This is a genomic window from Actinokineospora spheciospongiae (assembly GCF_003182415.1).
Classification (GTDB): domain Bacteria; phylum Actinomycetota; class Actinomycetes; order Mycobacteriales; family Pseudonocardiaceae; genus Actinokineospora; species Actinokineospora spheciospongiae.
In genome coordinates this window covers 112,866-170,536 of record NZ_QHCP01000012.1, presented here as the reverse complement: position 1 = coordinate 170,536, position 57,671 = coordinate 112,866, and the positions used below count along the sequence as shown (strand labels likewise).

Below are 57,671 nucleotides of genomic sequence, written 5' to 3'. Positions count from 1 at the left end.
CAGGCACGCGACGATGTCCGCCGGGGCGCCCGGCTCACGGCGCAGGAACCACCCGCGCAGCCCCACCGCGTGCGCCACCGACACCGCCTCGGCCGTGCTCATCACCGTCGAGAGCCGCTCGCCGTCGCGACCGGAGCCGCCGCGCAGGTCGCGGAAGGCGTGCACCAGCACCTCCAGCACGTCCCGGCGCTGCGGCGCCTCCACGCCGGAGCGGCGCAGCAGCGCGCCCGCCTCCTGCTCGACCAGGGCCAGCTCGGTCTTGAAGTCGGAGATGGGGAAGACCGTCTCGAAGTTGAAGCGCCGCTTGAGGGCCGCGCTCATCTCGTTGACGCCCCGGTCTCGGGTGTTGGCCGTGGCGATGACGTTGAAGCCGTCGCGGGCGAACACCATGCCGTCGCGGCCGGTCAGCTCCGGGACCGCCAGCACCCGCTCGGACAGCAGCGACAGCATCGAGTCCTGCACCTCCAGCGGGCAGCGGGTGATCTCCTCGAACCGCACCACCCGGCCCTCGGCCATCCCGCGCAGCATCGGCGCGGGCACCAGCGACCGCGGCGACGGGCCCTCCGACACCAGCAGCGCGTAGTTCCACGAGTACTTGATCTGGTCCTCGGTGGTCGCCGCGCCGCCCTGCACGGTCAGCGTGGACACCCCGCTGACCGCCGCCGCGATCAGCTCCGAGAGCAGCGACTTCGCCGTGCCCGGCTCGCCGACCAGCATCAGGCCGCGGCTGGTCGCCAGGGTCACCAGCGACCGGTCGATCAGCGACGGGTCGCCGACGAACTTGCGGCTGATCCCGCCCGCCTCGTCGCCGACGATGAACCGCCGCGCCGCGTCCATGCTCAGCCACCAGCCGGGCGGCCGGGCGCCGGTGTCGGTGGCGCGCAGCCGGTTCAGCTCGTCGGCGTAGCGCACCTCGGCGGGCGGGCGTTGCAGGTCCGCCGCGTCGATCCCGGGGCCGTCGCTGTCGGTGCCGTTGTTGTTGTCGCTCATGGGTTTTCCCGTTCGGTGCGCCGGGGTCACCGGGCGGTCAGCATGGTCAGGTCGGCGAGGAGTTCCGACGCCGCGACCGGGTCGACGTCGGCGAACGCGTGCCGCTTCTGGTGGTTGCTCCAGTAGTAGCCGGAATCGTCGGTCAACCACACCTCGGTGAGCTTCTGCTCGGGGAAGATGTCGACCGCGCCCACGGCGATGCCCGGGTCGAGGGTGGCGACCAGCACCCGGCCATCGGGCAGCGGCCGGGTGATCCACGGCTCCACGCCCCCGTCCTGCGGGGTGCCCCGCTCCCAGCCGCGGTGCACCAGCCCGAGCACCCGCCCGGTCGGCACCTCGATCCCGGTGAACCGCGCCAGCGAGGTGCCCGCCCGGTCCTCGGCGGTCAGCTCGAACACCTGCCTGCCCAACTGCGGGAACGGTTGCAGGATCTCGTAGTCGGCGAACAGCTCGCCCCACGGCTCCAGCGCCGCGCCCAGGTGCAGCGGGTGCGCCACGCCGACGGTGGCGCCCTCGGGCAGGGTCAGCGCGTTGTCCTCGACGTCGGCCAGGGTGCGGTCCTCGGCCAGCCGGAACGACCCGACCAGCTCGCCCCCCTCGTAGCGGCCCCACACCAGCCTGCGCACCAGGTGCCAGAGCAGCGGGTGGCCCGCGAAGAACTCGGTGAACTCCGCCGCCGACCACCTCCGGCCTGCCACCATGGCCCGCTCCAGCCTGCGCACCTGGTCGGCGGCGACGGTCTTGACGTCCTTCTTGAGGCCGCTGAAGAGCTGGTAGGCGTGCGGGGCGAGGTCGGGGTCGTCCTTGGCGCCCGGCTTCGGCAGCACCTTGCGCCGGGTGCCGTCCGGGTCGGCCACGAACGGCTTGAGCTGCTCGTCGAAGCCGACGGTGAACCGCCGCGGCCCGTAGTCGAGGACCATGCTGCCGTCGGCGTCGAGGCCCAGGTCCGGCACCAGCCGGTCGGCCAACTGCTCGGTGGCGAGGCCGAGGGCGTCGGCGACGGCCATCATCTTCTCCTCGGCGCGCGTCTTGAGGCCCTTGAACTTGACCTTGTTCGCGATGCCGTTGAGGTGCATCAGCGCCACGTCGGTGCCGATCTCGGCGAGCACGTCCAGCCCGGCCACGGCGCGCTGGTGCCCGCCCTCGCCCGGCCACGCCCGGATCAGCGGGGCCAGCCCGCGCACCGTCTCGTCGTCGCCCACCGCGCCCAGCGCGGTGAGCACCCAGCCGTCCTTCGACGACCCACCCGCGGCCAGCCAGTGCTGGAACAGCTTCCAGGCGAACCGGGCCAGCGAACCCGGCTCCACCGCCTCGCGCACCTGGGCCAGCCCGGCGTACGGCTCACCGGGCTTGCCCAGGGCGAAGATCGTGATCAGGTCGCGGGCGGCGGACAGCGGCAGCGCCGTCGCGCGGTCGGCCAGCAGCACCTGCGGCAGCAGGCCGGGGTGGGCCCACTCGCCGACCGCAGGCAGCTTCGCCGGGAGCACCGTCAGCGGGTCGGTGGCCAGCAGCGCGGCGATGCCCCGCTCGGCCTCCGCGCCGTACTCCGCGGCCACCGCCAGCACCGCCTCCGCACCCGCCTGCCTGGTGATCTGGCGGATGACCGTCTCGGCGGCGGTCCGCTCCCGGCCCGCCTTGGCCAGCGCCGCGGGGACCAGCGGTCGCACGCTGTCGACCCCGTGCCGGGCGAAGTACGCCAGCGCCCGGGGCCGCACGGACTTGAGCCTGCTCGCCCAGTCGGCCATCAGCGCCGACACCTCGGGGCCGGTGAACGGTTGCAGCAGGTCGACCACCGCGGCGGGCTGCGTGGCGCCCACCTCGAGCAGGGCGGGGAGCGCGGTGAGGCCGAACCGGGCCGCCAGCGAGCGCCCCCAGAACTCCAGTCGCCAATAGGCCTTCGGCTCCCAGGCCCGCAACAGCGCCTCGGACCGGTCGAACGGGCCCTCGACGATCAGCGGCAGCGTCTTCCAGTCGTCGTCCCGGGTCTTCTGGTCCTCGAACTCCCTGTCCCAGTCGATGGGTGGCCAGAACGGCGAGGACAGCCCGGTCCGGTCGGACCACTGCTCCTGCTCGCCATCGGCCCAGGCGATGCCCGGCTCGCCGAGCGGCGTCAACCCGGTGACCACGACCGGCGTGGCCCGGGTGCGCGGGCGCAGCCACGGCGGGTCGGCCAGCACCGGGGGCAGGTCGGCCGGGGCCGCCTCGGGCACCCGCGCCGCCGTCGCCGCGGCGATCCCGTCCAGCACCGCGCGCGCCTTCTCCGACACCTCGACCGCGTCGACCACCGCCAGCCTGGTCAGCACGTGCGCGTTGAGCAGCGTGCCCAGCACCCCCGGCTCCCTGGTGGCCGCGACCGCCTCGGCGAGCTGCCGGGTGGCCCGGCGCGGGAACCGGCGCATGGCCTCCTGCAGGAACGGCGGCACCAGCTTGTCCCCGGCGCGGCGCACCAGGACGGCGAACGCCTCCTCGGTGGGGAAGGCGGCCAGGTGGCCCAGCATGGTGCGGCTCAGGTCCGCGCCCGCGGTGGTGATCCACTCGTCCAGCGCCGGGACCAGCGCCGGGCCCAGCGTGTCGACCAGGGTCGGCAGGGTGCGCGGCGACCGGTCCAGCGACCACGGCGACAGGTGCGGCCGAAGCCGCTCGAACTGCTCGACCGTGCCCACCGCGCTCGCCAGCAGCCGCAGCGGCGCGCCGTCGTGCCGCCCCGGCGGCGTGGCCAGCGCCTCCGCCACCCAGTCCGCCTCGGTGGGCAGCAGGTAGGCCACCACGGCCTGGCGGGCCGAGGTGTCGCGCCACCGCGCCAGGACCTCGACCGCGGCGGCGTAGTCCGCGTCGGTGGCGGTGGCCAGGGCGTGGCGGACCCGCTCGGTCAGCTCCTCGCCGGGCCAGTTCCAGGACAGGCTCCCGGGGGCGTGCCGCAGGGAGGTGTCGTGCGACGTCAACCGGCCCGTGCTCCGCGAGTTCACCCGCGCGCCCACCGACTCGAACCGGATGGCGGTGAGCTGGAGCACGGCCTCGGCGGCGAACACCGGACCCCACTCGGCCAGCCAGTGGTCGGCGAACACCGCGTACTTGGACTGGTCGGTGTAGCGCGACTCGAACCGGGCGGCGACGTACACCACGGCGGCGCCGAGCGGGCTCGGCTTGCCGGTGAGCTGCGCGTGGCCCGCGTCGTGCAGCACGGCGTCGGTCTGCGGGTGGTTGAGCAGCGCGTGGAGGGGTTCGAGCCGCTTGGCGAGGATGTCCTGGGCGGTGTCGGTGGCCTTCGGGGTGAGCTTGCGGGGTGGGCGCGCGGTGCCCCGGCGCGGCACGGCGTGCCGCAGGACCGAGGCGGTCGGGGTGAAGGTGTCCTCGTCCGGCCACGGCTCGTCCTCGGCCGGGGCGCCGTCGCCGCCACCCGGGGCGCCGGTCGGGGTGGCGTCCTGGTCGGACTGTCCCCCCTGCACCGGTGCGGCGTGGACGGTCGGTTCCCCCGCCCGCGGTGCCGTGGCCTCCGCGGGGGAGTCGGTGCCCGCCGCGCCCGCCTCCGCTGTGCCGCTGCCCGCTGTGCCGCCGCCTGCTGTGCCGCTGTCTACCGTGCCGCTGTCTGCCGTGCCTGAGCCCGCCGGGGTGCTCGCGCCCGCCTCGACGTAGCCCTTGCGCTGCTTCTCCGCGACCAGCTTGGCCAGGTGGGCGTCCGCCGCCTCGGCGGTGGCGAACCCCTTGTCCTTGGTCTGCCCGTTCGTGCCGATCCGCCCCCAGCGGACCGTGACCACCGTGCCCGCGGCGGAGCCCTCCCAGAACTTCTCCGACCCGCCGCCGACGTACTCCAACCGCCGCACTCCGCACCCCTCGCTGTCCGTTTGGCGGAAAGGTACCCGGCCGCACCGACACTTTGGGGCTGTTCGCCGGTGGCAGGTGCCATCGACCCCGAGTAGAACTGGTTCCCCGGTCCCCGAAGGGAAGAGGTCCGCAATGGGTGCTCGGCACCGAATAGGCGCACTCTCGGTAGCGGTCGTCGCCGCGACCGGAGTCGTGTTGTCCCCGGCCACGGCTTCGGCCACCCACCCCGCGCCGGGCAGGACGCCGCTGGCCACCGGCTACGGCGGCGCGGTCGTGTCCGACACGGTGGAGTCGACGCAGGCCGGGCTGGCCGTGCTGCGCCGCGGCGGCACCGCGGCCGACGCGGCGGTGGCGGTCGCGGCCACGCTCGGCGTCACCGACCCGTTCGTCGCAGGCCTCGGCGGCGGCGGTTACTTCGTGCACTACGACGCCCGCACCGGCAGGGTGTCCACAATCGACGGCCGCGAGACGACACCGCGCGCGGGCGACGACAAGATGTTCATCGACCCGGCCACCGGCCAGCCCTACCCGTTCGCCACGGCGGTCACCAGCGGCCTGTCGGTCGGCGTGCCCGGGATGCTGGCGACCTGGGAGCGGGCGCTGAAGAAGTGGGGCCGGTTCAGCCTGGCCGACACCCTGCGCCCGGCCATCGACGTCGCCGACCGCGGCTACCCGCTGACCCCGGCGCTGCGGGGCCAGATCGTCTCGAACGAGGCGCGGCTCAAGCAGTTCACCTCCTCCGTCGAGCTGTTCCTGCCGGGCGGCTCGGTGCCCGCGGTCGGCGCGGTGCTGCGCAACCCGGACCTGGCCGCCACCTACCGCGAGATCGCCCGCACCGGCACCAGGGCCTTCTACGGCGGCGCGGTCGGCCGCGACGTCGCCGAGGCCACCCAGAACCCGCCGCTGGCGCCGGACGCCACCATCACCCCGCCCAAGGGCCGGATGACCGTGGCCGACCTCAAGGCGTACAAGACCATCGACCAGGCCCCCACGCACATGCGCTACCGGGGCCTGGACGTCTACGGCATGGCCCCGTCCTCCAGCGGCGGCATCACCGTCGGCGAGGCGCTGAACATCCTGGAGACCAGCGACCTGGGCGGGCTCGACCGCACCCAGGCGCTGCACCGCTACCTGGAGGCCAGCAAGCTCGCCTTCGCCGACCGCGGCCGCTACATCGGCGACCCGAGGTTCGTCGACGTGCCCCAGCGGGCGCTGCTGTCGGACGCGTTCGCCGCCTCGCGCGCCTGCCTGATCGACCCGACCAGGGTCATCCCGGCCCCCGCCGCGCCCGGCAACCCGGCCGCGCCCGGCTCCTGCACGCCCGCCAAGGGCACCGAGGCCCCGGACAACGAGGTGCACACCAACCACTTCGTCGTCTCCGACGCCCGGGGCAACGTGGTGTCCTACACCAACACCATCGAGCAGCTCGGCGGCAGCGCCATCGTCGTCCCCGACCGCGGCTTCCTGCTCAACAACGAGCTGACCGACTTCAACTTCGCCCCCACCCAGGGCACCGCCCCCGACCCCAACCTCCCGGCCGCGGGCAAGCGGCCGCGGTCGAGCATGTCCCCGACGATCGTGCTCAAGGACGGCCGCCCCTGGCTCGCCCTGGGCTCCCCGGGCGGCTCGACCATCATCACCACGGTCCTGCAGATCCTGGTCAACCGCATCGACCTGGGCATGTCCCTGCCCGACGCGCTGGCCGCCCCCAGGGCCAGCCAGCGCAACACCGCCGCCACGACCGCCGAACCCGCGTTCATCTCCGCGGCGGGCGGCCTGACGGCGCTGGGCCACGCGTTCACCCCGCAGGCCGAGATCGGCGTCGCGGCGGCGATCGAGTTCACCGGCCACGGCAAGCTCCTCGCCGTGGGTGAGCCCACCCGGCGCGGCGGCACCTCCGCGGGGGTGGTCTTCCCGACCCGCTGACCCGCGCTGACCCGTCAGACCCGGTGCCCGGCTCCGCGTGGAGCCGGGCACCGCTGCGTCCGGGGGCTCGCGGTCAGGTGGTGCCGTCGTCGAGCAGGGCCGCGATGGCCGCCCGCTCGTCGGCGGGGAAGACCAGGATGCGCAGCCCCTCGCCGTCCTCGGCGGGCACGGTCGTGGCCCGCACCCCGGCCTGGCTCAGCCGCTCCTCGACGAAGGCCGCCGCGGTCCGGCTGGGCACCTTGGCGATCTCCTTGAGCAGCCCGTAGTCCTTGCGGGCGTCCCCGGCGAACGACCAGCGCAGCACCAGCCCGAGCCCGCCGACGACCAGCAGGGCGACCAGCAGCAGGTACGGCGCGGGCAGGTCCATGCCGCCATTCTCGCGCGCCGGGGCACCCGGGGAGCGGGGCAGGGGACCTTGTGAGCAATGGCACGGGGGCGGATCGTGTTACCCACCAGTACCCTTTGCGAAAAGGACGGATTAACGGAGGTTAACCGGTGCCGTACCCCACTGATGGAGAGCGCGACCGCCCGTGGGTCATGCGGACCTACGCCGGGCACTCGTCCGCGGCGAAGTCGAACGAGCTGTACCGGCGGAACCTGGCCAAGGGCCAGACCGGGCTGTCGGTGGCCTTCGACCTGCCCACCCAGACCGGCTACGACCCCGACCACGAGCTGGCCAGGGGTGAGGTCGGCAAGGTCGGCGTGCCGGTCAGCCACATCGGCGACATGCGCACGCTGTTCGACCAGATCCCGCTGGGCGGGGCCAACACCTCGATGACGATCAACGCCACCGCCATGTGGCTGCTGTCGCTCTACGTCACCGTCGCCCAGGAGCAGGCCGAGGCCGAGGGGACCGACTGGCACGAGGTGGTCGGGAAGCTGGCGGGCACCACCCAGAACGACATCATCAAGGAGTACCTGTCGCGCGGGACCTACGTGTTCCCGCCCGGGCCGAGCCTGCGGCTGATCACCGACATGGTGGCCTACACCGTGGCCAACGTGCCGAAGTGGAACCCGATCAACATCTGCAGCTACCACCTGCAGGAGGTCGGCGCGACCCCGGTGCAGGAGGTCGCCTACGCCATGTGCACGGCCATCGCGGTGCTCGACGCGGTGCGCGACTCCGGGCAGGTGCCGGAGGAGAAGTTCGGCGACGTGGTGCAGCGGATCTCCTTCTTCGTCAACGCGGGCGTGCGGTTCGTGGAGGAGATGTGCAAGATGCGCGCCTTCACCGAGCTGTGGGACGAGATCACCCGCGACCGCTACGGCGTCACCAACGAGAAGCACCGCCGGTTCCGCTACGGCGTGCAGGTCAACTCCCTGGGCCTGACCGAGGCGCAGCCGGAGAACAACGTGCAGCGCATCGTGCTGGAGATGCTCGCGGTCTCCCTCTCGCGCAAGGCGCGGGCCAGGGCCATCCAGCTCCCCGCCTGGAACGAGGCGCTGGGCCTGCCCCGGCCGTGGGACCAGCAGTGGGCGCTGCGGATGCAGCAGGTGCTGGCCTACGAGACCGACCTGCTGGAGTACGAGGACATCTTCGACGGCTCCCCGGTGATCGAGGCCAAGGTCAACTCGATCCTGCGGGGCGCCCGCGAGGAGATCGACCGGGTGCAGGCCATGGGCGGCGCGGTCGCGGCCGTGGAGTCCGGGTACATGAAGACGCAGATGGTGGGCTCGCTCGCCGACCACCGCAGGCGCATCGAGGCCGGTGACCAGGTCATCGTCGGCGTCAACAAGTTCGGCACCACCGAGCCCAGCCCGTTGCAGGCCGAGGGCGCGAAGGCCATCGAGACCGTGGACCCGATCGCCGAGCGGGAGGCCGTGGAGGCCATCGCCGCCTGGCGGGCGGGCCGCGACGGCGCCGCCGTGGACGAGGCGCTGCGGGTGCTGCGCGACGCGGCGAAGACCGACGCGAACCTGATGGAGGCCACCATCGGCTGCGCCCGGGCCGGGGTGACCACCGGCGAGTGGTCGCAGGCGCTGCGCGAGGTGTTCGGCGAGTACCGGGCGCCCACCGGCGTGTCCGGCGCGTCGGCGACCGGTGAGGCCGGGGCCGAGCTGGGCAAGGTGCGCGACCGGGTGAAGGCCACCGGCGAGGAACTGGGCGAGCGGCTGCGCATCCTGGTCGGCAAGCCCGGCCTGGACGGGCACTCCAACGGCGCCGAGCAGATCGCCGTGCGCGCCCGCGACACCGGCTTCGAGGTCGTCTACCAGGGCATCCGGCTCACCGCCGACCAGATCGTGGCCGCCGCGGTGCAGGAGGGCGTGCACGTGGTCGGCCTGTCGATCCTGTCCGGGTCGCACCTGGACGCGGTCCCGGCCGTGGTCGAGGGGCTGCGCGCGGCCGGGGCGGGCGACATCCCGGTCGTCGTCGGCGGCATCATCCCGCCCGACGACGCGGAGGTCCTCGCCGCCAAGGGCGTGGCCAGGGTGTTCACCCCCAAGGACTACGAGATGACGCAGATCATGAACGAGATCGTCGACGTCATCCGCGAGGCCAACGACCTGGCCTGAGGCGCACGGGGAGGGCTGGTCGGCGCTCAGTCCTCCCCGCTCAGTCCTCCCCGATGTCCTCGTGCCACAGCTCGGGGTGGGCGGAGGTGAAGTCGGTCATCAGGCCGACGCACTCGGCGTCGTCGAGCAGCACCACCTCCACCCCGTGCTCGGCCAGCCACCCGTGCCCGCCGGTGAACGTCCTGGCCTCGCCGATCACCACCCGGGGGATGCCGAACTGGCGGACCAGGCCGGAGCAGTACCAGCACGGCGACAGCGTGGTGACCATGGTCGTGCCCCGGTAGGAGCGCCTGCGGCCCGCGTTGCGGAACGCCGAGGTCTCCCCGTGCACCGACGGGTCGCCGTCCTGGACCCGGCGGTTGTGCCCCGAGCCCCACAGGTCCCCGTCCGGTCCGAACAGGGCGGCGCCGATCGGTATCCCGCCGGAGGCGAGGCCCGCCCTGGCCTCGCGCACCGCCTCGGCCAGCATCTGCGTGGTGTCCACCCCCGGATTGTGCTGCCGCCGCGGGCCGCGCGCGAGGGTGATCACGAGTGGTGTTGGCCGCGTCCGTTGGACGAGTGGCGCGTTCTCCTGGTTAGGTCTACCGACAAGTAGCTAACGCGGGAGGTTTGGGCAATGGCCGCCTATCAGACCGTCGTCGTCGGCACCGACGGCTCCGAATCCTCGTACCTCGCGGTCGACCGGGCCGCGGCGGTCGCCGCGGACAGCTCGGCGACCCTGGTCATCGCGTGCGCGTACCAGCCGCGTGAGGACCGCGACCTGGGCCGGGTGCAGGACGAACTCGGCTCCGACGTCGCCTACCAGGTCGTCGGGTTCAACCCCGCGGAGGAGACGGTGCGCACCGCCTCCGAGCGGGCCCGCAAGGCCGGTGCGACGAACATCGAGACCGTGGTCGTCGACGGCGACCCGGTGCCGACCCTGGCCAAGGTCGTGCACGACCACAAGGCCGACCTGCTGGTCGTCGGCAACCGGGGGCTCAACACCCTCGCCGGGCGCATCCTCGGCTCGGTCCCGGCGGAGGCCGCCCGCAAGTCGTCGGTCGACGTCCTCATCGTGCACACCACCGGCTGAGATGGACGAGCGCAACGACGACCGCGGCGGCGCGGCGGAACCCGACCCGGTCGAGGCCGCCCAGCGGCGCGTCGAGGAGGTCCTGCTCGGCGGCACCCGCCAGTTCACCAGGCTGGAGGTCTGCGAGAAGGCCGGGGTGCCGCTGGAGCGGGCGATGCGGCTGTGGCGCGCCCTCGGGTTCGCCACCGTCGCCGACGACGCGGTGGTCTTCACCGACCGCGACATCGAGACGCTGCGGCTCACCGACGAGCTGATGTACCGGGGCATCCTGGAGCCGGAGCTGGCCACGGCCACCGCCCGGATGCTCGGGCAGCACCTGTCGCGGCTGGCCGAGTGGGAGGTGCACGTCCTGCGCGACGTGCTCGCCGCCAACCCGGAGCTGCTGGCCGACGAGCGCCAGCTCGGCCGGTTCATCGAGCAGTTGGTGCCGCAACTGGAGAGCATGCAGAACTTCGCCTGGCGGCGCCACCTCGCCGCCTACGCGGGGCGCGCGCTGTCGAGCACCCAGGACCTGGAGTCGCGCAGCCAGGTCGTCGGCTTCGCCGACATGGTCGGGTTCACCACCTTCACCCGCCGCTCCGACGAGGCCGCCCTGGTCGACGTGGTCGACCGGTTCGACATGATGACCGCCGAGGTCGTCGCGGAGAACCACGGCCGCATCGTCAAGATGCTCGGCGACGAGGTCCTCTTCGTCGCCGACGACCCGGTGCACGGCGGCCGGATCGCGCTGGCCCTGCTGGAGCGCGCCGAGGCCGACGACGCCCTGCCGATGCTGCGCGCGGGCCTGGCCTACGGCCGGGTGCTGAGCCGCTTCGGCGACGTCTACGGCTCCACGGTCAACATCGCCAGCCGCCTCACCTCGGTGGCCCGGCCGGGGACCGTGCTGGTGGACCGGCCGCTGGGCGACGTGCTGATCGAGGTCCGCGAGGAGTTCTCGGTCCGGCACCGCCGCCCGGTCTCGGTGCGCGGGTACAGCAGGCTCAAGCACTCGGTGCTGCGCCGCGCCGGTGACGCGCAGCCGTCGCTGGTGGAGTCGGTGCAGCAGCGGGCGGCGGACCTGCTGGGCCTCTCGGCGGAGGACCAGTACGAGGACGACCAGGACGAGGCACCCGCCATCGCGCTGGAGCCGGACACCGACGCGCCGCGCTCGCGCAGGTCGGAGCGGGACCGGTCGGGCCGGAAGCCGGACCGGGAGCGCTCGGACAAGGGCCGGGGCAAGCGCAGGCGCTGACCGGCGCGTCCGGTCCCGGGCAGCGGACCGGCCGCGGGGGCGCACCCCCGCGGCCGTCGCGCCGTCCCGGTCCCTACGGCAGGGTGTCGAGGGTGGCCGAGACCGCGTTGGCGAAGGCGTAGCCGTTGGACGCGTCCCAGTTGATCGACCACGTCATGGCCCCGCGCAGGGTCGGGTACGTCGTCGACGGGCGGAAGGCGCCGCAGCCGGTGCCCTTGGCCAGGCAGGTCAGGCCCGCGGAGACGTTCGCCGGGGACTGGTACCCGCCGCCCGCCCCGCTGGGGCTCGCCGGGAGGCCGAGGCCGACCTGGTCGGCGCGCAGCCCGCCCTGGAGCTGGATGCAGGCCAGCGCGGTCAGGAAGTCGATCGAGCCCTGGCTGTAGACCTTGCCGTCGCAGCCGAGCATGGCGCCGGAGTTGTAGTACTGCATGTTGACGATCGTCAGGATGTCCTTGACCGCCAGGGCGAGCTGGAAGTAGCCGCCGGAGGTCGACTGCATGTCGATGGTCTGCGGGGCCATCGTGATCACCGTGCCGCCCTCGGCGTGGATTCGACGCAGGGCACTGCCCATGTGCTGGGCGTTGATGCCGTTCTCCAGGTCGATGTCGACCCCGTCGAAGCCGTAGTCGTCGATCAGGCGGCCCACGCTGGCGGCGAAGTTGGCGGACGCGGTCGCGTCGCCGACGGAGACGGTGCCCTTCTCACCGCCGACGGACAGGATCACCTTCTGGCCGCGGGCGCGCACCGCGGCCACGTCGGCCCGGAACTGGGCGTCGGTGTAACCGCCGAGTTGGCTCGACAGGCCGGGGTCGAGGGTGAAGGTCACCGCGCCGGGGGTCGTCGGGACCGCGTCGGCGAAGGAGACGGCGATGATGTCGTAGGTGGTGGGGACGTCGGCGAGCCGCAGCGGCTTGGCACCGTTGTAGAAGTTCTGCCAGTAGCCGGTGAGGACGTGCTTGGGCAGGCCCGTGGCCGGGGGCGGGGTCGTCGGCCGGGTGGTGGTCGTCGTGGGTGGCGTGGTCGTGGGTGGCGTGGTCGACGTGGGGGTGGTCGTCGGTGGGGCGGTGCCGGGGCCGTCGAGGGCGAGGTCGTCGGCGAGGTAGGCGGGCTGGCCGTACCAGCCGTGCACGTACACCGTGGCCGAGGAGGAGGCGGCGGTGAAGGCGACGCTCAACCTGGTCCACGTGCTCGCGGCGGGCGTCCAGCTGGAGGCGTCGCCCGTCGTGGTGCCCGTGGCGCCGAGGTAGGCATAAGCGCCTTTCACCCACGCGCTCAGCGTGTACTGGGCGCCCGGGGTGACGGCGACGGTCTGCGAGCACCGGGCGTTGTCCTGGCCCGATGGGGTGCCTTTCAACGCGGCGGAGCCGGAGTGGCGGTCGCTGTCGGTGGTCGCACCCGAGCAGGTCCAGCCCGAGGTGCCGGACTCGAACCCGGGGTTGGCCAGCAGGTTCGCGGCGTCGGCGCTGCCGCCGCCCGCGAGGACCAGCCCGGCGGAGGCGGCGAGCGCGGCGGACACGGCGGCGAGGGCGCGGCGGGCGGTGGACGGCATGGGCTGCCTCCTGCGGGGGTGCGGACGCGGTCCGGACCCACCCAAGGTGGACTAGACCATTGAAAAATGTCAATCACCCCTTGGCGATCGAGACAAACCCTTTCCGTCCACAGTGGATTCACCGTGGTCTCGGCGAATCAGATTCACGTCCACCCGTGACACCGCCGCGACCGGGGCGCACCCGCCGCCCCGGCGCACCCCCGACCGCAGTGTCGACCGGCTACTGGCTGTGGTGCTCGTGCAGCAGAAGCTGGGTGTAGGCGGCGATCGACTGCGCGTCGACGATGGAGCCGTCGCGGATGCCCGCCTCGAACCCGGCCCGGGGGAACCAGGCGGCGCGCATGTCCTGCTCGGTGGCCTCCCGGTCCGGGGCGCCCTCGGTGAGGTCGGTGGCGAGGTAGACGCTGCCGCCCTGGCTGGTGAGCCCGGGGGCGACGTCCAAGTGGCCGATCAGGGTCATCGTGCCCGCGGTCAGCCCGGTCTCCTCGCGCAGCTCGCGCACCGCCAGCTCCGCCGGGTCGAGGTCGGCGCGGTCGGGGGCGGTGCCCTGGGGGAACTCCCAGCGGCGCGCGCCCACCGGGTAGCGGAACTGCTCGACGAGCATCAACCGCTCCCCGTCGAGGGGGATGACCAGGGCGTAGTGCGGTTTGTCCACCACCCCGTAGATGCCGGGGCTGCCGTCCGGGCGGCGGATGGCGTCCTCCCGGACGGTCATCCAGGCGTTGGCGTAGACCTGCTTGGAGTCGAGGCGTTCCACGGGGTAGATCCTGCCCGGGGGCACCGGCGCGGGCGCACGGGGCTAACCTGCTGCGCGTGCGCCTCGTGATCGCTCGCTGTCAGGTCGACTACGCCGGACGGCTCACCGCCCACCTCCCGATGGCCAACCGGCTGCTGCTGGTGAAGGCGGACGGGTCGGTCTCGGTCCACTCCGACGACCGCGCCTACAAGCCGCTGAACTGGATGACCCCGCCCTGCTGGCTCATCGAGGAGCCGGGCATGTGGGTCGTGCAGAACAAGGCGGGCGAGAAGATCGCCATCACCATTGAGGAGATCCACCACGACTCCCGGCACGAGCTCGGCGCCGAACCCGGCCTGATCAAGGACGGCGTGGAGGCCCACCTGCAGGAACTGCTCGCCGAGCACATCACCACCCTCGGCGACGGCTACACCCTGGTCCGCCGCGAGTACCCCACCGCCATCGGCCCGGTCGACATCCTCTGCCGCGACGCCGCGGGCTCCTCGGTCGCCGTCGAGATCAAGCGCCGCGGCGACATCGACGGGGTGGAGCAGTTGACCCGCTACCTGGAGCTGCTCAACCGCGACCCGCTGCTCTCCCCGGTCACCGGTGTCTTCGCCGCGCAGCTCATCCGCCCCCAGGCCAAGGTCCTCGCCGAGGACCGGGGCATCCGCTGCGTCACCCTCGACTACGACACCCTCCGCGGCATCGAGAGCGACGAGTTCCGCCTCTTCTGACCCGGTCAACGGGCTAGTGGACTGGACCACTCGGACGTGTACGGGCGGCGAATTCCAGCCCTTCGTGAACGGTGGTCGACTTCGCCGTGCGCCGCGGTGCGGTCGGGTCCATGCTGTTCCCGATCACATCGACGTGTACGACGGGGGCGGTATGCATTTCCTCGCGGACGCGGACCTGCGGCTGGACGCGGGCCCGATCGACTACGCCTTGCTGGCCGTCTACTTCGCCCTGGTCCTGGGGATCGGGGCGATGGCGCGGCGCTCGGTGTCCAGCAGCCTGGACTTCTTCCTGTCCGGCCGGTCGCTGCCCGCGTGGGTGACCGGGTTGGCGTTCATCTCCGCCAACCTCGGCGCGGTCGAGATCTTCGGCATGACGGCCAACGGCGCGCAGTACGGGTTGCCGACCATGCACTACTACTGGATCGGCGCGATCCCGGCCATGGTGTTCCTGGGCCTGGTGATGATGCCGTTCTACTACGGCTCCAAGGTCCGCAGCGTGCCGGAGTTCCTGCTGCGGCGGTTCGGGAAGTTCGCGCACCTGACCAACGGCATCAGCTTCGCCCTCGCCCAGGTGCTCATCGCCGGGGTGAACCTGTTCGCCCTCGCCACCGTGGTCAACCTGCTGCTCGGGTGGCCGCTGTGGCTCTCGGTCGTGGTGGCGGCGGTGATCGTGCTGGCCTACACCTCCCTCGGCGGGCTGTCGGCGGCCGTCTACAACGAGGTCATGCAGTTCTTCGTGATCGTGGCGATGCTGCTGCCGCTGACCTTCCTCGGCCTCAAGCGGGTCGGCGGGTGGCAGGGCCTGGTCGACAAGGTGGCCGGGACCACGGGCAGCTCCGCCGCCGACCAGCTCAGCTCGTGGCCGGGCACCAACCTGACCGGCATCGGCAACGCCACGCTGTCGGTGCTGGGCATCGTGTTCGGCCTCGGCTTCGTGCTGTCCTTCGGCTACTGGACGACGAACTTCGCCGAGGTGCAGCGGGCCATGTCGGCCAAGAGCATGTCGGCCGCGCGCCGCACGCCGCTGATCGGGGCGTACCCGAAGACGCTGATCGCGCTGATCATCATCATCCCCGGCATGATCGCCGCGGTGATCGTGCCGGAGCTGCGCGAGATGAAGGCGGGCGCGGAGAACGGGGTCACCTACAACAACGCGATCCTGCTGCTGATCCGCGACCTGCTGCCCAACGGGATGCTGGGCATCGCGATCACCGGTCTGCTGGCGGCGTTCATGGCGGGCATGGCGGCGAACGTCAGCTCGTTCAACACCGTCTTCACCTACGACATCTGGCAGGCGTACATCGTCAAGGACAAGCCGGACGACTACTACCTGCGGGTGGGGCGGGTGGCGACGGTGGCGGGCTGCGTCGTGGCGATCGGCACGGCGTTCATCGCCTCCAGCTTCAACAACATCATGGACTACCTCCAGACGTTGTTCGGCTTCTTCAACGCCCCGCTGTTCGCCACGTTCATCCTGGGCATGTTCTGGAAGCGGATGACCCCGCTCGCCGGTGGCCTCGGCCTGATCTTCGGCACCGCCTCGGCGGTGACCGTCGACCTGCTCAACCGCGCCGAGGTGCTGAACCTGGCCGGGCAGGGCGCGAGCTTCGTGGCCGCCAGCGTGGCCTTCGTGGTCGACATCGCGGTCAGCGTGGGCGTCTCGCTGGTGACCAGGCCCAAGCCGGAGTCGGAACTGCGCGGCCTGGTGTGGTCGCTGACCCCGCGCGACCAGCTCCGCCACGACGACACCGGGGAGAACTCGGGCTGGTACCGCAAGCCCGTGGTCCTCGGCGCCGGGGTGCTCGCGCTGACCGTCGTGCTCAACATCGTCTTCTGGTAGGGGGAGTCAGCGTGACGGAGAAGGTTGTGGCGGAGAAGAAGGCCAAGGCGGGTCTGTTCGACCTGCGCGGCATCCTGGCGCTGCTGTTCGGCGTCTACGGCGTCGTGCTGACCGTGATGGGCCTGGTGTCGACCTCGCAGGCCGACCTGGACAAGGCCGCGGGCGTCAACATCAACCTGTGGATGGGCGTGTTCATGCTCGTCGTGGCGCTGGCGTTCCTCGCCTGGGCCCGGCTGCGGCCGCTGGCCGTGCCGGAAACCACGGGTGAGACCGCGGCGGGTTCGACGGCGGGCTCGACCGCGGCGACCGAGGGCGGGCGCGGGAACTGACCCTGGGGTGGGGCAGGCTCCGGACCGCGGCCCACCGCGGTCCGGAGCTGGTTCCCGTACCCCCTGCGGTCCACGGTGGAGCGACCCCGCCGCGGGCGATCCGCGGGTTCGGCGCACGGGCGGCCGCGGCGTTGACTACCGTCTCGGGAGTGAGGGCTTCGAGGCGACGGCGGTCCATGGCGGTGGCGGGGTGCCTGGCGGTGCTGCTCGCCGGGTGCGGCACGGGCGCCGACCTGGCGAAGACGACCGGCAAGCGGACCACCGTGCCCGCCACCGAGGGACTTGACGCGGGTCCGGAGACCGGCGGCAGCACGCCGCCGCCGACCGGGGACGACGCGTTCTCCTCCGCGTCGCTGCGCCGGGTCAACCCGTGCGCGATCATGGACGAGGAGACCATGTCGGGCTTCGGCACCCCGGCGCGGAGCAGGCTGCGCGACTACGCGCTCTGCTCGAACTACATGAAGGACCCCGGCGGCCGGGACCTCAACTTCACCATGACCATCGGCGACAGCAGCCTGGCCCGCAAGGCCCAGGGCGCGCTCAAGATCGGCGGCCTGCCGGTGGCCGAGTCCGAGTTGGACGACAAGACCGCCTGCTTCGTCACCGCCATCACCGAGACCGACCCCGACCGCGGCATCACCGTCCAGATCGGCAGCGACACCCCCGGGGGCCTGTGCGAACCGGGGCGCACGCTGCTGGAGGCGGCCGTCACCAAGATCCGCGACAGCAAGCCGGAGCTGGAAGTGCGCAAGGGGTCGCTGGTCGACCTGGACGCGTGCACGGTCCTCGACGACTCCGTGGTGGCCGCCGCGATCGGCGACGGCCCGGGCAAGAAGCCGACCGGGTTGCACAACTGCACCTACAACACCGAGGGCGTCACCTTCCGGGTGGAGTTCTCCCTCGGCACCGACCCGGACGAGCTGGCCGAGGCGGCCAAGACGACCCCGGTCGACCTGGGCGGGGTCCGGGCCCAGCAGCGCAGCGAGAGCACCTCCTCCACCCGGTGCAGCCTGTCCTGGGCGCACGTCCCGTTCGAGGGCGCGGAGGGCAACGCGGAGGTCGTCAAGGTCGACTTCACCCGCTACGACCCGCAGGCGGGCGAGGACGCGTGCGCCAAGGTGCAGACCGTGGCGAAGGCCCTGCTGCCGAAGCTGCCGCAGAAGTAGGCCACTCTCCCTGAACGGTCCAGTGGTGCAGTTCACCTGGACTAACCGTGGTCGCGTGGCAGTATCAGCAGTCGATGTTACTCGGAAGTAGCATCGTCGTTGCTGTCATCGGGGACTGCGGAGGTAGTCGTGGCGCGTGAGTTCTCCACCGTCGGTGTTGTCGGACTCGGGACCATGGGCGCGGGCATCGCGGAGGTGCTTGCCCGCACCGGTGTGCGGGTCGTGGCGGTGGAGGTCGACGACGCGGGCGTCGAACGCGGCCGCGGCCACGTCGAGCACTCCACCGGCCGGGCGCTGGCCAAGGAGAAGCTCACCGAGGCCGAGCGCACCGAACTGCTCGGGCGCATCAGCTACACCACCGCCCTGGCCGACCTGGCCGAGGCCGACCTGGTGATCGAGGCCATCCCGGAGTCGCTGGAGCTCAAGGCCCGGGTCTTCGGCGAACTCGACCGCATCCTCAAGCCCGAGGCCGTGCTGGCCTCCAACACCTCGTCGCTGTCGATCACCGAGATCGGCGTCCACACCGGACGCCCGGGCAAGGTCGTCGGCCTGCACTTCTTCAACCCGGCCCCGGTGCTGAAGCTGACCGAGGTCGTGCGCACCGTGGTCACCGAGCCGGACGTGGTGGACGACGTGGTCGCCTTCGCCCAGAAGCTGGGCAAGGAGCCGGTCGTCATCGGCGACCGCGCGGGCTTCATCGCCAACGCGCTGCTGTTCGGCTACCTCAACCACGCGGTCTCGATGTACGAGGCGCGCTACGCCACCCGCGAGGACCTCGACGCGGCCATGCGCTACGGCTGCGGCTACCCGATGGGCCCGCTGGCGCTGCTGGACCTGATCGGCCTGGACACCGCGTACGAGATCCTGGAGACGATGTACGCGCAGTCGCGCAACCGGCTGCACGCCCCGGCCCCGATCCTCAAGCAGATGATCACCGCGGGCCTGCTCGGCCGCAAGACCGGCCGCGGCTTCTACACCTACGACGCCCCCGAGTCGCCCACCGTGGTGCCCGACGCGCTCACCCCGGCCGCCGCGGGCGAGTCCGACGTGGCGCTGCGCGAGGTGCAGCGGGTCGGCGTGGTCGGCACCGGCACCATGGCCACCGGCATCGTCGAGGTCTTCGCCCGCAAGGGCCACGACGTGGTCCTGCGCGCCCGCAGCGCCGACAAGGCCGAGGCGGCGGTGGGCAAGGTCCGCAAGTCCCTCGACCGCCAGGTCGCCAAGGGCCGCCTGTCCGAATCCGACCGCGACGCCGTCCTGGCCCGCATCTCCCCGGCGGTGGAGTTCGAGGAGCTGGCCGACTGCGACCTGGTCGTCGAGGCCGTCGCCGAGGAGCTGGCGATCAAGCAGGCCGTGTTCGGCGCGCTGGACGAGGTGGTGAAGCCGGGCGCGATCCTGGCCACCACGACCTCCTCGCTGCCGGTCATCGAGTGCGCCGCGGCGACCTCCCGCCCGGCCGACGTGGTGGGCCTGCACTTCTTCAACCCGGCGCCGGTCATGAAGCTGGTGGAGATCGTCGAGACCATCTCCACCGGTGCCGACGTGGTGGCCACCGCGCGGGCGCTGTGCCTCAAGGTCGGCAAGCAGCCGGTGCACTGCGGCGACCGCGCGGGCTTCATCGTCAACGCCCTGCTGTTCCCGTACCTCAACGACGCGATCAAGATGCTCGAGGCGCACTACGCGGAGTCCGAGGACATCGACACCGCCATGAAGGTCGGCTGCGGCCTGCCGATGGGCCCGTTCGAGCTGCTGGACGTGGTCGGCCTGGACGTGTCGCTGGCCATCGAGCGCACCCTCTACAACGAGTTCCGCGAGGCCGGTTACGCCCCGGCCCCGCTGCTGGAGCACCTGGTCACCGCGGGCCGCCTGGGCCGCAAGACCGGCAAGGGCTTCCGCGACTACAGCAAGTAGCACCCGGTTCGGTGCTCGAACGCCCCCCGGTCAGGTGACCGGGGGGCGTTCGGCTGTTCAAGTGGCCGGGACGCCAGGGCGTCGGGGTACTGGTCAGCCGCAGCAGCCGCCGCCGCAGCACCCGCCGCCACCGCCGGACGGCGCGGGGGCGGCGGAACCGCCGCCCAGCCCGGCCATCGTGAGCAGCTTGACCGTGTCCTCGTGGCCGCCGGGGCAGGGGGCGGGGTCGGACGACGCGCTCATCGGCCGCCGGACCTCGAAGGTCGACCCGCAGGACCGGCAGCGGAACTCGTAGGTGGGCATGGCCCCATTCTGCCCGTCCCGGTCAACCCGGATAATCGGTTGCGTGCCACGCCGGAACAACACCAGGCGCTCCGAGGAGCCGCGCCCGCTCAGCGGGGCGCTGGCCGCGCAGCGCGTGGAGTCGGCCTCCGACGGGGACTGGTACGTGCGCAACGTGACCGGGTCGCAGGCGGGCAAGGTCTACCGCTGCCCCGGGTGCGACCACGAGATCCGGCCGGGGGTGGCGCACGTGGTCGCCTGGTCGGCGGACGACCGGACCGGGGTGGAGGACCGCAGGCACTGGCACCGCGCCTGCTGGGACGCGCGGGGGCGACGGGGGCCGACGGCGCGTCGGTGGTGAGGGCGCGCCCCGACGTCCCGCTTGCCCACCCCGATCAGGCAGGTCCCTCCCGGGTCTGCGCAGGAAGCGCCCGTGGCAAGCGCTTGCCCTCGGCCATCCCCGGGCCGGCGGTCCGTTCCGCCGGGGTGCCGTGCCACCGGTAGAAGCGGCACGGGGCGCCCGTGTACTCGGCCTGGCGGAATTCGGTGAAGCCGAGCTTGTCGGCGACCCGCCGGGCCGGTTCGTTGTCCAGGGTGGTGATGATCCACACCGGGAGGTCCGGCCGCTCGGCGGCGGCCCAGTCCAGGGCGGCCCCGGCCATCTCCGGGGCGTAGCCGTGCCCCCAGGCGCGGGGGCGCAGGCGGTAGTAGAGGTTCAGGTAGCGGTGGCCGTCGAACTCGCCGAGTTGCAGACCGCCGAAGCCCAGGACGGCGGCGTCGTCGGGGAGGGTGATGGACCAGTAGCCGAAGCCGTGGGTCCGCCAGTGCTCCAACCAGAAGTCCAGTTGGGCGCTGGTCTCGGCCGGGGAGCTGGGGCCGCCGGGGCGATGGCGGCAGGTGCGCGGATCACCCTGGATGGCGACGGCGGCGGCGATGTCGGCCCGGTCGACCGGGCGCAGGACCAGCCGCTCGGTGCGGATGCCGGTCATGGCGCCGAACCTACCCCCACTGGCAGGCGGGGCGCCGGTGCGCTTCCATGATCGATGTGGACAACACCGATGACGCGATGGACCGGGTGCCCTGCCCGCAGCCCTGGCGCAAGGCCGACGGGTCGGTCAACCCGGCGGGCGACCCGGCGGGGCGGGCGCTGACCGCCGAGGTCGACGGCACCCGCGGTCTGCTGCTGCCGGTCCGCCAGTCGACCACCGCCGCCGTCGCCGTGCTGGCCGTCCTCGGGGTGGCGCTGCTGGTGCTGGCCGCCTTCCTGTTCGCCGCCGGGGGTGTCGTGGCGGTCATCGGCGGGGTCCTCGCGGTGCTGTTCGGGCTGCTGGTGGTCGTCTCCTGCGTCACCGCGCTGCGCAAGCCGCGGGCGGGTGCCGGGCTGCTGCTGACCCCCGACGGGTTGCTGCTCAACTGGACGACGCCGCTGACCAGGTTGCCCTGGTCGCAGGTGCGGGAGGTGCGCCCGGTGGCGGTCCGGCTGGGGCGCGCCAACACCGCCGCGAGCGTGAACTACCTCGGCGTGGTCACGGCCGACCCCGGCGCGGCGGGCGAGCGGCACCGCGGGCAGGCCGAGCGGTTCGGCAAGGACCTGGCGTTCGCGCTGTCCACGCGCACCCTGCTCGTGGACCAGTTGGTGGCGCTGCGCGCGCTCACCCACTACCTCGACCACCCCGAGCACCGCGCCGAACTCGGCACCGGGGCGGCGGTCACCCGGCTGCACGGCTGAGGGTGGTCCAATGGGCGGTGTGCACCACACCGACACCGGCTCCGGCACCCCCTTCCTGCTGCTGCACGCCTTCCCGCTGGACTCCCGGATGTGGGACCCGGTGCGCGCCGAGCTGTCCGAGCACGTCCGCCTGATCACCCCCGACCTGCCCGGCCTCGGCCGCTCGCCGGTCCCGCAGGCACCGCCGTCCCTGGAGACCACCGCCGCCGACCTGGTGCGGCTGCTGGACGACCTCGGCGTGGAGCGGGCCGTCGTCGGCGGTTCCTCGCTCGGCGGCTACGTGCTCATGGCGATGCTCCGCGCCGCCCCGGAACGGATCTCCGGCGCGGTGTTCATCGGCACCAAGGCCACCGCCGACACCCCGGGGGCGGCGGCGGGCCGCGAAACCCTGGCGCGGCAGGCGGAGGCGGAAGGCGTGGTGCCGTGGTTGGCCGAATCCACGCTGCCCAACCTGCTGCACGACCAGACCGCCGCGGCGGCGCTGCGCCCCACCATCGACAGCCAGCCGCCCGCCGGGGTGGCGTGGACCGCCCGCGCCATGGCCGCCCGCCCGGACTCCCGGGAAACGCTCCGCGCCCTCGACCTCGACGCCCTCGTCGTCCACGGCGCCCACGACGCGCTGATGCCCCCCGAGGCGGGGCGGGACATCGCCGACCTCACCGGCGCCCGCCTCCACGTCGTGCCCACCGCGGGCCACCTCCCCGGCCACGAGACACCCCGCGACTTCCTCGACGCCGTGGTCCCCTGGCTGGCCCGGTAGTGGAAGCCGCGGGCGCGGTGGAACCCCGCCCGCGGTGGAACCCCGTCCGCACAGCCGCAACGATCCCCGTGGGCAGGTCCTAGTCGGGCCAGACCGGGGAGCGCTTCTCCAGGAACGCGGCCATGCCCTCCTTGGCGCCCGGGAGCTGCGAGGCCGCCGCCATGACCTCGACCGCCAGCGCGTAGGCGTCCTGCTCCGGCCGGTCGAGCTGGGCGTAGAGGGTCTGCTTGCCCAGGGCCCTGCTCGCCCGGCTGCCCCTGGTGGCGCGGGCGAGCAGGTCGTCCACGGTGGCGTCCAGGTCGGCGTCGGGCACCACGCGGTTGACCAGGCCCCAGTCCAGGGCGGTGCGGGCGTCGATGACGTCGCCGGTGAGGGCCAGTTCCACCAACCGCTTGCGGCCGACGGAGCGGGCGACGGGGACCGCCGGGGTGTGGCAGAACCAGCCGCCCTTGCCGCCGGGCAGGGCGAACCCGGCCGATTCGGCGGCCACCGCCAGGTCGCAGGTGGCGACGAGCTGGCAGCCCGCCGCGGTGGCCAGCCCGTGCACCCGGGCGATCACCACCTGCGGGATCGCGTGCACGGTCCGCATCAGGTCCGTGCACAGGAGCAGCAGGTCGCGGACACCGGTCAGGTCGCGGGCGGCCACGTCGCCGAAGTCGTGGCCCGCGGAGAAGACCGGGCCCGCGCCCGCCAGGACCACCCCGGTCGCGTCCGAGTCGCCCGCCGCGCGGAAGGCGGTGAGGAGTTCGGTGAGGTGGTCGGCGGACAGCGAGTTGCGGCGCGCGGGCCGGTCCATGGTGATCCGCACCGCCTCGCCGGTCCGCTCCACCCGGATGTGCTGGTACTCGGTCATGCCCGCGACGCTAGCCGTGGTCGCTGAGTCGAGGTCGCTCCCGCGCCCCGGCCGAACCTCGCGTACGCTCTGCCGTAATGCCAAATTCCGTGCCGGTATGGCAAAGTGGTCGCCATGGACGTCGAACAGGTGCTGGCCGGGATCGGGAGCAGGCTCAAGGCCGTGCGGGTGGAGCGCGGGACCACCCTGACCACCCTCGCCGCCGAAACGGGCATCTCGGTCAGCACCCTGTCCCGCCTGGAGTCCGGCAAGCGCAAGGCGACCCTGGAGCTGCTGCTGCCGATCGCCCGCGCCCACGGCAGCGACCTCGACGAACTCGTCGGCCTCACCGGCACCCCGGACCCCCGCGTGCACGCCGAACCGCGCGAGATCGAGGGCCGGACCTTCTGGCCCCTCACCGCCGCCCCCGGCCAACCGCGCGCCTACAAGGCCCTGTTCCCCCCGAGCGCCGACGAACCCGACCCGCGCACCCACGAGGGCCACGAGTGGATGTACGTCCTCAGCGGCAGGCTGCGGCTGCTGCTCGGCCCGCACGACGTCATGCTGGCACCGGGGGAGGCCGTCGAGTTCGACACCAGGGTGCCGCACTGGATCGGCAACCCCGGCCCCCACCCGGCCGAGGCCCTGATCCTGTTCGGCCGCCAGGGGGAACGGGTCCACCTGCGCACCAAGTCCTCAGTGGACTAGAGACCCCCGCGAAGCCCGGTCACCACCGGGCGGGGCCCCGGACCGCGCAACCGCGTCACTTCCCGGCGCCCCCGGCCTCGGCGACCCGCCTGCGCAAGCGGTCGCGCACCTCGTCCGGCGTGTACGCCCGTCGCTGCCGCTCCGCCCGCGTCATCGCCACGCCGGTCGCCGCCACGCCCACGACACCGGCCAGACCGAGGAACTTCCACACCCGCCGCATCCGCGCAGGCTACCGTTCCCGGACATGATCGACCTCGACCAGGCAGTCTCGCTGACCCGCACCGGTGACCTCTGGCTGTTCCGCGGGCGCACCCCCGCCGACCGGGCCATCCAGACCCTCACCAACAGCCCGGTCAACCACGTCGGCATGGCCGTGGTGCTGGAGGACCTGCCGCCGCTGATGTGGCACGCGGAGCTGGGGCGCTCCCTGCCCGACCGCTGGTCGGGGGAGCGGCAGCGCGGGGTGCAGTTGCACGACCTGCGCGACGCCGTGGTCGTGTGGGCCACCCGGTACGGGCAGCGGGCCTGGCTGCGGCAGTTGGCACCGCTGGTCTCCGCCGCGCAGGAGGACGCGCTGCTGCGCACGATCGCCCGGTTGGACGGGACGCCGTTCCCGTCGAGCGCGCGGCTGCTGGGGCGGTGGGCGCGGGGGCAGGCACCCCGGTTGCGGTGGCAGAAAGCCCGGTCCCGCGACCTCGAATCGGCGTACTGCGCCGAGGTGGTGGGGGCGACCTACGAGGACCTGGGGTTGTTGCCCGCGGGGCGCCCGCACAGCTACGACCCGGGGCAGTTCTGGAGCGGGGACGACCTGCGGTTGCTGGGCGGGGCACGACTGGGGGCGGAGATCGCGGTTTCGGTGCCCAAGGGGAGCGTTCCGGTGGGGGAGTGAAAAACGGTCGTCGACCGGTGGGTGGCGTTGTTGACCTCCGGCATGGCTTCCGGTGCCGATTAGGTCGATGAAGCTGTGTGGTGGGCGCCCGAGCGGGAGGGCGGGCCGCGCAACATCGCTTGGGCCTGGGGTTGCGGGGCTGCCGGAGGTCATGGAGATCTGCGGCGCTTTCCTGGGTTCCGTTTTGCTGTGGGCCACCGGGCGGGACCGGCTGGGGGCCGATGAGTGGGAATGGGCCAACCGGTCGAACCCGGGACGACGATGACCCCTTCCTGGAATCGAAATGGGTCATTCTCCACCGGCCCCGTGGAACCGGTGCCCGCGAAATGGCAGGAATAGGACACCCCCGGGTTGCGCGCGGGTGGAACCCCGCGGGGGAATGGGGCCTCCAAAGGGGTGCTGGCCACGCTTGATCCTGGGGGTACTCGATGCCGAGTCCAGTCAGTCGCCTGTTCGCGCGCGCAGTCGGTCTGGGCGTCGCGGTCATCGCTGTCGTCGCGGTGCTGCTGTTCGCCGTGCTCACCGGGCCGGGTGAGATCGCGGGCACGGCGCGACCGGTGGCCGCGGCGGACCTGGCCGAAACGGCGCTCGCGCAACTCGGGGCCATCGAGGACCTGCGGCTCAGCGGCACGATCGAGAGCGACACCGGGGTGGCGCTCACCGTCGACGTGGTCGCGCTGGCGGGCGGTGAGACGACGGCGGCGGTGTCCGACGGGACCGGTGGGGTCGCCGAGTTCGTCGCCGTCGACGACCGCGTGGTGGTCAACGCCAACCGCGAGTGGTGGCTGAACACCGTCCCCGTGCACGCGGAACCCGTGGCGGGCAAGTGGGTGCGGGCCACCGCCGACATGGGCTTCCCGATCGGCATGCTGGACGGGCTCTCCGGCGCGGCGCTCAAGGACGCGATCGAAGAGGCGGCCGGGTCCGGGCGGTGGTCGTCGGAGGTCGTGGAGCGCCCGGACGGCCAGTTGGCGTTCGCCCTCACCGCAGCGGACTCGCCGTGGGCGGTCCACCTGGCGGCCCGGGGCGAACCCCGGCTGCTCGGTGTCGACGGGCCGCTCGCCGAGGTGGGCGACCGGCTGCTCGGGTCCGCCCGGGGCGGCTCCTTCCCGAACGCCACCGTCAGCACCACCGCCGCCGACGACCCGTGCCGCAAGCGCGCCGACAGCAAGGTGGCCGACGCCAGGAAGCAGGTGGCGTCCGCGCCGCAGGCGCCCGCGGTCCCGACACCCTCCAGCGGGCCCTCCGTGCGGGTCTCGGTGACGCCGACCGCGCTGTGCACGTCGCCGGTGTGCCCGGCCCCCGTGGTCGTCGCCAACAGCGGCGACCAGCCCGCGGTCGGGGTCGTGTCGCTGACCTCCAGCAGCGGCGGGGGCGGGACGCAGCCGTTCTCCGCCCCGCCGGGGGGCCAGGACCAGAAGGTCTTCCAGATCACCAACCCGGCCACCGGGTGCAGGCAGACCTGCACCCGCACCGCGAGCGTGACCGCGTTCGCCCAGATCACCAGCATCGCCGGACCGGACATCGACCTCGGGCAGCGGCTCACCGGCAAGGGCGTCGACCCGAACCGGCCGGTCCCCGGCAACCCGGCCGTCGCGGGCCCGGACGTCAACCGGATCATCGACGGGCTCACCGGCGCCCCCGGCGTGCCCGGGTTCTCCGGTCGCGGCGCCCAGTCCTCCGGGGTCGACCAGGTGCTCGACCTGATGGAGCGGGCCACCGACAACCGGGTGACCGGTGTCCTGCTGTGGTTGGTCGGCGACATCGCGAAGGTGCGGGCGCCGGGCGGCCCGGTGCACCCGGTGGTCGACCTCGCCGAGAAAGCGCTCTCCGGCACCCCGGACGGCAAGCTCGCCGCGGTCAGCGCGCTGCAACTGCTGGCCGACCTGGCTGCCCAGGACGGCAGGCCGGACGGGTCGCTGGTCATCGGCGAAGGCCTCGTCACCGACACCCACACCGGGCGGGTCCACTCGATCGGCGCGCTGGCCGCGGCGGACAACGCGACCGTGAACGAGAAGGTGTACGAGCTGGTGGAGGAATCGCTCGCCCGCTTCGACGGGCCGGGCGTGACCGCCGGGTTCGAACGGGTCCTCGTGCTGGAGTTCGCCCAGCCGGTCCCCAAGTTCGGCGCCGGGAGCCGGGTCAACGTCGGCAAGAAGCTGAACGTCGAGGTCGACGGGAAGCCGCTGCGCGCGCTGTTCCTGGACGGCTCCGGCAAGCCGAGGATCACCCGGTTGATGGTCGGCAACCACCCCACCCGGGAACGCGTGGACGGCCGCCACTACTCCTACGACGCCGAAGACCTCGCCGCGCTCACCCACCAGCGCGACCAGCAGCCGCCGACGAGCAAGCCCACCCCCGGCGACCTGGTCCACACGCCCGGCGGCGAGCGGCACATCCTCCAGGGCGACCCGGACGACCCGGCCGCGACCCGGCACGGCAAGGCGGGCGGGCACCAGTCCGGCGCGGGCGGCCCGTCGCGGACGGAGTTCCCGCCGTCGTGGACACCCGAGGACATCAAGGCCGTCGTGGCCCGGGTCGTCGACCAGGGCCGGACCGTCGACACCTCCGGTGCGCCCGCCAACGGCCCGAACTCGTCGTTCACCTCCTACGGCACGCCCATCTGGTCGTGGCGCTACCTCGACACGGTGACCCACAAGGGCGTCACCATCGAGGTGGACGTCATCGTCTTCGCCGACGGCTCCGTGCGCACGGCGTACCCGACGGCGGGCGGCGCCAGCCCCAACCGGGTCGTGACGCGCGAGGATGTGCACGTGCACAAGACCGCCACGATCGGACCGAACACGATCTTCAAGAACCCGGCGGCCGCCCCGGCGAGCCCGCAGCTCAACGGCGCGCGGACCGGGTCGCCCCGCTACGACCAGAAGACCGACACGTGGCGGCACCCGGCGCTGGACGCGCGCGGCAGACCGGTCAGGGACCCCTCGGGCAAGCCGGTCGAGTACCGCACCGACGACACCGGCAAACTCGCGCCCGGTTCCCCCGTGCCCCCGCCGACGGGGAATTGCTGACCGTGGACGCGGGGATGGTTGACCTGCTGCGCGGGCTCGTCGGCCGGATGCCGGACGACCACGTGACCGGCCTGCGGATCGAACTGGCGGAGAACGGGCCCGCCGAGGCGGAGTGGACGGTGCTGTGGCGGCTGCGCGAACACGGCCTCCGGCTCACCGACGCCGAGGTCGCGCTCCTGCCGCTGATCGAGGTGGACCGGGACGACTTCCCCCTGGAACCCCCGGATGCCGCGCGACCGGAGCACCGCTTCGAGCCCGCCGCGCCGTCGGGTGACGACGAGGTCCTGCTCGGCAGGGCCGAGTCGCCCGAGCTGCGGCGGGTGGTCAAGGCCAGGCGCGTTCCGACCGGGGACGCCCCGGCGAAGGTGGTGTACGTGGCGGAGTACGGCCCCGGTGTGGATCTGGTCGCGCTCCAGTCGCTCCTGTCGCAGCGCCTGGAGGGCGCTCTCGCGGAGGTCGTCGTCGCGGGCGAGGACCTGCCCCCGTACCAGGCCGCGGCCTTGGCCGCGGGTACCCCGATCTGGCCGCGCTGAGCTTGGTCCTGTGTGGAGGGTTTATCACCCGACCGGGGGAACCAGGTTTTTCGTTGAGGCGCCTGGGTGGGTTGCTCTGCCTTCGTCGCCGGTCGTTTGGTGGGTGTGCCCGGCTGGGTGGATGTGTTTGGCCGGGGCCCCTATGGCGATCATGTGCTCCAGTGCGTCAGGTGGGGCTGAAAAGATGCCCCACCGCCCAGGCAGGCTGTCACATGATCGCCACCCCCGGCCAAACACATCCACCCACCCGGGCAGGGCCGTAGCCGGGCCGGCGGTTCCCGGGGTGGTCGGCTGACCAAGCACATCCACCCACCCGGGCCTTTGCTTGGCCGGGCCGCCGGGTTTCGGGGTGGTCGGTTGGGCAAGCACATCCACCAACCCGGGCATTTGCTCGCCGGGCCGCCGGTTTGTGGGGTGGTCGGCTGGCCGAGCGCATCCATCCACCCGGGCATTTGCTCGCCGGGCCGCCGGCTTTCGGGGCCGCCGGTTTTCGGGGTGGTCGGTTGGTGGCTGCGCCAGTGGCGTTCGGGTGGCTGGTGGCCGGGCCTGCGGTTCCTGGGGTGGTTGGCTGGGCAAGCACCTCCACCCACCGGGCAGTTGCTCGCCGGGCCGGCGGTTTCGGGGTGGTTGGCTGGGCAAGCGCATCCACCCACCCGGGCCTCTGCGTAGCCGGGCCGGCGGGTTTCGGGGTGGTCGGCGGCCGAGCGCATCCACCAACCCGGGCATTCGCTCGCCGGGCGGGTGGTTTGTGGGGTGGTCGGTCAAGCACGTCCACCCACCCGGGTGGCTGCCCAGCCGGGCCGCCGATTTGCGGGGTGGCTGGGCGGCCTTGGGGCCGGCCCTAGTTCCCGGGGGCCGTGGGGGCGGGTCTGCGGGTGGTGGGGGACGGCTTGGCGAGCTGCTGGGTGCGGTCGCCCTGGGGGGTGGGCTCCGCGGACGGGACCGGCTGCTCGGTGGCCGTGACCTCGGTGGGTTCCCACGGTTCCTTGGGCGGGCCCGCGATGGCGGGCGGGCGGTCCGCGGGGGTGCGCCGCACCGACTGCATCGCCCTGGTCGGGGAGTCGTCCGACGGGGAGCCGTCGACCACCGGGTTGGCGGAGAGGCGTTCCTCCGGCAGGGGGTCGAGGACCGGGGCGGCGTCGGCGAGTTGCACGTGGGCGTCGGCGATGAGGTCGCGGGCCGAGACGAGCTGGTCGGCGACCCTGGCCCGGAGTTGGCGCAGCGCGGCGACGCGCTCGGTGGCGTGGCTGATGCGGCGGTTGGACTCGTCGGTGGCCTCGCGGACGCGGCGGTGGGCCTCGGTGGTGGCCTCCTGCAGGCGGGCGGTGGCCTCGGTGATCGCGTCGTGGCGGCGGCGGTTGGCCTCCTCGGTGGCCTCGCGCACCCGCCGTTCGGCCTCGGCCTTGCTGGTGGCCTCGCGTTCGGCGAGCTGCCGCATCGACTCGGTGCGGCGGCCCGCCATGGCGATCTCGAAGTCCTCTTCGACCTGGGTGCGGCGGGCCTCGGACTCGGCTTCGAGCCGGGCGGCCTCGGCGCGGGCGGAGCCGACCAGGTGGTCGGCGTCGGCGCGGGCCTTCTCGACGATGCCCCGGTGCTCGTTCTCCATGGCGACCCGGCGGGCCTCCAGGTCGGCCATCATCTGGTCGTACTGCCTGCGCAGGGCCTGGCCGTCGGCCTCGGCCTGGGCGCGGATGTGCGCGGCCTCGGCCTCCGAGCGGCGGCGGGTCTCCTCGGCTTCCTCGGTGGCCAGCCGCAGCATCCGCTGCAGGCGCTCGCTGAGGCCCTCCAGGGTGGTCGGCGGCAGCGACAGCCGGTCGATCTGCCCGCGCATGTCGTCGATCTGGCCGCGGGCGCTCTCGAGCTGCTTGGCCAGGTCGCCCGCCTGCGCGACGGCCGCGTTGCGGTCGGCGTGCAGGAGTTGCAGCTCCGCGTCGATCCGCTCCAGGTGCTCGTCGACCTGGCCGCGGCTGTAGCCGCGTTTGGTGATGTCGAAACCGGGACCCAGCGGCACCAGATCGCGTTCCTCGCCCAAAGCCATGCGCCCACGCTACCTGTCCCGCTGTCGCCACTCCCGGCAACTGGCCGAATAATTGCCGATGGCAACTCCCGGGTGCCGCCGGTCTGGGCGGCGGCACCCGGGAGAGTCCTCCTCAGACCCCGCGGAAGCGGTTGATCGCGTCCAGGTGCTTGGCGCGCATCTCGTGGTCGCGCACGCCCAGGCCCTCCTCGGGGGCCAGGCACAGCACGCCGACCTTGCCCTGGTGGGAGTTGCGGTGCACGTCCAGCGCGGCCTGGCCGGTGTCCTCCAGCGCGTAGGTCTTCGACAGGGTCGGGTGCACCAGGCCCTTGGCGATGAGCCGGTTGGCCTCGTAGGACTCGCGGTAGTTCGCGAAGTGCGAGCCGATGATCCGCTTGAGGTTCATCCACAGGTACCGGTTGTCGTACTCGTGCATGAAGCCCGAGGTCGACGCGCAGGTCACGATGGTGCCGCCCTTGCGGGCGACGTAGACCGAGGCGCCGAAGGTCTCGCGGCCCGGGTGCTCGAAGACGATGTCCGGGTCCTCACCGCCGGTGAGCTCGCGGATCTTCTTGCCGAGCCGCTGCCACTCCTTCGGGTCCTGGGTCGACTCGTCCTTCCAGAACTTGTAACCCTCCGCGTTGCGGTCGATGATCAGCTCCGCGCCCATCTTGCGGCAGATCTCGGCCTTCTCCGGGCTCGACACCACGCAGATCGGGATGGCGCCGCCGTTGAGCGCGAACTGGGTGGCGTAGGAGCCCAGGCCACCGGAGGCGCCCCAGATCAGGACCGTGTCGCCCTGCTTCATGTTGGCGCCGTTGGTGGAGACGAGCTGCCGGTAGGCGGTGGAGTTCACCAGTCCGGGGGACGCGGCCTCCTCCCAGGTGAGGTGGTCCGGCTTCGGCATGAGCTGGTTCGCCTTGACCAGGGCGATCTCGGCGAGGCCGCCGAAGTTCGTCTCGAAGCCCCAGATCCGCTGCTCGTTGTCGAGCATCGTGTCGTTGTGCCCGTCCGGGCTCTCCAGCTCGACGTTGAGGCAGTGCGCGACCACCTCGTCGCCCGGCTTCCAGCTGTGCACGCCGGGGCCGGTGCGCAGCACGACGCCCGCCAGGTCGGAGCCGACCACGTGGTAGGGCAGGTCGTGCCGCTTCGACAGCGGCGAGAGCTTGCCGAAGCGCTCGAGGAACTTGAACGTGGAGACCGGCTCGAAGATCGAGGTCCACACGGTGTTGTAGTTGATGGCGCTCGCCATCACCGCGACCAGGGCCTCGCCCGGGCCCAGCTCGGGGGTGGCGACCTCGTCGAGGTGCAGGGACTTGCGCGGGTCCTTGTCGCGCGAGGCCATGCCCTTGAACATCTCGACCTCGTCGGCGTGCACGGTCACCCCGCGGTAGTGCTCGGGGACCGGCAGCGAGCCGATCGCATCCAGCTCATCGGCCTGGATGGCGTCGAGGATCTTCTGCACGGCGGACCTCCTGGAGGGGATTTCGGTTCGTCGCCCGGGTGTCCAGGCCCAGGTGGAGCGAGGTTACTTGCGGGTAGCGATTCAGCACCAGCGGTGTGACAGATGGCACCCGCAGGCTATGCCCCGGCAACCGCCGCGACCACCGGACCTGTCACCGGGCAACAGTTCGGCCTCATCGGGTGTGCGGTTCGCGGACCTGGGAAAGTCGGGATCAGTGTGCGACGGCCGCAAGGCGCCGTCGCACCCCGGAGCAAAGGGACGTGTCACTGTGGCCACCTCCACCGAGGTCGATCAGGAGCGCGGGTTCTTCGGGCACCCACGAGGGCTCGCGAACCTGTTCGGAACAGAGATGTGGGAGAGGTTCTCCTTCTACGGGATGCAGGGCATCCTCTTGTACTACCTGTACTTCTCCGCCGCCGAGGGCGGTCTGGGGATCGACCAGGCCACCGCGGCCGGGATCGTCGGGGCCTACGGCGGGTCGGTGTACCTGTCGACGATCGCCGGGTCGTGGGTGGCCGACCGGCTCTTCGGGCCGGAGCGCACCCTGTTCTACAGCGGCGTGTCCATCCTCGTCGGCCACGTGGCCCTCGCCGCCCTGCCCGGCGTGGCGGGCGTCGCGGTCGGGCTGGTCTGCGTGGCGCTGGGCTCCGGCGGGCTCAAGGCCACCGCCACCACCCTGGTCGGCGCGCTCTACGCCGAGGGCGACGACCGCCGCGACGCCGGGTTCTCGATCTTCTACATGGGCGTCAACATCGGCGCGCTCGTCGGACCGCTGCTCACCGGGCTGCTGCAGACCCGGCTCGGCTTCCACTGGGGCTTCGGGCTCGCCGCGGTCGGCATGGCGATCGGGCTCGCGCAGTACGCGCTGGGGCGCAAGAACCTCCCCGAATCCGGCCGCGCGGTGCCCGACCCGCTCGACGCGGCCGGCCGGGTGCGCTCGGCCGTGGTGATCGGGCTGGGCGTCGCCGCGGTCGTCGTGCTGGTGCTCACCGGGGTGATCGACGCGGACAACCTGGCCACCGTCGTCACCTGGGTCATCGCCGCCGCGGCCGTCGCGCTGTTCGCCGTGCTGCTCACCAGCGGCCGGGTGGAGCGCGTCGAGCGGCGGCGGGTGCTGGCTTTCGTGCCGATGTTCCTGGTGAGCTTCGGGTTCTGGGCGCTGTTCCAGCAGCAGTTCACCGTGCTGGCCATCTACGCCGAGGAGCGGGTCGACCTGGACGTGTTCGGCTTCGCGGTGCCGCCGTCGTGGTTCAGCTCGGTGGAGCCGCTGTTCGTGGTGCTGCTGGCGTCGGTGTTCGCCGCGCTGTGGGTCCGGCTCGGGCCGCGCCAGCCGTCCACACCGGTCAAGTTCGCCCTGGGCGTCGGGTTCATGGGCGTGGCGTTCCTGGTGATGGCGCTGCTGGGGTTCACCAGGGGCGAGCACGTGGTCTCGCCGTGGCTGCTGGTGCTGGTGCTGCTGATCTTCGTGCTGGGTGAGCTGTGCCTGTCGCCGGTGGGGCTGTCGCTGTCGACGAAGCTGGCGCCCGCGGCGTACCGGGCGCAGATGGTGGCGCTGTTCTACCTGTCGATCGCGCTCGGCAGCTCGGTGGCCGGTGCGCTCGCGGAGTACTACACCGCGGACGGCGAACCGGTGTACTTCGGCCTGCTCGGCGGCGGGGCGATCGCGCTCGGCCTGGTGATGGCGGCGCTCACCCCGGTGGTGCGGCGGCTCATGGGCGGCGTGCGCTGATCCTGATCCGATTCAGCGGGATCGGCGGATTCGATCCAGCGGCGGGGGAAGCGCGCCACGGTGGGGACCGGGTGGCACGCTCCCCCGTCGGCTAGTGGCCGCCGTCGGCGGCGGGCTCGACGAGTTCGACCAGGACGCCACCGGCGTCCTTGGGGTGGACGAAGTTGACCCTGCTGTCGGCGGTGCCGCGCTTGGGCTTGTCGTAGAGCAGGCGCAACCCCTTGGCGCGCAACGCGTCCGCGGTCGCCTCGACGTCGGCCACCCGGTAGGCGAGCTGCTGCAACCCGGGGCCGCCGCGGGCGATGAACTTGGCGATCGTCGACTGGTCGTTGATCGGGGCCAGCAACTGCACGGCCGTCCCGGTCCCGTCGTCGCCCGGCGCGCGCAGCATGGCCTCGCGCACGCCCTGTTCCTCGTTGACCTCCTCGTGCACGGACACCAGGCCGAAGTGGTCGCGGTAGAACGCGATCGCCTCGTCCAGGTCCGGCACGGCCACTCCGACGTGGTCGATGGCCACCACGTGCGGGACAAGTGCTTCGTTCATGGGGGAACGATACGCCGGACCTACCCATCGGTAACCAATTGCTGTGCGGCTACTCACACGAGCACGTGGCGAACCGGTCACGCGCGGGTATGGTCCCGGTTAACGCACGTTCGCCGTCGTCTGTTCGTCAAGAGCCATATAGGAGACCGCCGTGTCCGAATCCGTCATCGTTGCCGGGGCGCGCACGCCCATCGGCCGACTGCTCGGTTCGCTCAAAGACTTCACCGGCGCCCAGCTCGGTGGGTTCGCCATCAAGGCGGCCCTGGAGAAGGCGGGCGTGAAGCCCGAGCAGGTGCAGTACACGATCATGGGTCAGGTGCTGACCGCGGGCGCGGGCCAGATCCCGGCCCGGCAGGCCGCCGTCGCCGCGGGCATCCCGATGGACGTCCCCGCGCTGACCATCAACAAGGTCTGCCTCTCCGGCCTCGACGCGATCGCCCTGGCCGACCAGCTCATCCGCGCGGGCGAGTTCGACATCGTCGTCGCGGGCGGCCAGGAGTCCATGACCCAGGCCCCGCACCTGCTGCCGAAGTCCCGCTCCGGCTTCAAGTACGGCGACGTGACCCTGCAGGACCACATGGCCTACGACGGCCTGTTCTGCGCCTTCGACCAGGTCGCCATGGGCTCCTCGACGGAGAAGTACAACACCCGCTACGGCCTCACCCGCGAGCAGCAGGACGCGTTCTCCGCCGCCTCGCACCAGAAGGCCGCCAAGGCCATCGCCGACGGCCGCTTCGCCGACGAGATCGCCCCGGTCACCATCCCGCAGCGCAAGGGCGACCCGGTCGTGTTCGACACCGACGAGGGCGTGCGCGGCGAGACCACCGCGGCGAGCCTGGGCAAGCTGCGCCCGGCCTTCGCCAGCGACGGCACCATCACCGCGGGCTCCGCCTCGCAGATCTCCGACGGCGCGGCCGCGGTCGTGGTGATGAGCAAGGCCAAGGCCGAGGAGCTGGGCCTGACCTGGCTCGCCGAGATCGGTGCGCACGGCGTCGTCGCGGGCCCGGACGCGAGCCTGCACGAGCAGCCGTCGAACGCGATCAAGGCGGCGCTGGCCAAGCAGAAGCTGGAGCCTGGCGACCTCGACCTGATCGAGATCAACGAGGCCTTCGCCGCGGTCGGCGTCGTGTCCACGGACAAGCTGGGCGTCAGCGAGGACATCGTCAACGTCAACGGCGGCGCGATCGCCCTGGGCCACCCCATCGGCGCCTCCGGTGCCCGCCTGGTGGTCCACCTCGCCTACGAGCTCAAGCGCCGCGGCGGCGGCGTCGGCGCGGCCGCCCTGTGCGGCGGCGGCGGCCAGGGCGACGCGCTGATCATCAGCGTGCCCAAGGCCTGAGCTTGGCCCGGAAAGTGGAGGTCGGTGACCTGGTCGACCGCGCGCGGCAGCGACAGCCGCGCGCGGTCGCCCGGCTCATCTCCCTCGTCGAGGACGCCAGCCCGCAGCTCCGCGAGGTCGCCGCGGCGCTGGCCCCGCACACCGGCCGGGCCGAGGTCATCGGCCTGACCGGCTCCCCGGGGGTCGGCAAGTCGACCACCACCTCCGCGCTCGTGTCGGCCTACCGCGCGCAGGGCAAGCGGGTGGGCGTCCTCGCCGTCGACCCGTCCTCCCCCTTCTCCGGCGGCGCCCTCCTCGGCGACCGCATCCGGATGCAGGACCACGCCACGGACCCGGACGTCTTCATCCGCTCCATGGCCACCCGCGGCCACCTCGGCGGCATGGCCTGGGCCACCCCCCAGGCCCTGCGCGTCCTCGACGCCGCGGGCTTCGACGTGGTCCTCATCGAGACCGTCGGCGTCGGCCAGTCCGAAGTGGACGTCGTGTCGCTGGCCGACACCACCCTGGTCCTGCTCGCCCCCGGCATGGGCGACGGCATCCAGGCCGCCAAGGCGGGCATCCTGGAGATCGCCGACGTGTTCGTGGTCAACAAGGCCGACCGCGACGGCGCCGAGACCACCGTCCGCGAACTCAAGTACATGATCTCCCTGGGCAGGCGCGAGATCCGCGGCGCCACCTGGCGCCAGCCGGTCTGCAAGACCGTCGCCGCCCGCACCGAGGGCATCGACGAGGTCACCGCGGCCATCGCCGAGCACCGCGCGTGGATGGTCGAGCGCGGGGAACTCGCCGAGCGCCGCACCCACCGCGCCAGGACCGAGGTCGAGGCCATCGCGGTCGAAACCCTCCGCTCCACCCTCGGCAACCTCCGCGGCGGCGACACCCTGGACCGCCTCGCCAAGCAGGTCATGGCAGGCCACCTCGACCCGTACGCCGCCGCCACCACCCTCATCGAGGACATCAAGGCGGCGAACTAGCCTGCCCCGGGCCTCGGGGGCACGGTCAGCCGGGCACCCCCGCGAAAGACCGGCGCTCCGCCACGCGGCCGAGCGCGCCCACTCGGCCCAACCCGCGCGTTTCCCCTCCGCCCGTCACCCGAACGGGCTATCTTCCCCGCATGGCAGCGATCGTCGTCGAGGACATCCGCAAGTCCTACGGGGACCTCACCGCCGTCGACGGTGTGTCGTTCACCGTCGCGGAGGGTGAGTTCTTCGGCATCCTCGGCCCCAACGGCGCGGGCAAGACCACCACCCTCGAGATCGTCGAGGGCCTGCGCCGCCCCGACGGCGGTTCGGTCCGCCTCCTGGGTGAGAACCCCTTCCCGCGCAACGTCAAGCTCCTCCCCAGGGTCGGTGTGCAACTCCAGGCGTCCGCCTTCTTCGAGAAGCTCTCCGCCCGCGAGCAGTTGGAAACCTTCGCCGCCCTCTACGGCGTCGGCCCGGCGCGGGCGGGGGAGGTGCTCGACCTCGTCGGCCTCGCCGACAAGGCGGAAACCCGGGAGGACAGGCTGTCCGGCGGGCAGCGCCAGCGGCTGTCCATCGCCTGCGCCCTGGTGCACGACCCCGACGTCGTCTTCCTCGACGAGCCGACCGCGGCGCTGGACCCGCAGGCGCGGCGGAACCTGTGGGACGTGCTGCGCGCCATCCAGGCCAGGGGCAAGACCATCGTCTACACCACCCACTACCTCGACGAGGCGGAAGTCCTCTGCGACCGGGTGGCGATCATGGACTCGGGGCGGGTGCTGGCCCTCGACACCCCCGCCGCGCTCGTGCGCGGGCTCGACGCCCCGGTGCGGGTGGTCCTGGAGCGGGGCGCGCTCACCGCGGCGACCGCGGCCGGGTTGCCCGGCGCCGACGAGGTGACCGAGGACGACCAGTCGCTCACGATCAGCACGCGGACCCCCGCGCCGCTGCTCTCGGCGTTGGCCGAGCGGGGGACGCTGGACGGGTTGCAGGTGCGCACGGCGACCCTCGAAGACGTCTTCCTGCACCAGACCGGACGGGAGTACCGGGCGTGAACAGCCCCTTCAAGAGCCTGTCGCTGGCGATGGCCAAGGGCTTCTTCCGCGAGAAGACGACCCTCTTCTTCACCTTCATCTTCCCGCTGATGTTCCTGGTGGTGTTCGGGCTGCTGTTCAGCGACTCCGGCACCGACCGGATCAAGCTGGGTTCGGTCGGCGACGGACCGGTGGTGGCCGCGCTCCGCGAGACCGGGGCGGTGGAGGTCGAACGCTACGACACCCTCGACGCCGGGCTGGCCGAGGTGCGCGACGGGGACCTGCCCGGGCTGGTGGAGGTGACCGGCGACCGGGTCGTGCTGCACTTCGCCGCCAGCGACCAGGCCCGGGCGGGGACGGTGCGCGGGCTGGTGCAGGGCGTCACCCAGGAGTTGAACGTCGCCGCGAGCGGGCAGCCGCCGAAGTTCGCCTTCGCCGCCACCCAGGTCGAGGACTCGTCGCTGAAGGCCATCCAGTACCTGACACCGGGCATCCTGAGCTGGGGGATCGCCATCTCCGCGGTGTTCGGGGCGGCGTTGCCGCTGGTGAGCTGGCGGCGCAAGCAGGTGCTGCGCAAGCTGCGGCTGGCCCCGGTCAGCACGACCACGGTGCTCGGCTCCCGACTGCTGGTCACCATCACCGTGGCCATCGTCCAGGCGGTGCTGTTCGTCGCCGTGGCGTCACTGCCGGTGTTCGGGCTGGCGCTCTCGGGCACCTGGTGGCTGTCGATCCCGGTGTTCCTGCTCGGCATCCTGGCGTTCTTCTCCATCGGGATGCTGGTGGGGGCGTTCTGCAAGACCGAGGAGGCGGCCTCCGGGGCGGCGAACATCCTGGTGCTGCCGATGTCGTTCCTGTCCGGCTCGTTCTTCCCGATCGAGAACGCCCCCGGCTGGTTGCGGGCTGTGTCCAACGTCCTACCGCTGCGCCACATGAACGACGGCATGACCGACTTCCTGGTGCGCGGCAAGGGTTTCGAGGCGCTGCTGGTGCCCTGCGCGGTGCTGCTGGGCTTCACCCTGGTGGTGAGCTTCATCGCATCGAAGGTCTTCAGTTGGGAGGACAACTAGGTTTTCGAACCGTTGTCGCAGGTCAGAGCCCTGTGGGGCGCGCTGCCGGTGAGCCCGTTCACACTCCACACTGGAGCCATGTTCGATACCGCAGCCGGTCGCTTCCGTGCCGTCGCCTTCGCCGAGGCCGTTTCCTGGGTCGGCCTGCTCGTCGGGATGTTCTTCAAGTACGTCACCGAGTCCGGGGAGCTGGGGGTCAAGGTCTTCGGCCCGGTCCACGGCTTCGTCTTCGTGGCGTACCTGCTGGTGACCGCCCTCGCCGCGCGCGAGTACCGGTGGAACCGCTGGACCACCGTCTGGGCGCTGGTCTGCAGCGTGCCGCCGCTGGCCACCCTGGTCTACGAGCGCTGGGCCCTGCGCACCGGCAAGCTCGACCCCATCGGCGGGGCGCACCGCTCCCGGACCCCGCAGATCGGCGTCCCCGAACCCGTCTGACCCACCCTCACGCGACAGGGACGGCCCACCCGGGCCGTCCCTGTTCTCGTGCCAGGAGACCCCGGGGCTCAGTCCTGGTAGTCGCCCGCGGCCTTGCGGACCTTCGACAGCAGGTCGGTGAGCTGCGCGGTCTGCCGCTCGGTCAGCCCCCGCAGCCCGAAGTCGACGGAGGTGACCGCCGCCGTGGCCTCGGCCCGGCGCTCGCGGCCCGCCTCGGTGATCTCGGCCAGCGTCGTGCGCCGGTCCGTGGCGTGCGGGGTCCGGCGCACCAGGCCGTCGGCCTCCAGCCGGTCGACGATGTTGGTGACGCTGGTCGGGTGCAGTTGCAGCCGCTCACCCATCACCCGCATCGGCAGGCTGCCGCGCTTGGCGAAGGTCAGCAGCACCAGCGCCTCGTACCGGGCGAAGGTCAACCCGTGCGGCTTCAACGCGGTGTCCACAGCGGACTGGAGGATCTGCTGGACGCGCATCACGCTCGTCACGGCGGCCATCGTCGAGGAGTCGCCGATCCGCTCCTCCCACAGCTCCGCGGCGCGGGCGATCGGGTCGAACGGCAACGTGCGCGGCCTCATGGGGGTTGAAGCTACCAGTGGGTTGCCCCGCCCGGACCGATCAGTGGCCGCCTCCCGGACCCGCGAACCCCACCCGGTTCCGGCCACCCCGCCCGGCCCTGCGCCCGGGGGTGCCTGCCGACCGATAGTGTGCGCCCGGGACCGCCACACCCGCTCCCGGTGAGGAGACCACCGTGCTCATCGCGTTCAGCGTCAGCCCGCTCGGCGGCGAGTCCGAGGCGGTCGGCGACGCCGTCGCCGAGGCCGTCCGCGTCGTCCGGGAGTCGGGCCTGCCCAACGAGACCAACGCGATGCACACCCTGGTCGAGGGCGAGTGGGACGAGGTCATGGCCGTGGTCAAGCGCGCCACCGACGTGCTGCTGGCCCGGTACCCGAGGGTCAGCCTGGTCCTCAAGGCCGACATCCGCCCCGGTCACACCGGCCAGCTCACCGCCAAGGTCGACCGCGTCGAACGCCACCTCGCCCGATGAAGGAGACCCCCGTGGACCCGCGCCTGCTGTGGCAGTGCTTCGAGCCGTACCACGCCGTCACCTACTTCACCCCGGAGTCGATCGCCGAGACCGACGCCCTGGGCTGCAAGGGCCGCTGGATGGGCTACTTCGGCATGCGCGCCGCACCCCTGGGCGCGGCCCCCGAGTGGCTGGTCACCAGCCTGTTCTACAACTTCCACCCGTCCCGCGTCCGCCGGGCGCTGCCGGAGGCGTGGACCGTCGCCTCCCCGGAGGACTTCCTGGCCGCCCGCCTGCGCGGAGTGGACGGCGCCCTCCGCCGGATGCTCGGCGAGGCCGTGTCGTCCCCCGAGGTGGCCGAGGCGGCGGACCTGGCCCGCACCGCCGCCTCCTGGGCACCCACCGCCGGGCGCCCCCTCGGCGCGGCCAACGCCGCCCTGCCCCTGCCCCCGCAACCCCACCTGTCCCTGTGGCAGTCGACCACCACCCTCCGCGAATCCCGGGGCGACGGCCACGTGGCCGCCCTGGTCACCGCGGGCCTGGACCCGGTGGAAGCCCTGGTCGTCTTCGCCGCCGACACGGGCCTGCGACCCGACTACATGCGAACCGCCCGCCAGGTCCCGGACGAGGAGTGGACGGCAGCCGAACAGCGGATGCTGGAACGGGACGTCCTCTCAGCCCCCGGCACCCTGACCGACGAGGGCCGCGAACTCCGCGAATCGGTGGAAGCCCTCACCGACGAGGCGGCGGCAGCCCCCTGGGCAGAACTGGGCGAGCAGGGCTGCGCCCGCTTCGTCGAACTGATGGCCCCGCTCTCGCTGACCATCACCCGCCTCAACGACCGCATGCGGGTCAACCCGATGGGCCTGGCCCCGGAAAGCGCACTCGCCGCCCTGGTCGACTGAGCCCTGTGCACAACCGTTTGCGCACCCCTACCCTCCCCGGTTGAATCGATTCGGGGGCTGCTCGATCCCGCCTGTGGACAACTGCTGCCCACACCGCGTTCTCGTCGGTGCCGGTGCTTGGGTTGATTCGGGGGCTCCACTGATCCGGCTGTGGACAAGCCCGACGTGAATTCCCGTTCATGTCGGTACTGCCTGCTTGGATTGATTCGGGGGCTCCATCCGCCGGGGTGTGGACAACTCTCCAGCGGATGCGGCTTTCTGTCGGTGCCGCGTGGTGGGATTGATTCGGGGGCTGCCCGGTTCGGGTTGTGGATGACCAGGTGTCGGGTTCGCGCTGGTGGGGTGGGCCTCGGGGGGTGTTCGCGCTGGTGGTGGGGTGGTGTTCGCCCGTTTCACACATTTGGGGTGGGTGTCCGGATGGTGAACGTGGCCACCCTGTGGGGCGGTGGCCCGAACGGTGGCGGCGGGGGCGTGCCAGGATGTGGGGGTGACCAGGCCAGACCCACGCCAGACCGCCGCACTGTCGGCCGCCCTTTCCCGGGCCGTAGACCTGTCCGCTCTCAAAGCCCGGGCGGACGCCACCAAGACCGCCCCGCCCGCCGCCGCGGCCGGTGCCGCCAAGGCCCCCGCCGCTGACGCGGGGGCGTTCACCGTCGACGTGTCCGAGGCCAGTTTCCAGGCCGACGTCGTCGAGCGGTCCCTGCAGGTGCCGGTGATCGTGGCGCTGACCGCGGGGTGGTCGGGGCAGGCGCAGCAGTTGACCGCGATGCTGGAGAAGTTGGTCGCGGAGTTCAACGGGGCGTGGATTCTGGCCCGCACCGACATCGATGCCAACCCGCGCATCGCGCAGCTTTTCGGGGTGCAGTCGGTGCCGATGGTGGTGGCGATCGCAGGCGGGCAGCCCGTGGAGGCGTTCGGGGACGTGCCGCCGGAGGCGCAGGTGCGGCAGTGGTTGAGCGGGTTGCTCGACGCGCTGCGGGACCGGTTGCCGGGGATCGCCGCGGCCGAGTCGGCGGTGCCCGAGGCCGCCGCCGAGGTCGAGGAACCGGAGGACGAGCGGTTCGCCGCCGCCGAGGCCGCGTTCGAGCAGGGCGACTACGCCGGTGCCGAGGCCGCCTACGAGGCGATCATCGCCGCCGAACCCGCCAACGCCGAGGCGAAGGCCGCGCTCGCCCAGGTGCGGTTCCTGGCTCGGGCGGAGGTGACCGACCCATCGGTGATCGTGCGCGCCGACATGTCACCGGACGACATCGACGCGCAGCTTGCCGCCGCCGACCTCGAACTGGCGGGGCAGGCCGCCGAGCAGGCTTTCGACCGGCTGGTGGCCGTGGTGGCGCGGTCGTCCGGGGACGACCGGGACCGGGCGCGGACGCACCTGGTGTCGTTGTTCGAGCTGTTCGCCTCGGATGACCCGCGGGTGATCAAGGCTCGGCGGGACCTGGCTTCTGCCCTGTACTGATCTTGTGGTCGAAGGGGCCCATCCGCTGGATGGGCCCCTTCGCTGTGTCTTGAGTCCGTGCGCCGGGTCTTTGCGTTGGTGCCCGGGTGGATGTGCTCTGTCTTCGTCGCCGGTCGTTTGGTGGGTGTGCCCGGCTGGGTGGATGTGTTTGGCCGGGGCCCCTATGGCGATCATGTGCTCCAGTGCGTCAGGTGGGGCTGAAAAGATGCCCCACCGCCCAGGCAGGCTGTCACATGATCGCCACCCCCGGCCAAACACATCCACCCACCCGGGCAGGGCCGTAGCCGGGCCAGCGGTTTTCGGGGGCGGACGGCTGAGTTGCTGCGCCGGTGGGGTTCGCGGTGGCTGGCGGTTGCGGGGTGGTCGGTTGGGCAAGCGCATCCGCCCACCCGGGCAATTTGCTTGGCCGGGCAGGCGGTTGTCGGGGTGGCTGGCTGGTTGTTGCTGCGCCGGTGGGGTTCGGGTGGCCGGTGGCCGGGCCGCCGATTTCGGGGTGGCCGCAGGCGGGTCGGTGGTGTGTGGGTGGTTGGCCGGGCTCGGGGGTGGGTCTAGCTGAAGCGGCTCGCGCAGCCCTTGCTGCCTTCGAAGAAGCCGACCCGGAAGGCCTCCACGCGGGCGAAGCCGGAGGGGATCTGCTTGCCCTGGGCGTCGGCGGCGATGAGGCTGTTGTCCTGGAGCAGTTCCGCCACCGCTTCGTCGAGGTCGCCGACGGCGAGGCGGAGTCTGCGGCCGGTGTCGTCGGTGGCGGTGTCGGTGTAGCGGGCCCAGGCGCCGGTCAGGCAGGCTGTGCGCAGGCCCGCCTTGTCGCCGTCGAGGGGGGCTCCTTCGGTTTTCTGGACCGACAGGGAGTAGCGGGAGGCGATTTCGGCGAAGGCGGCGAAGTCGCCGATGCCCGCGCCGTCGACGCCCGGTTCCTGGCCGCGCTTGGGTGGGTTGGCGATCTTCTGCACCTCATCGGCGTCGACGGCGATGGTGTTGGAGTCGGGGCAGAAGGAGACCGGTGGGGTGGAGGTGCCGGAGTCGCAGTCGGCGCCGTCGTAGGTGATCTCCGGGTGGCTGTCGGTGCCGCTGAAGGCGTCCGAGAGGCTTTCCTTGAGCAGCTTGCGGACCTCGTCCTTGCTGAGGTCGACGTTGCCGTCCTTGGAGTTCTCGATCTCGGAGTCCTTGCGCTCCTTCTCCACGATCCGGCCGTTGATCTCGTCGGTGTCCATCCGGGCGCAGCGGGTGGGGCCCTCGGCGAAGCCCGCCTGGAAGGCGAACACCCGGTCGAACGCCAGGCCGTGCGCGCCCTGCTTCGACGCCGACAGGCCCGCCGGGTCGCGGATGAAGAACATGGTGGCCAGCACGTGGTTGAGGCCGGTGCCCGCGTTGATGTCGAAGTGCTCGGACTTCTTGTCGGCCACCCAGCGAAAGAAGCCGCCCGCGTAGCAGTCGGCCTGCTGCTCCTTGACGATCGTCGGCGTGGCCTGGCTGATGTTGCTCTTGGCACCGAGGCGGAACTGCACCGCGTGGCCCATTTCGTGCGCGAGCACCGCCACCACCGACATCGGGCCGAACTGCTTGTCCAGCATCGGCAGCAGCACACCCCGGTCCCAGGCGACGCTGTCGTCCTGGCCGCAGTAGAACGCGTTGACCAGTTGCTTGGTGCTCTGCCCGCAGAGGGTGATCGACTTGCCCTCGGAGTCGTAGGACGCCAGGCGCTTGACCGGCTCGAACTCCTGGCCGTCGAAGTCGGCGGGCATCCGCTCGCCCCAGTACCTGTAGATGTCGGCCAGCGCGTTGGTCGCCAGCCGGTCCATCTCGCCGCCGTCGGCGTTCTCCACCGCCAGCTCGGCGTCCGGCACGCCCTGCTTGGGGCCGCTGGGCTGGTTGTTGTCCACCGGGATGCCCGCCGCGGTGCCCGCGTCGATGTCGCCGACGCCGCGTGCCCTGCCCTCGATCGGCGTGCCCGCGCAGCCGCCCAACTGGGCCACGACGGCGACCGCGGCGGTGAGCACCACCGCGACCCTGATCCTGGTGTCCCTTGCCCGCACGTCATCCCCACACTTCGCTCTGCGCAGGCCAGGGGCCTGCCGCCGGATGGCTGCACCCTACTGGGGAGTGGGCGGTAGCGGACCCCGATCAGCCCACGGCGGCACGGAAATGAGCGATTTTCACAACAGGGGGTGATCCGGTGGGCGTCAGACCAGCCCACACTTGCCGTCGCCGCCGGTGAAGCCCGCGCGGAAGGCGGCCACCCGGTCGAACCCGGCGGGGATCGCCGCGCCCTTGGCGTCGCGGGCCGCGTAGTCGTAGTCGAGCAGCACCTGCACGGCCTCGTCGAGGTCGCCGGGGGACAGGTACTGCCCGGCGGAGTCGAACAGCGACCGGGTGAACGAGCCGGTCAGGCAGACGACCGAGCGCTGCGCGTCCGCCCCGTCCAGCGGCTTGCCCACCGCCGCCCGGGCGGCCAGCGCGTAGCGGCCCGCCAGCAGCGTGCCGGTGGCGTAGTCGCCGATGTCGCCGTGGATGCCGGGCAGGTCGTCGCGGTCGTCCAGCTCGATGGTCCCGGCGGTGGCGCAGTAGGCCACCGGCCCCTGCTCGCCCCCGTCGCAGGTGGGGTTGCCCGCCACCGCCTTCACCTCCGGCTTGGCCCACTCCTTGCCCGACCTGGTGACCAGCCCGCCGAAGTAGGTGTCGAGCCCGGGGGTGATCGAGCCGACGATCTGGTCGAACTCGACGTTGCCGCCGCGGGCGGCGTCGTCGGCGTTGGTGAACCCGGTGAGGGTGAACTCCCGGTTGCCCACGGTCATCCCCGCGCACAGCTCGGCGCCCCGGTCGTAACCGTCCTGGAACGCCGAGACCCGGTCGAAGGCGTCGCCGTGCGCACCGCCGTCGGTCTGGTCGGTGCCGATCGGGTCGCGGAAGCTGATCAGCGACTCCAGCGCCGAGTCCAGCCGCTCCTTCTCGATGCTCAGGTGCGGCGCCTTGCCGTCGGCGACCCAGCGCACGAACGAGCCCGCGTAGCAGTCGGCCATCGCCTCGATCAGGATCGTCGGGAACGCCTGCGGGTCGGCCCGCCGCTGCTCCATGCCCACCCCGGTCCGCGCCTGCACCGCGTGCCCGATCTCGTGCGCGAGCACCAGCACCACCGCGGCCTCGCCGAACCGCTCGCGCAGCACCGGCAGCAGCGCCGCCCGGTCCCAGGCGATCGCGTCGGAGGTCGGGCAGTAGAACGCGTTGCCCTCCACGTCGACCGGGCTGTCCGCGCACGGCGGCTTGGGGCTGTCCGCGTCGGAGGTGTCGACGGAGTAGTAGCCGCCCGCCAGGTCGTCGAACCGGGTGTCGAAGGTGGACGGGAAGGCGTCGGTCCAGTACGCCCGCACGTCGTCGACGACGGTGGCGGCCAGCCGGTCGATCTCACCGCCGTCGGTGTTCTTCACGAACGAGGTGTCCGCCGCCCCGCCCCTGTCCGGGGCCACCACCGAACCCTGCCCGACCGGCGTGCCGGACACGGTGGTCGTGCAGGCCACCAGCGCCACGGCGAGCGACAGCGCCGGGAGGAGGCGGGGCAGACGGGTGCGCACCCGTCCAGTGTGCCGCAGGACGGGTGCGCGATGGGGTCGGATTCGAAGCTCAGGCCTCCGGGACCAGCCAGACCACGCCCTGCGGGGGCAGGTTCAGCACCGCCGACGACGACCGGCCGTGCCACGGGGTGTCCTCGGCGGTGACCACGCCGTAGTTGCCGACCCCCGACCCGCCGTAGGCCTCCGCGTCGGTGTTGAGGACCTCGCGCCAGCGCCCGCCGCGGGGCAGCCCCACCCGGTAGTCCAGGTGCGGGGCGCCCGCGAAGTTGGCCACGCAGACCAGGTCACCGCCACCGCCGTGCCGGGCGAAGCTGAGCACGTTGTTGGCCGAGTCGTTGGCGTCGATCCAGGAGAAGCCCTCGGGGCGGACGTCGTCGGCGTAGAGCGCGGGCCGGTCGCGGTAGACGGCGTTGAGGTCGCCCACCAGCCTGCGCACCCCGCCGTGGAAGTGCTGCTCGGTCAGCTCCCAGTCCAGCGAGCGCGACTCCGACCACTCGCGGACCTGGCCGAACTCCTGGCCCATGAACAGCAGTTGCTTGCCGGGGTGCGCCCACATGAAGGCCAGCAGCGCGCGCAGCCCCGCCGCCTTGTTCCAGTCGTCGCCGGGCATCCGCGTCCACAGCGAACCCTTGCCGTGCACGACCTCGTCGTGCGACAGCGGCAGGACGAAGTTCTCGCTCCAGGCGTAGACCAGGGAGAACGTGACCTCGTTGTGGTGGAACGCCCGGTGCACCGGGTTGTGCCCGATGTAGTTGAGCGTGTCGTGCATCCAGCCCATGTTCCACTTGAAGCCGAAGCCCAGACCGCCCAGGTGCGTCGGCCTGGTGACGCCGGGCCACGCGGTGGACTCCTCGGCGATCATCACCGAACCGGGGTGGTGCTTGTAGACGGTGGCGTTGAGCTCCTGGAGGAACTTGACCGCGTCCAGGTTCTCCCGGCCGCCGTGGACGTTGGGCAGCCACTCGCCGTCCTTGCGCGAGTAGTCCAGGTACAGCATCGAGGCCACCGCGTCGACCCGCAGGCCGTCGACGTGGAACTCCTCCATCCAGTACAGGGCGTTGGCCACCAGGAAGTTGCGCACCTCGCTGCGGCCGAAGTCGAACACCAGGGTGCCCCAGTCGGGCTGCTCGCCGCGGCGCGGGTCGGCGTGCTCGTAGAGCGGGCTGCCGTCGAACCGGGCCAGCGCCCAGGCGTCGCGCGGGAAGTGCGCGGGCACCCAGTCCACGATCACGCCGATGCCGCGGTTGTGCAGGGCGTCGACGAACTCCCGGAACTCGTCCGGGGTGCCGAACCGCGAGGTCGGCGCGTAGTAGGAGGTGACCTGGTAGCCCCAGGAGCCGCCGAACGGGTGCTCGGCGACCGGCAGCAGCTCCACGTGGGTGAAGTTGTACTCGACCAGGTAGTCACCCAGCTCCTGGGCCAGCTCGCGGTACCCGAGGCCCTGGCGCCAGGAACCCAGGTGCACCTCGTAGGCGCTCATCGGCGCGCCCGACCAGTCGGTGGCGTCGCGCCGGGCGATCCACTCCTCGTCGGTCCAGGTGTGCGCCGAGGTGGTCACCACGGACGCGGTCTGCGGCGGGACCTCGGTGGCGAACGCCATCGGGTCGGCCTTCTCGTGCCAGTGGCCATCGGCGCCGTGGATGCGGAACTTGTACCGGCTGCCCACCGGCACACCCGGGATGAACAGCTCCCACACCCCCGAGGAGCCCAGCGAGCGCATCGGGTTCGCCCGGCCGTCCCAGCCGTCGAAGTCGCCGCACACCCGCACCCCGCGCGCGGTCGGCGCCCACACCGCGAAGGAGGTGCCGGTGACCGTGCCGTTGGGGGTGTCGTAGGCGCGCGGGTGGGCGCCGAGGATCTCCCACAGGCGTTCGTGCCTGCCCTCGCCGAACAGGTGCAGGTCCAGCTCGCCCAGCGTCGGCAGCCAGCGGTACGGGTCCTCCACCAGCTCCGGGCCGGTGCCGTAGTCCACTTCCAGCAGGTACTCGTTCGGCACCACGGGCACCGGGGCCTCGAAGAACCCGGAAAGGCCCTCGGCCAGTTCGTGGCGGTCGCGGCCGATGAGCACCGCCACCGACTTCGCGTTCGGCCGCAGCGCGCGGACCACCGCCGTGCCGGGCTCCGCCGGGTTGGCGTGCGCACCCAGCACCGAGTGCGGATCGTGGTGGGTACCGGCGAGCAGGCGCTCGATCTGGTCCGTCGTCAAGAGAGTCAACCTCGATCCTGTGCGTCGGGCCCTGTCGCTGTCCAGTGGTACCCGAATCGGTCAGCCTGAAAGGTCTTGTGCCCGCGCGGTCACGCCGCGCGCTTGATCGCCGCCAGCGGGATCGCCACCCAGTCCGGGCGGTTGCGGTGCTCGTAGCGCACCTCGTAGACGGCCTTGTCCAGCTCGAACGCGCGCAGCAGCGCGGCGTGCTCGCGCGGGTCGCCGCCGACGGTGGCGTAACCCTCGCAGAACGCCGCCCGGTTGCGGTCGGCCCACTCCGCCGCCCGCACCTCCTGCTGGTGGTCCGGTTCGCCCCCGGCCACCAGGTGCAGGGCCGCGTAGTCGAACGAGCGCAGCATCCCGGCCACGTCGCGCAGCGGTGAGCGGGTCAGCACCCGCTCCTCCGGCGCCGCCGCGGGCTCGCCCTCGAAGTCGATCAGCACCCAGCCCGCCGTGGTGCGCAGCACCTGGCCCAGGTGCAGGTCACCGTGCACGTGCTGCACCGGGATGCCCCCGGACACCCCGCGCACCGCGTCGAAGGCCGCCCGCACCGTCGACTCGTGCTCGGCCAGCGCGGGCACCTCCAGCAGCACCTCGTCGAGCCGCCGGTGCATCTGCGCCAGCGACGACTCCATCCCGGCCGCGTCGATCACGTCGCTGCCCAGGGTGGTGGCCAGGTCGGCGTGCACCTGCGCCACCGCCGCCCCCAGCCGCGACGCCTCGCCCGCGAAGTCGCCGCCGACCTCGCGGGCGTGCAGGTCGCCCTCGGCCAGCAGGTCGCGCACGCTGGCGGTGGCCGTCGCCCAGCCCTCGGCGGAATCGCCGAGGAAGCGCTGGGCGAAGCCGAGCACCGCCCCCGCGCCCTCGACGACCCCCACCGGCTGCGCGATCTGCTTGCTGCCCGCCGCCCACAGCGCCCGGTGCAGGTCGACGTCGCGGTTGGCGCCGAGGACCGGCCTGCGGAACAGCTTGAGGATGTAGTGGTAGCCGAACACCACCGAGGTGTTGCTCTGCTCCACCCCGATCGGCCGCGCCCGCAGCCCGGTCAGCAGCTCGACCCCGGGCTCGGCCCGCCAGCTCAGCCCGCCGAGGTCCGCGCCCTTGGACATCAGGTCGATGAGCCCGGACATCAGCTCCGGGTCGTGCGTGGCGTCGTAGGCGTGCGACTCGCCCAACTGCCCTATCGCGAACGGCGCCAGGTGGTCGGGCAGCTCGGCGCGCACACCGATCAGCACCTGGTACAGCTCGCCGTTGGCCTCCACCAGGGCGTGCACGAGCGCGGGATCGCCGTCGGCCAGGCCGACGGCGCGCTCGACCCGGACGTCGGTGAGGTCCCGCCCCTTCGCCGCGAACCAGCGCTGCGCGGGCAGCCACGTGCGCAGGTCGTCCGTCAGGGACGCCACGGCGTGTAGGGGTCGGGTGCTCACTGAGGTTCGCCCTCCTCCTGGGGATCGGTGATCTGGAACCAGTAGAAACCGTGACCGGGGAGGGTGAGCAGGTACGGCAGCTCACCGATCGCCGGGAACCGGACGCCGCCGGTCAACTCCACCGGGATGCGCCCCTCCAACTCGGACAGGTGCAGCTCAACCGGCTGCGGGAACCGGGAGAGGTTGTTGACGCAGATGACCATGTCCTCGGTGCCGTCCGGGCGGGTGTGCCTGCGCAGGTACGCCAGCACGCTCGGGTTCGAGGAGCCCAGCTCGGTGAAGTCGCCCTTGCCGAACGCGGTGTGCTCGGTGCGCACCTGCAGCATCCGCCGCGTCCAGTGCAGCAGCGACGACGTGTTGTTCATCTGCGACTCGACGTTGACCGCCTGGAACCCGTACACCGGGTCGGCGATCGCGGGCAGGTACAGCCGCCCCGGGTCGCACCGGGAGAACCCGGCGTTGCGGTCCGGCGACCACTGCATCGGGGTGCGCACCGCGTCGCGGTCACCCAGCCAGATGTTGTCGCCCATGCCGATCTCGTCGCCGTAGTACAGCACCGGCGAGCCCGGCAGCGACAGCAGCAGCGCGGTGAACAGCTCCTGCTGGTTGCGGTCGTTGTCCAGCAGCGGCGCCAGCCTGCGGCGGATGCCGATGTTGGCCTTCATCCGCGGGTCCTTGGCGTACTCCGCGTACATGTAGTCGCGCTCGTCGTCGGTGACCATCTCGAGGGTCAACTCGTCGTGGTTGCGCAGGAAGATGCCCCACTGCGCCCCGCCGGGGATCGCCGGGGTCTGCGCCAGGATCTCCGAGATCGGGAACCGCGACTCCCGGCGCACCGCCATGAAGATCCGCGGCATCAGCGGGAAGTGGAACGCCATGTGGCACTCGTCGCCACCGATCTCCGGGTCGCCGAAGTACTCCACCACGTCCGCGGGCCACTGGTTCGCCTCCGCCAGCAGCACCCGACCCGGGTACTCGTCGTCGACGACCTTGCGGCACTTCTTCAGGAACTCGTGCGTGCGGGGGAGGTTTTCGCAGTTGGTGCCCTCCTCCTCGAACAGGTACGGCACCGCGTCCAAGCGGAACCCATCGATGCCGATGTCCAGCCAGAACCGCAGGACGTCCAGCATCGCCTCCTGGACCTCGGGGTTCTCGTAGTTGAGGTCCGGCTGATGCGAGAAGAACCTGTGCCAGTAGAACTGCCCGCGCACCGGGTCATACGTCCAGTTCGACGTCTCGGTGTCGACGAAGATGATCCGCGCGTCGGAGTAGCGCTCATCGGTGTCGGACCAGACGTAGTAGTCGCCGTAGGGGCCGTCCGGGTGGTTGCGCCCCTCCTGGAACCACGGGTGCGCGTCCGAGGTGTGGTTGAGCACCAGGTCGGTGATCACCCGGATACCTCGCCGGTGGGCCTGGTCGAGCAGGTAGCTGAAGTCCTCGACCGTCCCGAACTCCGGCAGCACCGCCCGGAAGTCGGAGATGTCGTACCCGCCGTCACGCAGCGGCGACGCGTAGAACGGGGGCAGCCAGAGGCAGTCCACCCCGAGCCACTGCAGGTAGTCCAGCTTGTCGGCCAGCCCGCGCAGGTCGCCGGTGCCGTTGCCGTCGGAGTCGTTGAACGCGCGGACCAGCACCTCGTAGAAGACCGCGCTCTTGTACCACTCGAAGTCAGGGGGCGCTTGGCGGGCGGAGGTGAAGTCCTCGGCCTGCGGCTCCACCAGGTGGCCGTCGGCGGTCACCGATTCACCCGTGTGCGGAACGCCCTCGAGCCCCAGTGCCGCGTCCGGCGCGGCGTCGTTGTCAACCGTCATGCTAAGTCGCCCTGTCACCGTCGTCGTTGTCGGTTGGCAATGCGTACACCACGTCCACTCGGCACGCACTCCCGACCCTGCCCTGACCTCGCGCTCCGGCTTTGTCCCGCACCCGGGGGTCTCGACGGTGTTCCGGGCGCGTCCCCGATGAGCTACCACGGGGACGGCCGGTTCAAGCGTCGTGGACGCGATCCACCCGGACAGACGCACAGCCGAACCCTGCCGCGGCAGGACAGCGCGGAACCGCCGAGCGCCTCCCGGCACCCGGCGATCCCCGTCCCACCGCCCCGCTACCGGCGGATGTGCACGATGTGCGCCACGGCCTGCCACGGGTCGAGCCGGACGTAGTTGCCGATCGACGAGCCCCACTCCCAGGTCTGCCCCGACACCTCGTCGTGGACCTGGTAGGTGCGGTCGGGCTCGAGGCCGAGCGCCTTCCAGTCCAGCCACAGCCAGCCGTCCTGGGTGGTGTTCGGGTCGAGCGTCACCACGACCACCACGGTGTCCCCGGTCGCCGGGTCGACCTTGGAGTAGGCGATCAGCCCGTCGTTCTCCACGGTGTGGAAGGTCAGCGTCCGTAGCTGCTGCAACGCCGGGTGCGCCCGGCGGATCGCGTTGAGCCGGGTCAGCCACGGTTGCAGCGACCGCCCCTCGGCCAGCGCCGTCGCGTAGTCGCGCGGCCGGAGCTGGTACTTCTCCGAGTCCAGGTACTCCTCGCTGCCCGGCTTCACGGCCTCGTTCTCGAACAGCTCGTAACCGGAGTACACCCCCCAGGTGGGGGACATCGTCGCCGCCAGCGCCGCCCGGATGGCGAACATCGCCCGCCCACCGTGCTGCAACGACTCGTGCAGGATGTCGGGGGTGTTGACGAACAGGTTCGGCCGCGACTCGTCCGCGTGCGCGACGATCTCCTGGCCGAACTCGGTCAGCTCCCACTTCGCCGTCCGCCAGGTGAAGTAGGTGTAGGACTGGGTGTAGCCCAGCTTCGCCAACCCGTAGAGCCGCGCCGGGCGGGTGAACGCCTCGGCCAGGAACAGCACGTCCGGGTGCTGCGCCTTCACCTGCCGGATCAGCCACTCCCAGAAGTCCGGCGGCTTGGTGTGCGGGTTGTCCACTCGGAACACCTTGACGCCGTGGCTCACCCACAGCAGCACGACCCGCAGCGACTCGGCGTAGATGCCCTCGGGGTCGTTGTCGAAGTTGACCGGGTAGATGTCCTGGTACTTCTTCGGCGGGTTCTCCGCGTAGGCGATGGTGCCGTCGGGGCGGGTGGTGAACCACTCCGGGGCCTTGCTCACCCACGGGTGGTCCGGCGCGCACTGGAGCGCGAAGTCCAGCGCGACCTCCAGGTCCAGCTCCCTGGCCCTGGCCACGAACGCGTCGAAGTCGTCGAAGTCGCCGAGCTGCGGGTGGATGGCGTCGTGCCCGCCGTCGGAGGACCCGATCGCCCAGGTGGAGCCGACGTCACCGGGCTCGGACACGACGCTGTTGTTCGGCCCCTTGCGGTTGACCTCGCCGATCGGGTGGATCGGCGGCAGGTAGACCACGTCGAAGCCCATGGCCGCGACCCGGTCCAGCTCCTTGGTCGCGGTGCGGAACGTGCCGTGCACGGGGTTGCCCGCCGCGTCCACCCCGCCGGTGGAACGCGGGAAGAACTCGTACCAGGAACCGTAGAGGGCGGCCTTGCGGTCGACCAGGATCTGGTACGCCTTGCCCTTGGTCACCAGCTCGCGCACCGGGTGCTCGGTCATCACCCGCTGCACCGACTCCGACAGCGCCTCCGCGATCCGCGCCGGGAGGGGCACGGTGGTGTCGCGCAGCGCCCGCGCGGCGGAGATCAGCAGCTTGCGCTCGACGCTGCGGTCGGGCCGCCTGCCCACCCGCTCGACCAGCCGCGCCCCGATCTCCAGGTCGTTGGCCAGCTCGTCGGCGTCCTGCCCGGCCGCCACCTTCACCTCGACGGCGTGCCGCCACGTGCTCCACGGGTCGGACCAGGCGTCCACCCGGAACGTCCACAGCCCCTCGGCGTCGGGCACCACGTCGGCGGCGAACCGGTCGGTGTCCTTGCCGAGCGAGCGCATCCGCGTCCGGCGGGCGCGGGCGTCACCCGGTCCGCGCCAGGTGACCGTCGCGGCGACCGCGTCGTGGCCCTCGCGCCAGACGGTCGCCTCGATCGGGATGTGTTCCCCCACAACGGCTTTGGAGGGGTAACGACCGTTCGACACGATCGGGGAGACGTCATCGATGCCCAGGCGACCGCTCACCGGTCAGGCTCCTCTCGGTCGCGGGTGCTTGCCCCCAGTCTGCCTTGCTCGATCCAGTCGCACACACCGACCTCCCCATCCGAAAACCCAGGCATTGCTCGAAGACGTACCCCGCCCGGCCCGCCCCTCAACCGCCCCGGCGCGACCCCGCGCCGAGCTTCCCCCATAGGCACCACCGCGCCCCTCCGGTTCCTGACTCCCTGTTACCCCAACCGCTCCGCAGCCACCTCCCGGCAACCTGTCCGTCGCACGCGCGCCCCTCCCCCGCTTCTTTCGTTACTGTCGCGTAGCCCCCGCTCTCGGGCCGGGTGGTTCGGCGGGGTGGCTTGCTCGATCCAGGTTCGCCGCTAGGGTCGGTCAGCGTGAAAGCCGTACGTCGATTCACTGTCCGCGCCGGTCTGCCCGCGGCGCTCGCCGACCTGGGCACCCTCGCCACGAACCTGAGGTGGACCTGGCACCCGCCGACCCAGGACCTGTTCGCCGCGGTCGACCAGGCGATCTGGGAACGGGTCGGCGGCGACCCGCTGCACCTGCTCGCCCAGGTCCCGGCCGAGCGGCTGGAGGTGCTGGCCACCGACGACGCGTTCCTGGCCCGGGTCGCCGAGGTCGCCGACGACCTGCGCCGCTACCTCCGCGAACCCCGGTGGTACCAGCACCGGGCAGCCGAGCTGAACGGCACCCGGATGCCCGACTCCATCGCCTACTTCTCGATGGAGTTCGGCGTCACCGAGGCGCTGCCCAACTACTCCGGCGGCCTCGGCGTCCTCGCGGGCGACCACCTCAAGGCGGCGTCGGACCTCGGCGTCCCGCTGATCGGCGTCGGCCTGCTCTACCGCTCCGGCTACTTCCGCCAGTCGCTGTCGCTGGACGGCTGGCAGGTCGAGCACTACCCGGTGATCGACCCGAGCGGCCTCCCGCTCGAACCCCTCACCGAGCCCTCCGGCACCCCGATCCTGGTGCACGTGGCGATGCCCGGCGGCCGGGTGCTGCGCGCCCGGATCTGGAAGGCCAACGTCGGCCGGGTGCCGCTGCTGCTGCTCGACTCCGACATCGAGGAGAACTCCGACGACCTGCGCGGGGTCACCGACCGCCTCTACGGCGGCGACCAGGACCACCGCATCCGCCAGGAGATCCTCGCGGGCGTCGGCGGCGTCCGGGCGGTCCGCACCTACTGCGAGCTGACCGGCACCGCCCAACCCGAGGTCTTCCACACCAATGAGGGCCATGCGGGCTTCCTCGGCCTCGAACGCCTCCGCGAACTGGTCTCCAGCCAGGGCCTCGACTTCGACCAGGCGCTGTCGGCGGTGCGGGCGGGCACGGTGTTCACCACGCACACCCCGGTCCCTGCGGGCATCGACCGCTTCCCGGTCGACCTCGTCCAGCACTACTTCGGCGACGAATCCCTCCTTCCCGGGATCGACCTGCGCCGGGTCCTGGCGCTCGGTGCCGAGGAGAACCCCGGCATGTTCAACATGGCGCACATGGGACTCCGCCTGGCCCAGCGCGCCAACGGCGTCTCCCGGTTGCACGGCGCGGTCAGCCGCAGCATGTTCGGCGCCCTGTGGCCCGGCTTCGACACCGACGAGGTGCCGATCACCTCGGTCACCAACGGTGTGCACGGCCCGACCTGGGCGGCCAAGGAGATGACCACCCTCATCGGCGACCCGGAGACCCCCGGCGCCGACATCGCGGACGCCTCGGTTTCCGACGCGAAGCTGTGGGAACTGCGCTGCGGCCTCCGCGAGCGCCTGGTCGGCGAGGTCCGCCGCCGGGTCCGCGCCGCCTGGCTCCAGCGCGGCGCCTCCGCCCTGGAACTGGGCTGGACCGACTCGGTGTTCGACCCCGACGTGCTCACCGTCGGCTTCGCCCGCCGCGTGCCCACCTACAAGCGCCTGACCCTCATGCTGCGCGACCCCGACCGGCTGCGGGCCCTGCTGCTGCACCCGGACCGCCCGGTGCAGCTCGTCGTGGCGGGCAAGTCGCACCCCGCCGACGATGGCGGCAAGGCCCTCATCCAGCAGATCGTCCGCTTCGCCGACGACGTCGGCATGCGTCACCGCATCGCATTCCTCCCCGACTACGACATGTCCATGGCCCGGTACCTGTACTGGGGTTGCGACGTCTGGCTCAACAACCCCATGCGCCCGCTGGAGGCCTGCGGCACCTCCGGCATGAAGGCCGCCCTCAACGGCGGTCTCAACCTCTCCATCCGCGACGGCTGGTGGGACGAGTTCTACGACGGCAGCAACGGCTGGGCCATCCCCACCGCCGACGGCGTCAACGACCCCGTCCGCCGCGACGACCTCGAGGCCGCCGCGCTCTACGAACTGCTCGGCTCCCAGGTCGCCCCGCTGTACTACGACCGCGACGCCGCCGGGGTCCCCACCCGCTGGATGTCGATGGTCCGGCACACCCTGTCCTCGCTCGGCCCGCAGGTGCAGGCCTCCCGGATGGTGCGCGAGTACGTCGAGTCCGCCTACGCCCCCGCCGCCACCGCGGGCGCCCTGGCCCAGTCCGACGACTTCCGCGTCGCCCGCGACCTCGCCGCGTACCGGGGCAGGCTCTCCGGTGCGTGGCAGCAGGTCCGCGTCGTCGACTGCGAGCTGAGCCTGGACGAGGGGCAGACCCCGGTCATCGGCGACCGCGTCCACGTGCACGCCACCGTCGACCTCGCGGGCCTGACCCCCGACGACGTCGAGGTGCAGGCCGTGGTCGGGCGGGTCGGCGACACCGACGAGCTCTCCGATGTCGTCACCGCGACCATGCACCCCGTCGCCGCGGGCCGGTACACCGTCGAACTCCCGCTGCCCCACGCGGGAGCCCTCGGTGTGACCGCCCGGGTCCTGCCCAAGCACAACCTCCTCGCCACGCCCGCGGAGCTGGGCAAGGTGGTCCTCGCCTGAGTCGGACCCGAGACCGGGGCCTGATCGGCACCCGGCGGGTCAGCGTCAAAGACCGGGTCGGTCCGAACCTCCGCGTTCGGACCGACCCGGTCTGCTTTCCCGGTCATCAGGCCGAATTCCGCGTCCGTCCGCAGTGGACCGCGTCAGTCAGTGTCCATCCCGTCGCCTCTCGTCTGTGGTGTCGTGTGTGGTGCCGCTCGTGCCGTCGCCACCCGCCGCTGTGGCTGCCCCTGATTCGAGGATGCCCGACCTCCCGGCCGGTTGCGAGGGATGTCCCACCATCGAGTGAAGACTCGTTTCCGCACCTCACACCGCCTCGAACCTCGGTACAGTCGAACACGTGTCCACCTCGGGCGTCAGACCCGAGGTGGAGGGAAGAGAAAGGACAGTCCTCATGGGAGAGTGCGTTCAGACAGGTCGGAACCACCGGTCGGAGGCCGGGTCGGAGCAGCCGGGCAGACCCGTCAGACGAGATCGAGCCGGGAGCGGGTAGCCGCGACCCTGGGCCACCACGGCACCAGCCGTTCGGCCTCGCCCAGCGCCGCGCGGGCGGCCCGGTTGTCGCCCGCCGCCATGTGCGCCCTGGCGAGCGTGGCCAGGTCGTCGGCGCGGCCGAGCCGGTCATCACCGGAGTCGGCGGCGAGGCGGGCCAGTGAGATGGCCTTGCCGGTGTTGCCGAGCAACAGCTCGTGCAGCGCGCGGGAGCCGTTGAGCTTGTGCGCCGGGTAGCCCAGCGTCTCGGCGTTCTCGAAGGCCTGGACCGCCGTGCCCAACCCGAGTTCCGCGTCGAGGTGCCCCGCCTCGACCGTGGCGCAGGCCAGCCCGGCCAGGGCGGCGAAGGACACGGCGGCCTCCTGCGGTGTCTGCTCGGCGTCCCCGGCCAGTGCCATGGCCAGCATGAGCGCCTCGGCGTACCGGCCCTCGGCCTCCAT

At 72.1% G+C, this 57,671-nt stretch carries 47 protein-coding genes (2 of these 47 cut by a window edge); 26 read left to right on the top strand and 21 right to left on the bottom strand.

The features are described 5' to 3' along the window. On the bottom strand, positions 1-990 hold the 5' portion of the coding sequence (locus DFQ13_RS26970) for an ATP-binding protein (RefSeq protein ID WP_110081801.1). The gene continues 132 nt to the left of window position 1, outside the view; 990 of the gene's 1,122 nt are visible here — the first part of the coding sequence; it begins with the start codon at positions 988-990; its stop codon lies off the left edge, out of view. Positions 991-1,016: 26 nt separating this feature from the next. Beyond that, the gene (locus DFQ13_RS26965) at positions 1,017-4,811 is read right to left on the bottom strand and encodes a WGR and DUF4132 domain-containing protein (RefSeq protein WP_181400163.1); all 3,795 of its coding nucleotides are present in this window, start codon (positions 4,809-4,811) and stop codon (positions 1,017-1,019) included. Positions 4,812-4,944: 133 nt separating this feature from the next. On the opposite strand from DFQ13_RS26965, the gene ggt reads away from it, so the two are divergent. Then, complete coding sequence (gene ggt, locus DFQ13_RS26960) at positions 4,945-6,738, top strand: gamma-glutamyltransferase (protein WP_110081799.1); 1,794 nt, start codon at positions 4,945-4,947, stop codon at positions 6,736-6,738. 73 nt (positions 6,739-6,811) lie between these two features. On the opposite strand, the gene DFQ13_RS26955 is transcribed toward ggt, so the two are convergent. After that, on the bottom strand, positions 6,812-7,105 hold the full coding sequence (locus tag DFQ13_RS26955) for a hypothetical protein (protein WP_035285260.1): 294 nt from the start codon (positions 7,103-7,105) through the stop codon (positions 6,812-6,814). Positions 7,106-7,233: 128 nt separating this feature from the next. Here DFQ13_RS26955 and DFQ13_RS26950 point away from each other — a divergent pair, with 128 nt between their 5' ends. Beyond that, positions 7,234-9,252, top strand: a complete 2,019-nt coding sequence (locus DFQ13_RS26950; RefSeq protein ID WP_084176002.1) for a protein meaA — start codon at positions 7,234-7,236, stop codon at positions 9,250-9,252. A gap of 40 nt (positions 9,253-9,292) precedes the next feature. Here DFQ13_RS26950 and DFQ13_RS26945 read toward each other — a convergent pair whose 3' ends face one another. After that, positions 9,293-9,721, bottom strand: a complete 429-nt coding sequence (locus DFQ13_RS26945; protein WP_110081849.1) for a nucleoside deaminase — start codon at positions 9,719-9,721, stop codon at positions 9,293-9,295. Positions 9,722-9,868: 147 nt separating this feature from the next. Between DFQ13_RS26945 and DFQ13_RS26940 the strand changes: the two genes are divergently transcribed. Both DFQ13_RS26940 and DFQ13_RS26935 read left to right on the top strand, forming a co-directional pair. Then, complete coding sequence (locus DFQ13_RS26940) at positions 9,869-10,324, top strand: universal stress protein (RefSeq protein ID WP_035285266.1); 456 nt, start codon at positions 9,869-9,871, stop codon at positions 10,322-10,324. Between the two features lies 1 nt (position 10,325). After that, complete coding sequence (locus DFQ13_RS26935) at positions 10,326-11,555, top strand: adenylate/guanylate cyclase domain-containing protein (protein WP_110081798.1); 1,230 nt, start codon at positions 10,326-10,328, stop codon at positions 11,553-11,555. A 73-nt stretch (positions 11,556-11,628) separates the two neighbouring features. On the opposite strand, the gene DFQ13_RS26930 is transcribed toward DFQ13_RS26935, so the two are convergent. Both DFQ13_RS26930 and DFQ13_RS26925 read right to left on the bottom strand, forming a co-directional pair. Beyond that, positions 11,629-13,104, bottom strand: a complete 1,476-nt coding sequence (locus tag DFQ13_RS26930) for a chitinase (RefSeq protein ID WP_110081797.1) — start codon at positions 13,102-13,104, stop codon at positions 11,629-11,631. A gap of 220 nt (positions 13,105-13,324) precedes the next feature. Beyond that, a complete protein-coding gene (locus DFQ13_RS26925; protein WP_110081848.1) occupies positions 13,325-13,861 on the bottom strand; it encodes an NUDIX domain-containing protein in 537 nt (178 codons plus the stop codon). A gap of 56 nt (positions 13,862-13,917) precedes the next feature. Between DFQ13_RS26925 and nucS the strand changes: the two genes are divergently transcribed. From nucS to DFQ13_RS26900, 5 genes are all read left to right on the top strand, one after another. Continuing rightward, positions 13,918-14,577: an endonuclease NucS gene (gene nucS, locus DFQ13_RS26920; RefSeq protein ID WP_035285270.1), complete on the top strand. Its 660-nt coding sequence runs from the start codon at positions 13,918-13,920 to the stop codon at positions 14,575-14,577. Positions 14,578-14,728: 151 nt separating this feature from the next. Further along, positions 14,729-16,417 (top strand): sodium:solute symporter family protein, encoded by a 1,689-nt coding sequence (locus tag DFQ13_RS26915; RefSeq protein WP_110081796.1) that lies wholly within the window; start codon positions 14,729-14,731, stop codon positions 16,415-16,417. Between the two features lie 11 nt (positions 16,418-16,428). Continuing rightward, on the top strand, positions 16,429-16,746 hold the full coding sequence (locus DFQ13_RS26910) for a hypothetical protein (RefSeq protein WP_407643214.1): 318 nt from the start codon (positions 16,429-16,431) through the stop codon (positions 16,744-16,746). A gap of 149 nt (positions 16,747-16,895) precedes the next feature. Then, positions 16,896-17,912 (top strand): DUF3558 domain-containing protein, encoded by a 1,017-nt coding sequence (locus DFQ13_RS26905; RefSeq protein ID WP_146241366.1) that lies wholly within the window; start codon positions 16,896-16,898, stop codon positions 17,910-17,912. Between the two features lie 129 nt (positions 17,913-18,041). Then, positions 18,042-19,823 (top strand): 3-hydroxyacyl-CoA dehydrogenase family protein, encoded by a 1,782-nt coding sequence (locus DFQ13_RS26900; RefSeq protein ID WP_110081793.1) that lies wholly within the window; start codon positions 18,042-18,044, stop codon positions 19,821-19,823. Between the two features lie 93 nt (positions 19,824-19,916). Here the strand turns inward: DFQ13_RS26900 and DFQ13_RS26895 are convergent, their stop codons facing one another. Continuing rightward, on the bottom strand, positions 19,917-20,126 hold the full coding sequence (locus DFQ13_RS26895) for an FmdB family zinc ribbon protein (RefSeq protein ID WP_110081792.1): 210 nt from the start codon (positions 20,124-20,126) through the stop codon (positions 19,917-19,919). Positions 20,127-20,169: 43 nt separating this feature from the next. Here DFQ13_RS26895 and DFQ13_RS26890 point away from each other — a divergent pair, with 43 nt between their 5' ends. Next, on the top strand, positions 20,170-20,466 hold the full coding sequence (locus DFQ13_RS26890; protein WP_035285283.1) for a hypothetical protein: 297 nt from the start codon (positions 20,170-20,172) through the stop codon (positions 20,464-20,466). Positions 20,467-20,500: 34 nt separating this feature from the next. Here the strand turns inward: DFQ13_RS26890 and DFQ13_RS26885 are convergent, their stop codons facing one another. Continuing rightward, a complete protein-coding gene (locus DFQ13_RS26885; protein WP_110081791.1) occupies positions 20,501-21,094 on the bottom strand; it encodes a GNAT family N-acetyltransferase in 594 nt (197 codons plus the stop codon). Positions 21,095-21,141: 47 nt separating this feature from the next. Here DFQ13_RS26885 and DFQ13_RS26880 point away from each other — a divergent pair, with 47 nt between their 5' ends. Then, on the top strand, positions 21,142-21,834 hold the full coding sequence (locus DFQ13_RS26880) for a hypothetical protein (RefSeq protein ID WP_035285285.1): 693 nt from the start codon (positions 21,142-21,144) through the stop codon (positions 21,832-21,834). Between the two features lie 10 nt (positions 21,835-21,844). Further along, positions 21,845-22,594 carry an alpha/beta fold hydrolase gene (locus DFQ13_RS26875; protein ID WP_110081790.1) on the top strand — a complete coding sequence of 250 codons (750 nt, stop codon included), beginning with the start codon at positions 21,845-21,847 and terminating at the stop codon, positions 22,592-22,594. A gap of 79 nt (positions 22,595-22,673) precedes the next feature. Here DFQ13_RS26875 and DFQ13_RS26870 read toward each other — a convergent pair whose 3' ends face one another. Then, positions 22,674-23,447 carry an enoyl-CoA hydratase-related protein gene (locus tag DFQ13_RS26870; protein ID WP_035285287.1) on the bottom strand — a complete coding sequence of 258 codons (774 nt, stop codon included), beginning with the start codon at positions 23,445-23,447 and terminating at the stop codon, positions 22,674-22,676. Positions 23,448-23,561: 114 nt separating this feature from the next. Between DFQ13_RS26870 and DFQ13_RS26865 the strand changes: the two genes are divergently transcribed. Beyond that, the gene (locus DFQ13_RS26865; protein ID WP_110081846.1) at positions 23,562-24,134 is read left to right on the top strand and encodes a helix-turn-helix domain-containing protein; all 573 of its coding nucleotides are present in this window, start codon (positions 23,562-23,564) and stop codon (positions 24,132-24,134) included. Between the two features lie 55 nt (positions 24,135-24,189). On the opposite strand, the gene DFQ13_RS34140 is transcribed toward DFQ13_RS26865, so the two are convergent. Further along, positions 24,190-24,354 (bottom strand): hypothetical protein, encoded by a 165-nt coding sequence (locus DFQ13_RS34140; RefSeq protein ID WP_181400162.1) that lies wholly within the window; start codon positions 24,352-24,354, stop codon positions 24,190-24,192. Positions 24,355-24,378: 24 nt separating this feature from the next. Here DFQ13_RS34140 and DFQ13_RS26860 point away from each other — a divergent pair, with 24 nt between their 5' ends. The 3 genes from DFQ13_RS26860 (at position 24,379) to DFQ13_RS26850 (ending at position 28,588) form a co-directional block, all read left to right on the top strand. Further along, positions 24,379-25,023 carry a hypothetical protein gene (locus tag DFQ13_RS26860; protein WP_110081789.1) on the top strand — a complete coding sequence of 215 codons (645 nt, stop codon included), beginning with the start codon at positions 24,379-24,381 and terminating at the stop codon, positions 25,021-25,023. A 428-nt stretch (positions 25,024-25,451) separates the two neighbouring features. Then, the gene (locus DFQ13_RS26855) at positions 25,452-28,055 is read left to right on the top strand and encodes an EndoU domain-containing protein (protein ID WP_110081788.1); all 2,604 of its coding nucleotides are present in this window, start codon (positions 25,452-25,454) and stop codon (positions 28,053-28,055) included. Between the two features lie 14 nt (positions 28,056-28,069). After that, on the top strand, positions 28,070-28,588 hold the full coding sequence (locus DFQ13_RS26850) for a hypothetical protein (RefSeq protein ID WP_146241365.1): 519 nt from the start codon (positions 28,070-28,072) through the stop codon (positions 28,586-28,588). Between the two features lie 841 nt (positions 28,589-29,429). Here the strand turns inward: DFQ13_RS26850 and DFQ13_RS26845 are convergent. Then, entirely contained in the window at positions 29,430-30,626 is a 1,197-nt protein-coding gene (locus DFQ13_RS26845; protein ID WP_233438590.1) for a chromosome segregation protein, read from the bottom strand. A 112-nt stretch (positions 30,627-30,738) separates the two neighbouring features. Then, the gene (gene ccrA, locus DFQ13_RS26840; protein WP_110081786.1) at positions 30,739-32,070 is read right to left on the bottom strand and encodes a crotonyl-CoA carboxylase/reductase; all 1,332 of its coding nucleotides are present in this window, start codon (positions 32,068-32,070) and stop codon (positions 30,739-30,741) included. Between the two features lie 268 nt (positions 32,071-32,338). On the opposite strand from ccrA, the gene DFQ13_RS26835 reads away from it, so the two are divergent. Further along, positions 32,339-33,799, top strand: coding sequence for a peptide MFS transporter (locus DFQ13_RS26835; RefSeq protein WP_035285462.1), 1,461 nt, complete (start codon positions 32,339-32,341; stop codon positions 33,797-33,799). 91 nt (positions 33,800-33,890) lie between these two features. Here DFQ13_RS26835 and mce read toward each other — a convergent pair whose 3' ends face one another. Further along, positions 33,891-34,343, bottom strand: coding sequence for a methylmalonyl-CoA epimerase (gene mce / locus DFQ13_RS26830; RefSeq protein WP_035285465.1), 453 nt, complete (start codon positions 34,341-34,343; stop codon positions 33,891-33,893). Between the two features lie 151 nt (positions 34,344-34,494). Between mce and DFQ13_RS26825 the strand changes: the two genes are divergently transcribed. From DFQ13_RS26825 to DFQ13_RS26805, 5 genes are all read left to right on the top strand, one after another. Then, positions 34,495-35,682: an acetyl-CoA C-acetyltransferase gene (locus DFQ13_RS26825; RefSeq protein ID WP_035285468.1), complete on the top strand. Its 1,188-nt coding sequence runs from the start codon at positions 34,495-34,497 to the stop codon at positions 35,680-35,682. A gap of 2 nt (positions 35,683-35,684) precedes the next feature. Beyond that, the gene (gene meaB, locus DFQ13_RS26820; protein WP_035285471.1) at positions 35,685-36,656 is read left to right on the top strand and encodes a methylmalonyl Co-A mutase-associated GTPase MeaB; all 972 of its coding nucleotides are present in this window, start codon (positions 35,685-35,687) and stop codon (positions 36,654-36,656) included. Positions 36,657-36,796: 140 nt separating this feature from the next. Then, positions 36,797-37,696 (top strand): ABC transporter ATP-binding protein, encoded by a 900-nt coding sequence (locus DFQ13_RS26815; RefSeq protein WP_110081785.1) that lies wholly within the window; start codon positions 36,797-36,799, stop codon positions 37,694-37,696. Continuing rightward, on the top strand, positions 37,693-38,742 hold the full coding sequence (locus tag DFQ13_RS26810; RefSeq protein WP_233438589.1) for an ABC transporter permease: 1,050 nt from the start codon (positions 37,693-37,695) through the stop codon (positions 38,740-38,742). The genes DFQ13_RS26815 and DFQ13_RS26810 overlap by 4 nt, the downstream gene beginning before the upstream one ends. A 78-nt stretch (positions 38,743-38,820) precedes the next feature. Beyond that, positions 38,821-39,177, top strand: a complete 357-nt coding sequence (locus DFQ13_RS26805) for a DUF3817 domain-containing protein (RefSeq protein WP_035285476.1) — start codon at positions 38,821-38,823, stop codon at positions 39,175-39,177. Positions 39,178-39,245: 68 nt separating this feature from the next. Here the strand turns inward: DFQ13_RS26805 and DFQ13_RS26800 are convergent, their stop codons facing one another. Then, entirely contained in the window at positions 39,246-39,749 is a 504-nt protein-coding gene (locus DFQ13_RS26800) for a MarR family winged helix-turn-helix transcriptional regulator (protein ID WP_035285477.1), read from the bottom strand. 173 nt (positions 39,750-39,922) lie between these two features. Between DFQ13_RS26800 and DFQ13_RS26795 the strand changes: the two genes are divergently transcribed. The 3 genes from DFQ13_RS26795 to DFQ13_RS26785 all read left to right on the top strand — a co-directional run bounded on the left by DFQ13_RS26795 (position 39,923) and on the right by DFQ13_RS26785 (position 42,562). Further along, the gene (locus tag DFQ13_RS26795; RefSeq protein WP_035285479.1) at positions 39,923-40,219 is read left to right on the top strand and encodes an MTH1187 family thiamine-binding protein; all 297 of its coding nucleotides are present in this window, start codon (positions 39,923-39,925) and stop codon (positions 40,217-40,219) included. 11 nt (positions 40,220-40,230) lie between these two features. Continuing rightward, positions 40,231-41,103, top strand: a complete 873-nt coding sequence (locus DFQ13_RS26790; RefSeq protein ID WP_200873417.1) for an SCO6745 family protein — start codon at positions 40,231-40,233, stop codon at positions 41,101-41,103. 487 nt (positions 41,104-41,590) lie between these two features. After that, positions 41,591-42,562, top strand: a complete 972-nt coding sequence (locus tag DFQ13_RS26785) for a tetratricopeptide repeat protein (RefSeq protein ID WP_063935988.1) — start codon at positions 41,591-41,593, stop codon at positions 42,560-42,562. A 548-nt stretch (positions 42,563-43,110) separates the two neighbouring features. Here DFQ13_RS26785 and DFQ13_RS26780 read toward each other — a convergent pair. The 6 genes from DFQ13_RS26780 to DFQ13_RS26755 all read right to left on the bottom strand — a co-directional run bounded on the left by DFQ13_RS26780 (position 43,111) and on the right by DFQ13_RS26755 (position 53,836). Beyond that, positions 43,111-44,595, bottom strand: coding sequence for a neutral zinc metallopeptidase (locus tag DFQ13_RS26780; RefSeq protein ID WP_110081784.1), 1,485 nt, complete (start codon positions 44,593-44,595; stop codon positions 43,111-43,113). Positions 44,596-44,742: 147 nt separating this feature from the next. After that, a complete protein-coding gene (locus DFQ13_RS26775) occupies positions 44,743-46,128 on the bottom strand; it encodes a neutral zinc metallopeptidase (RefSeq protein WP_233427566.1) in 1,386 nt (461 codons plus the stop codon). A gap of 49 nt (positions 46,129-46,177) precedes the next feature. After that, on the bottom strand, positions 46,178-48,334 hold the full coding sequence (glgB, locus tag DFQ13_RS26770) for a 1,4-alpha-glucan branching protein GlgB (protein ID WP_407643213.1): 2,157 nt from the start codon (positions 48,332-48,334) through the stop codon (positions 46,178-46,180). Positions 48,335-48,423: 89 nt separating this feature from the next. Next, positions 48,424-49,761: a maltokinase N-terminal cap-like domain-containing protein gene (locus DFQ13_RS26765; RefSeq protein WP_110081782.1), complete on the bottom strand. Its 1,338-nt coding sequence runs from the start codon at positions 49,759-49,761 to the stop codon at positions 48,424-48,426. Beyond that, on the bottom strand, positions 49,758-51,572 hold the full coding sequence (gene treS, locus DFQ13_RS26760; protein WP_035282522.1) for a maltose alpha-D-glucosyltransferase: 1,815 nt from the start codon (positions 51,570-51,572) through the stop codon (positions 49,758-49,760). The genes DFQ13_RS26765 and treS overlap by 4 nt, the downstream gene beginning before the upstream one ends. A 290-nt stretch (positions 51,573-51,862) precedes the next feature. Then, complete coding sequence (locus tag DFQ13_RS26755) at positions 51,863-53,836, bottom strand: alpha-1,4-glucan--maltose-1-phosphate maltosyltransferase (RefSeq protein WP_035282525.1); 1,974 nt, start codon at positions 53,834-53,836, stop codon at positions 51,863-51,865. A 362-nt stretch (positions 53,837-54,198) separates the two neighbouring features. Here DFQ13_RS26755 and glgP point away from each other — a divergent pair, with 362 nt between their 5' ends. Further along, the gene (glgP, locus tag DFQ13_RS26750; RefSeq protein WP_110081781.1) at positions 54,199-56,739 is read left to right on the top strand and encodes an alpha-glucan family phosphorylase; all 2,541 of its coding nucleotides are present in this window, start codon (positions 54,199-54,201) and stop codon (positions 56,737-56,739) included. 464 nt (positions 56,740-57,203) lie between these two features. Here glgP and DFQ13_RS26745 read toward each other — a convergent pair whose 3' ends face one another. Further along, positions 57,204-57,671 carry the 3' end of a tetratricopeptide repeat protein gene (locus tag DFQ13_RS26745; RefSeq protein ID WP_110081780.1) on the bottom strand. The gene runs 645 nt beyond the window's last position, so 468 of the gene's 1,113 nt are visible here — the last part of the coding sequence; its start codon lies off the right edge, out of view — the gene reads right to left on this strand; the stop codon is at positions 57,204-57,206.

Coding starts and splice junctions, on each gene's coding strand:
- DFQ13_RS26875 (WP_110081790.1), top strand. CDS start 21,845: ATGGGCGGTGTGCACCACACCGACACCGGCTCCGGCACCCCCTTCCTG.
- ggt (WP_110081799.1), top strand. CDS start 4,945: ATGGGTGCTCGGCACCGAATAGGCGCACTCTCGGTAGCGGTCGTCGCC.
- DFQ13_RS26805 (WP_035285476.1), top strand. CDS start 38,821: ATGTTCGATACCGCAGCCGGTCGCTTCCGTGCCGTCGCCTTCGCCGAG.
- mce (WP_035285465.1), bottom strand. CDS start 34,343: ATGAACGAAGCACTTGTCCCGCACGTGGTGGCCATCGACCACGTCGGA.
- DFQ13_RS26800 (WP_035285477.1), bottom strand. CDS start 39,749: ATGAGGCCGCGCACGTTGCCGTTCGACCCGATCGCCCGCGCCGCGGAG.
- DFQ13_RS26915 (WP_110081796.1), top strand. CDS start 14,729: ATGCATTTCCTCGCGGACGCGGACCTGCGGCTGGACGCGGGCCCGATC.
- treS (WP_035282522.1), bottom strand. CDS start 51,572: ATGACGGTTGACAACGACGCCGCGCCGGACGCGGCACTGGGGCTCGAG.
- DFQ13_RS34140 (WP_181400162.1), bottom strand. CDS start 24,354: ATGCGGCGGGTGTGGAAGTTCCTCGGTCTGGCCGGTGTCGTGGGCGTG.
- DFQ13_RS26945 (WP_110081849.1), bottom strand. CDS start 9,721: ATGCTGGCCGAGGCGGTGCGCGAGGCCAGGGCGGGCCTCGCCTCCGGC.
- DFQ13_RS26865 (WP_110081846.1), top strand. CDS start 23,562: ATGGACGTCGAACAGGTGCTGGCCGGGATCGGGAGCAGGCTCAAGGCC.
- DFQ13_RS26955 (WP_035285260.1), bottom strand. CDS start 7,105: ATGGACCTGCCCGCGCCGTACCTGCTGCTGGTCGCCCTGCTGGTCGTC.
- DFQ13_RS26855 (WP_110081788.1), top strand. CDS start 25,452: ATGCCGAGTCCAGTCAGTCGCCTGTTCGCGCGCGCAGTCGGTCTGGGC.
- DFQ13_RS26880 (WP_035285285.1), top strand. CDS start 21,142: ATGATCGATGTGGACAACACCGATGACGCGATGGACCGGGTGCCCTGC.
- DFQ13_RS26850 (WP_146241365.1), top strand. CDS start 28,070: ATGGTTGACCTGCTGCGCGGGCTCGTCGGCCGGATGCCGGACGACCAC.
- DFQ13_RS26930 (WP_110081797.1), bottom strand. CDS start 13,104: ATGCCGTCCACCGCCCGCCGCGCCCTCGCCGCCGTGTCCGCCGCGCTC.
- DFQ13_RS26895 (WP_110081792.1), bottom strand. CDS start 20,126: ATGCCCACCTACGAGTTCCGCTGCCGGTCCTGCGGGTCGACCTTCGAG.
- DFQ13_RS26870 (WP_035285287.1), bottom strand. CDS start 23,447: ATGACCGAGTACCAGCACATCCGGGTGGAGCGGACCGGCGAGGCGGTG.
- DFQ13_RS26860 (WP_110081789.1), top strand. CDS start 24,379: ATGATCGACCTCGACCAGGCAGTCTCGCTGACCCGCACCGGTGACCTC.
- DFQ13_RS26940 (WP_035285266.1), top strand. CDS start 9,869: ATGGCCGCCTATCAGACCGTCGTCGTCGGCACCGACGGCTCCGAATCC.
- DFQ13_RS26815 (WP_110081785.1), top strand. CDS start 36,797: ATGGCAGCGATCGTCGTCGAGGACATCCGCAAGTCCTACGGGGACCTC.
- DFQ13_RS26885 (WP_110081791.1), bottom strand. CDS start 21,094: ATGACCGGCATCCGCACCGAGCGGCTGGTCCTGCGCCCGGTCGACCGG.
- DFQ13_RS26845 (WP_233438590.1), bottom strand. CDS start 30,626: ATGGCTTTGGGCGAGGAACGCGATCTGGTGCCGCTGGGTCCCGGTTTC.
- DFQ13_RS26935 (WP_110081798.1), top strand. CDS start 10,326: ATGGACGAGCGCAACGACGACCGCGGCGGCGCGGCGGAACCCGACCCG.